Source organism: Paenibacillus sp. J31R122 (assembly GCF_056269185.1).
In genome coordinates this window covers 1-57,671 of sequence record NZ_JBWDNM010000024.1, presented here as the reverse complement: position 1 = coordinate 57,671, position 57,671 = coordinate 1, and the positions used below count along the sequence as shown (strand labels likewise).

Sequence of the window (57,671 nt, the reverse complement as noted above, 5' to 3'; positions counted from 1 at the left end):
GAGGGCTTCTATATGAGTAAGCCGAAGAGTATTCCAGTTCCAGGTGGCAATCCGCAGATTAACAAGCGGAGACGGGATAATGACGAAGGACAGCAGGAGCCATTATCCGGGTCGAAGAAGACGAAGCAGCATAATCATGTAAGTCATAACAACCCTCAGGGTTAAAAGCAAGCAAAAGCTAACGTTAAGGCTTATAAATCTGTAGGTCTTATGTCCCGTTTCAGTAATTTGAAACGGGATTTTTTGTATACAGCTTCTAAAACATGATGAGATAGGATAAAATGGAGGTGCTTATAAAAAGATAGGGGAGGATCACGTTTCATGAATAAGATTCAAAAACTGACGGTTATATTAGTGGCCGCATTAATGGTCATTATAACGGGATGCAGTTCGGCTAAACCGCCAAAGGAAGCTTTGCAAGCGGCAATGACGAAAATTTCAGCGGCAGATTCCTATGCAGTCACTATGTCAATGGGGGTAGATGAATTAGAGCTTGCATCTGATGCTGCTCTGCAAACGGATGTGGCTTCAGCTGCTATTATTGGTATGATAAAAGATGCGACTATTAAGGTTGACGCTATTTATAAGAAGGACCCAATGCGTACCGACATGAACTTGGAAATTGTGCTGCCAGGTGATATGGAAATGAAGCTGAATGTACCTATGATTATGACAAAAGAAATTTTATATGTGAAAATTCCAGATATTCCGATGCTAGGGCTGCCTGAGACCATTACAGGTAAGTTTATCAAGATTGATCTAAAGGAGCTTGCAGCTCAACAGGGCGGTGCTCAAATAGACGTTGACGCTCAGAAGAAGCTTAGTAAAGAGCTCGGAACAGTATTGCTGAAGCATTTTGACGAAAAAACGTATTTCAGTGAGCCGAAAGCGGAGGATGCTGGTGTGCCAGCAGACTTGAAGGCTGATCAAATTATTAGCTTTGAAATTAATGAAGGCAACTACGGTAAAACAGTCGAAACCGTTATTAATCAAGTTATGCCTGAAGTGCTCGACATCCTGCTTGCGAATGCAGATGAATTGAAGTCATTGAAGCTGGAAAAGACTGATATTGAGAAAGCAAAGGCAGACCTGGAAAGCAATAAAGCTAAGATGCTTGACGTGATGAAAAATGATGTGAAGGTAAATAAGCTAAAAGCTACAGGTGCCATTAAGGATGGCTATCTTGTCTATCAAGCGGCTCAAGTCAATGTGCAAGCGACGGAGAAGGAAAGCGGACAAAATATGAAGATTGGCTTCCATTTCAACGTTAGCTACTCCGATATTAACAAAGCTCCGAATTTTGAAAATGAGATTCCAACCGATGCGATCACAATGGAGCAGGTAATGCAGCTATTTCAAACGCCAGTAGGGCTGTAAGCTCGGACTCGGCTGAGTTTAAACGCAGTTGAAAAAAGCTGTTTCAAGGTTTTTGCCTTGGAACAGCTTTTTTTAGTGGTGCTATAAAGGATCAAAAGCTGCCTGGGGCAGGCGGTGGCGGTGTGTGCGTCTTTTTTGTTAGCGGCAATCAGTAAGACAACTGCAGTTGCGATATGAAGTATCATTCCGAGAATTGGAATCCAAGCGATCACGGATGTAATAATGCCAACGATGCTGCCTGCAATTGGTTTAGCTTAAATGAATTAAAACCATCTGCTTAGAAATTTGGCCCTAAAAAAGGGATTGCCCCTCAAGTAGATTTATCTACTTATGGAACAATCCCTTTGTCATTTTATTATGTGGCGCGCCCGAGAGGTCTCGAACCTCCTACCTACGGTTTAGGAAACCATCGCTCTATCCGGATGAGCTACGGACGCGCAGCACTTGTTATTTTATCATGGCAGGCTTGTTAAACGCAACTAATTGTGACAGCGGATCGTATCAAGCGATTAACAAAATGACGGAAGTGCTGACGTTCTCTATGGCAGCCAAGGACATGACAGTGACTGCAACAGTGGGCTTGGTGGAATCATTGGTAAGTTTCTAAAATAAGCTACAACATGATGGTTTTGGCCTTGCCATATGGCAAGGCTTTTTTCCTTAAAAAAGCTGATTTCATTCAATCAAAAGCCCTTTTGTTTGCTTATTTTAATGGCTCGCGGTTTATTAAACTGACCATATTTTTTCTCCGATGTACGCTTAGCACTAATCCCATTACCATTAATTCAATAATACCATTCGTTCCGCCATACGATACGAATGGCATGTTCATACTGTTCATAGGCAGTAGCCCGAACGACATAAGAATATTCCAAACGAAATGCAGACTGATGATTGAGAATAAACCAACGACAATGCCTCTGGCGTACACATCCTTCAGCTTCCTAACCATGCCGAACACTTTGCCAATCAGTAACAATGTTAACATGACAATAGCTATACCAAAAACCCAACCGAGACTATAGATCAAGTAAGTGAATACCATTTCACTTTGAATATAGCGGATCATCGTATTTTCAGCGCCAAATCCTTGTCCCCACATACCTCCTAAACGAATAGATTCCAAGGAACGCTGGAGCATATAGTTTGCATCCTCGGAAGCATTGGGATTTAGAAAAGCGGTGTACCGTTCCAATACGTTTTTATAGCGATATGGATCGATTGTTATAAACACCATACCTGCAGCTATTATTGAACCTACACTGGCTAAAAACAGTTTGTATGTTTTCGTAATAAACAGCATTAATAACGTCAGTCCGAATACATATGAGATAAGATTTAGATAGGAGTTTGCCTGACTATACAATATAGTAGGAACAATTGCATATAAAAGAACCATTTTACTGATGCGTAGTGAGTTACTGTATAATCCCTGCATCTCCTTCTGCTTAACAAGCAGCGTTCCTGCAAAAGCAATCATAAATAAATAAGGAGAAGTTCCATAAACATCAAAGGAAAAGGAGCCGATTGTGATCCAGCTTTTCGCACCATTGATTTCGATTCCAAATAAAATACAGGCTATCATCAGTAAAATCGTTCCGCTATAAAGGTACCACGAATACTTCTGCCACTTTCGATAATCCAAAAAATAAATGCCAATAATAAGTGAAACGCCTATCGCTGTAAAAAAAGATTTTCTAAAAAAAAATTGATATCCGCTTAAATTACTATGATCACTATAAGCAAACTGCACGGCATACATAGCAAGCAGGCCAATACCTACCATAACCGCGACAAGTGCGGCTAAGCCCCATTCCATAACCGGCTTATGAGCAGCATGAAGCTGCTTTCCGATTTTATTGGGATCACCCATCTGTGCTAATGCCGCTCGAACGGCCTCTTCCTCAGATAGTCCTTCGTTCCTCTTATCCTCCACCAGCTCGTCCAGATGACTCCTCATTTCAAGCTTAATGTCTTGATGCACATCTCTTGCCTTCACGTGGCCGCAAACCTGCGCTAAGTATTGCTTAATCGAATCATACTGAACGGGCTTATTATTCATGCATGTCCCTCCCCGATTACGCGGTCCACCGTCGTCCGAAACAACATCCACTCCTGCTTCTTCTCCTCCAACTGCCCTCGTCCACGCGCTGTAATGCGATAATATTTACGTTTACGGCTGCCTCCCTCATTCCAGTACGACTCAACCAGCTGCTCCACCTCAAGTGTATGTAGGATCGGATAGAGGGTTCCTTCTTTAAAAGTAAAAACACCGCTCGAGCTTTTTTCAATTTCTTTGGTCATTTCATATCCATACATTTCCTTACGATCAAGCAGTGTCAAAATGAGAATAACGGTACTACCTTTCATAAGTTCCTTATTAATTTTCATTACGTCCTCCTATTTATATATCGAATATCTATGCATTGAATATCTTTGTATAAGTATATAATCGTCCACCGCAGATTACAACATCAATTTAGGAATGGGTTCCAAAAAACCTATTTAATGATATATTTATGCATATCTTATCATTCTGCTAACGTATAAGTACATAAGTCACTTTAAACGGCTGTTCTCAATTTAAGGGGGGCAATACACAATGAATCAATCTTTCGGACTATATAAGGAAGAAAAAACGTAGGAATGCTTGGCCATTTACTGCTTTTAGCGGTAGGCTGCGAGCACTGGCGCTGCTTGTAGGGAGGCCCCGAGAAGCATGCATAGGATAAGAGCTAGACCTGGTTTAGCGATGGAGCGAGGTTTCTTAAACATGTGTTTGTAAATCTCCTTTCGATATATTTAGACAACTAAAAACCAAACTACGAGAGCATCCCCGCTGTCATGCCGCGTATAGGGCGGATTAGACCGGTTGCTTTGCGCCTGCCGCCTATTTAAACAAATGATAAAATAATAATTTATTATCTTAATTTATTTAGATATATATTAAGTGTTTATATCCACGAAAAGAAAATATAGGTATTACATTTGTCTCATATTCTTATATAATTTCTGTATTGTAGGAGGTTTTCCTGTGGCCATTTGCATTACTCAAGTGACAAAAATCAGACTGGCTCGTGTCGTATTTTTTGGAACGGCCATTATTTTTTTATTGTTGCTTATATCTTGTAGCAGTACGCATAATGATGTCGGCTACGAGGATGAGAGAGATTTCTCGCAGTTACCGATAGGAACGGCCTTCTATGTGTCCACAGACGGTGATGACCGTAACGAAGGAACCAGTGAGGGATCACCATGGCAGACACTTCAATACGCCGCGGATAAGGTGCCGGCAGGGAGTACCGTGTACGTCCTCGAAGGGGTATATAACCAGAAAGTCAAAATAACGCGTTCGGGCTCAGCAAGCGCTGGACCTATTACATTCGAGAGCTACCCAGAAGGGAAGGCTGTTTTGGACGGTAGTGGTTTATCTATAAGCTATGACGAAGGAATGATACAAATTGAGGATGCAAGCTACGTAATCATAAAGGGCTTTGAAATCTGTCAATATAAAACGAACAAACGGAATAAGGGACCTGCAGGCATTCTTGTACACGGCGCAGGTACAAATATTGAAATTAGAAATAATAGGATCCACGATATTAAAAATACGGCGAGGCTGCGCTCTAACTTGTCCGGACGCGATGCACATGGTATTGCCGTATATGGAACGAAAGCTCCTGAGTCATTAAGCAATATTGTGATTGATGGCAATACATTGAACAATCTCGTTCTAGGATCTAGTGAGGCACTTGCCGTGAACGGAAATGTAGATACATTTTCCATTACTAATAATGAAATATATAACAATGACAATATTGGCATCGACATAATCGGGTTTGAAGGAGTGTCTCCAGACGAAACGTTTGATCAAGCACGTAACGGTGTGGTTAGTGGCAACAAGGTTTACAATATTACTTCGTCATTGAACCCATCTTATGGACGAAAGCTACCGAATGGCTCCTATGGAGCGGGAGGCATATATGTTGACGGTGGCAAGGATACAATTATTGAACGAAACTACAGCTATAATAACGACATTGGTATTGAGATTGCCAGTGAACATAAGGGTAAAGCGACAAGCGGCATTATTGTACGCGGTAATGTCATATACGACAATTACTACACAGGTATTGCAATGGGTGGTTATGATAAGGAACGCGGTGCCACTGTAAACTGTGTTGTTATTAATAATACGTTATATGGGAATGGAAGCGCATATAATGAGGATGGACAGCTGCTGCTTCGGTATCATATGGAGGGTAATATTATAAAAGATAATCAAATTGACGCAAGCTTATCAAATGATTAATTTAAAAGTACCCATCACTTTGAAAATTAAACATTTTGCATACAAAAAAACTAGAATCATTGCTGATTCTAGTCATAGTAGCTTGAAGAAGAGAATATACGGTCGTCCCTAGATATTTGTTGGTTTTATAAGGATATCTCAAACCATTTCTTATCATCGGAATATTCTATTTTCACACATGGCTCCAATTGAGCTTTGGGATATTTGGTTTGCATACTTACCGAAGAATTGATTTTTTACCGGAAAGCTCAATCGATTTCTGGACGAGCACCGACATCGCGTCCACACAATAAGCAGAAAACTCTTTACTGATTTGAATACAGGATAGCTCCGTGCAGGCGATAATGACGCAATTGCAATTATCATTGACTAACAGTGAGTTAATAATACCTTCAAATTCAGATGGCTCTACCGGCAAGTTCCGTTTAACCTTGTTATATATAATGTCCATTACATGCTCTTGAATAGCCTCGCTTGGCATGTGCAGCTGCATATCATATTTATTGCAGCCTGTAAGATACACTCCGCTGCTTACGGTACCGTTGGTAGCCAAAATGCCGATTTTACAATGCTCACCATAGGTGTCGTAAATGACTTTCAGCGTCTCATCCACCATATTAATAATGTTTATCTCAGTCATTTTCTGCATATCGTTATAGAAATAGTGAGAGGTATTACACGGTATAGCTATATTAGAAACGCCTGCTGCTTCAAGCAATTTCAGGTCTTTAGCAACAGCTTCAAGGAAAACCTCGCCCTCATTAGCTAATATTACAGACGTTCTGTCTGGCAAGGTCGCATGGTTAAGAATGTACATATCGATATGCTCTTGATCACGATCCGCATCGGTCAATTCGATAATTTGTTCAAAAAATAACGAGGTTGCTTTAGGGCCCATCCCGCCTATCACGCCTAAACTTTTATGTTTCATCGTATTACCTACTTTGATTGTAGTGTTTGCAAAGCAATTTGAGCTCCATTGTCCATACCTTGGCAGCCGGCTAACATAACCAAATCGCCAGGTTCGGCACGTAAGAGAGCATCGTTGATAGCATCAGGCAATTCATCGTAAAATTCAACCTGAATATTAGCTTTATTCATAACGTCCATAAAGGCTTGTACCTCTTCATCCGTTACGAAGTCTTTTTCAGTGACATGAGATATGCTTCGCGTAGCAATGACTTCATTTAACTCCAATTTTCTCATCCAGCTGACCATAGCTTCTGCATTTTCTCTATTAACTGTAGGGCCGCGGCTGCCTCTTATAGCATAAACAAGACGAAGGCGCTCATAGTTCATATATTTGACGGTTTCTAGCGTAACATCTATGTTGCCGGGATTAGCAAAATGGTCATCGATAATCATGAATTTGTCTTCGTGAATAATCTCAAACCGTCTTTCTACGCCGGAAAATGATTTTAATGTTTCTTGAATGGTTGAAACAGGTACGCCGCATAACAAGGAAATTATAATCGCTACCATAGAATTATAAACGGAGTGCAATCCAGGAATGGATAGCTCTACTTCAAATTCACCAGGTGTAAACTCGATATTTTTAGCCTGAAATGATTTTAGAATCTCAAATTTAAACTTTGCTCTTCCCGTCGAGAGGTCTAAATCCTTGCAAAAAACCGTTCCCTCTCGGCTTTTAAGACTGTAGGTGATGACCGTTGCTTTGGTCTTATCTATTAGAGAGGCTGAATATTCGGAATCCAAGTTGAGTAGAGCGAAGCTCTTTGCGCTGGCATTACGAATTAAGCTTGATTTGGCCTCCCAATATTTCTCGAAGGAACCATGCGAGTCAATATGCTCACGACTCAAGTTATTAAGTGCAACGATATCATAATCAACCGTTTCTACACGATGTGTCTCCAATGCTGCAGAAGACACCTCCATACTAACATGGGAGACGTTCTTGTCAGCCATTTGTTTTAAATAATATTGTAAATCTAACGATTCTGGCGTAGTGAGCTCAGAAGGGATCGAGTAATCATCTATTTTGATCACAACCGTACCGATTAAACCGGTTTTGAGACCGTGTCTCTCTAAAATGGCATTCGTTAAATAGGAAGTTGTTGTTTTACCGTTAGTGGCTGTAATCCCAATCATCGTCATGCTGTTAGCTGGAAAGCCATAAAATGCGGCACCTAGCTGAGCAAGCGCTATTCTACTGTTTGCAACACGGAATTGAGGGATATCGATTCCATCCTGAAACTCTTCGACAATGGCTGCTACAGCTCCATTTTGAATGGCGTTCGGCAAGTATTTATGTCCATTCGTTTTGTAGCCATTCACGCATACGAAAATATGCCCTTCGGAGCATTTCTGTGAATGATAGCTAATTCCCGAAACCAGCATTTCTTTCTGATGGATAGAATCTAGAATGGGCGTTGATTTTAAGAGCTCCTTTAATGACACCATTTCGAGCATTCCTCCTTATTTTACCAAATATTTCTTGAAAAACTTGCCTACAATCGAGCTTAGGAAAGATATAGCCGGCTTTGGATCACTCCAGCTCCAGATCGCATACGCTTTAGGTTTAAATAAAGATTTAACAACTTGTCCAACCGTAAGCTGCTTGGTCCTAATATAGCCTCTAATAGCTAGCATATCCTCATAGCCGTACCAGAACACACGGTTCGTATCTTCTCTGACGGCTTTCGGCGGCACAATGTTGCCTGTCAGCTCTTGATAAGTAATATATGGAATATTAACGCCAACTTTATATAAAAGGTTGTTGAGGTTAGTAATTCGACAATTTACCTCAATCAAATAATATTGTCCTGTTTCAGCATCCTTCTTAAACTCGATTTCAGCAAAGCCCTTCCATTTCATCTTCTCTAGAAAAGGAGCGCCAATGTCGAATAGCTCAGGCACATACTTCTGTCCTGTATAGACGGATGCCCCGAAATTGATCGGATATTGGCGAAATTTCTGGCAAGTAACCCAGTGTGTGACTTTGGATTGCTGGTTTAAATAGGCATCGAAGGTATACATATGGTCATCAAAGCCCGGAATAATACGTTGAACGATGACTTCCAGACTCGCTTCACGCGCTGTTTCTAACGCTTGTTCAAGCTCCGCTCGATTGTTTACTTTAAATAGCTTCTTTCTAAACTTGGCTACAAAGGAAGGGGAGTCAGTAGGCTTAACAATACATGGATATTTAATAATTTGATCGATCTTTTCGAAGAAATTATCCTCATCTACCCGAACCGTTTCAGGTACTGCGACTCCGTTTTCTAACGCCAAGCGCTGCAGCACCTCTTTATTCATCATGCTCGTATATATGCCTGGCTCGTTTTGTGGAATGAGATAACACTCTCTTAACTCTTCCAAATACTCGTCGATAACCTCTAAGTATGAATCATGACAAGGAATAAGAACGGGAGGAGCGCTTTGTTTACGTGCGTACTCTTTCAAGAATTGGATAAAGGCCTTCGTATCTTCCTTATAATGCGGAGAAACAAGCCGCTCAGATGTATATTTAGAATCAGCGCCATAATTATGTACGGCTGAATAATCAACAGCGACTGTATGTACACCATTAATACCAAGGCACCGAATTGTACTTAAACCTATATAATAGTTACAACCTAATATTACAGCTTTATTATTCACAAAAAAGCACATCCCGCTATCTGAATTTAAGTATATTTCTAACCCTCGTATCATTTTGTTGTTAATAATTTTACTTCATAGCTTATTATAATACAAATTGATTTATTACAAAAATGGGAGTCTAAAACACGGATAAACTACTCGCAAATGCTTCTATCATTAATGAGAATTTGGCTTTCATATTCGAATTTTGATATCGAAGCATACTCATGGTATGATCAGAATAGTGATAAAGCACTATAAAATGGATGAAGTGGTAGACAAATGTCGAAATATGCCTGAAAATTGTCTACGTTCATCGACATTTTTTTACAAACTCCTTACTGCACTAAGAGTATAATAATACCATTACCACACGAGTGCTAGATAAGGAGCGTGCCCCGAAGCGAGCTATGGACAAAAAACATTTGCTTAGTAAATTGCAGTCGCTGCGGCTAAAGCTTCATGAAATAGCAGAAGCACGTGGCAGCTTGACAGATCCGGACGTCCTGGCTATTAGCGAAGAGGCCGATGAACTTATTGTTGCATTACAGCAGATGCAGCGAAATGAAAATTCATATATTCCTATACGTCGCGACAATACGTAACGTTTACTATCGATCTCGCAGTCGACGGAAAAATTTAGTTAGCAGTGATGCGCATTCAGACATAAGAACACCGCTTGTGAGCTCCGTTTCGTGATTGAAACGGGGCTCTTGCAGTAAATTCATAAGTGTTCCGGCACAGCCTGCCTTTGGATCGGTGGTGCCGTAAACGACACGCTTCATACGAGATTGAACGAGTGCTCCGGCGCACATTGGACAAGGCTCTAGTGTAACGTAGAGTGTGCAATCCAATAATCTCCAGGCGCCTATATTGTCACAAGCATTGCGTATGGCAATTATTTCGGCATGTGCGGTCGGATCATGGGTTGTTTCCCGTAGATTATAGCCCCTGCCAATGATTTCATTATTTCTGACAACGATGGCTCCGATAGGAACTTCTCCGATTTGCTCGGCTTTGTTCGCTTCGGCGATGGCTTCAAGCATCCAATTTTGATCTTCGAGCTCTCTTATCATATGAAATTACCCCTTTTCTATAATCATTATACAACGAACAAATATTCCGTTGTTAACAGGTGGTGGATAAAACTGTGGATAACTACAGTGATATACACATAACTACCCACATATTATTAAGGTCTGTGCACAATTATTGTGTATAATGTGCGTAACTTGTTAATAAGTCTGATTTATTGAGGTTCTTCTATGTTCGCTGATTAGGTCAAATGCACTGGTTCAATATGATCAACGTTATGAAGGATGTGTCGTTCATTGTCGATTAAGATGAAGTTCTCTGTCTTGATTTCGCTAATTGTATTGACGTTTTTCATCATTTACCATTTTTTGAATGAAAACTATTTTACCCATCATATACGAGAGCAAATAAAGATTGAGATGAAAAACACATCTATTCATGTAGCGCAATTTATTGTGGACTACCAAAATCAGCAGGCTGCAACTTCGTTTCCGTTGAAAGTTGGATATTGGGGCCCTGAGCATATCTTTGACATTGTAAAATCGTTAAATGCAAATATAAAGGAAATTACCGTATTTGATCAAGTGACATCAACGGTTTCCTATGGAACGTACAATAATTCGAGCTCAATAAATGATTATGACATTATAAAAGAAGTGAAGAATGATGAATTTGTTCTTCGCAGCTTTAGGATAGAAGGACATGTTTACTACCGAAGCTACTTTAAAAACGAGCAGACTGATAATTTAACAATAAGCATCTTATATGACGGAGCCCATGCTAAAGAGTTCCTGAGTGAGAGTCGAGATTATACCTTCATTTATACAAGCATAAGTTTGCTGCTGACGCTCATTATAAGCTATTGGCTGGTAGGTGCAATGATTAAGCCTTTAAAAGATATTTTGTGGAAAGTAAATGAGGTTTCCTCCGCGAGATTTCATCAGCCTATTCGAATTAAGCGCAAGGATGAGTTTGGTTTACTAGCACTTAAGATCAATGCGATGTCGCAAAACTTAAGCATATATATGAACAAGCTGCGCAAAGCATTTGAGGAAAATCGGCGTATGAAGGAGCATTTAGAGTCGTTTATCAATCATACTACCGATGCCATTCATCTGATTGATCTTGATGGGAGAGTCATTCAGGTTAATCGTGCGTATGAGACACTGTTTGGCTACGATCAAGAGGACGTCATTGGACTTGTAGATCCTATTCTCCCGAGCGCTTATAATCAAGAGATGCAAGGTATGCTTAATCAATTGCTGGCTGGCAAAGCGCTTCCTACTCAGGAAGCAATGCGTATAACTAAGGCGGGCGAGATGATACCGGTAAGCGTAACGCTCTCATCCATTCGCGATACGGACGGAACGATACGAGCTTTTGCGAGCATTTCGCGTGACATGCGGAGTCGAAATAAAATGGAGGAGCTTCTGCGCAGGTCAGAGAAGCTTACAACCGTCGGACAATTGGCAGCCGGTGTAGCCCATGAAATTCGTAATCCGCTTACGACATTGCGAGGATTTCTTCAGCTACAGCAGGAGAGCAATAAGCTGTCTCAATCACATGTGAGCTTAATGCTGTCTGAGCTTGACCGCATTAACTTTATTGTGGGCGAGTTTCTAATTTTGGCTAAGCCTCAAGCTACGAAGTTCATAACGAAGGATGCCCGAAATGTGCTGAAGGATGTCATATCATTGCTTAATAGTGAAGCGCTGCTGCACAATATAGAATTTCGTGTGTTCTTTACAGAGGATGATTGCCTCATTTCATGTGAAGAGAACCAATTGAAGCAAGTATTTATTAATTTATTGAAAAACGCGATAGAAGCTATGCCTAGCGGCGGACTCATTCATATCCATGCTTCCCATAGACGGGAGCATATTTCTATAACGGTAACGGATGAAGGCATCGGTATTCCGGATGAAATGATTCCAAAGATTGGCGATCCATTTTTTACAGGCAAGGAGACGGGGACCGGTCTTGGCATTATGGTTAGCCAACGTATCATTAACAGTCATCGTGGTACGATGGATATTAAAAGCCAGGTTAATGTTGGTACAACGGTACATATTCTGCTACCCGCTTTGAAAGAACTTCAAGGAGACGGTATACTGGTGAAATAAGCAGATGCGGAGCTTCAGTAAGGTAAATATGAGGAGGAATACGAAATGGGCAGCCGTTCTGGCCAAGAAGGACTTGACCCAAACTCACGGTTTCCGTCAACGGATCAGGAGGGCTATACTTGCTTGCTGGCAGGAGCAACGGGTCTTGTCGGATCGGCACTGCTCGCGCAGCTCATTCAGGATCCTAGGGTAAAACAAATTACTGTTCTTACAAGGCGTCCCCTCGATATCAAGGAGCCAGGACGTGGAAGTAATTTAGGCAAGGTCAGAGTTATTCTTACTTTATTCGATGATTTGGATCAATCATTAGAGGATGTTAGTGCAGATGTTGTCTATTGCGCGCTAGGGACGACAATAAAAGCTGCTAAAACGCGAGAAGCATTCCGTGAGGTTGATTATGAATATCCGCTTGCTTTGGCGCGCTGGGCAAAGCGTAATGGTGCTTCTCACTATGCTGTTATTACGGCTATGGGAGCATCGACAGCCTCCAAGTTCTTTTACAGCAGGGTGAAGGGAGAGCTGGAAGAGTCGTTAGCAAAGCTAGAGCTGCCGACAGTACACATCTTTCAACCATCACTTTTGCTTGGAGAAAGACGTAATATGCGGATGGCCGAGTCAATTGGTGGGTGGATATTCAAAGGTCTACAGTTTACTATGATGGGGCCTTTGCGGAAGTATCGACCGATTAAGGGTGAGGATGTTGCTCGAGGAATGATTCGAGCGGTTAGCCAGAGCTTGATGGAGAAGTCGGCAGACTTACCGGGCCGAGCAGCTAGCGTTCAATTTTATGAATCACATGAAATCGCCACTATGGCAGTACATACAACGAGGTGAAACAGCTATGAGGATTAATAAGTTTATAAGTGAAACGGGATATTGCTCAAGGCGTGAGGCGGATAAGCTGGTGGATGCCGGTCACGTAACGATTAACGGGATAACAGCTGAGCTGGGCAGTCAAGCAGAGCTTGGAGACGATGTCCGCGTCCATGGACAGAGAATCGGTGAGCAGAAGCGTCATGTCTACATTGCGCTTAATAAGCCAGTAGGGATTACGAGTACAACGGAGCTTCATATTAAAGGAAACATAGTAGACTTTGTGGGACATCCTGAACGGATATTTCCAATTGGCAGACTGGACAAGGACTCGGAAGGCTTAATTCTGCTGACGAATGACGGGGATGTCGTAAATCCGATATTGCGATCCGAAGGTAAGCATGAGAAGGAGTATATCGTCACGGTGGATAAGCCTATTACCGCAGCTTTTGTACAAGGAATGTCGAGCGGGGTGCATATTCTCGGCAGTATGACATTGCCTTGTCAGTTGACGAAAGTAACGGATCGCAGTTTTCGAATCGTGCTGACGGAAGGGCGTAATCGGCAAATTAGAAGAATGTGCGAAGCATTCGGCTATCATGTGAGGCAGCTTCGGCGGCTGCGTATAATGAACATACAGCTCGGTGGTTTGGCTGTTGGAAAGTGGCGAGATTTGACGGAGGAAGAGAAAGAGACGTTGTTTCATACATTAGGCTATAAGTCGGTATGAGTAGTGATGAGTAGCTAACAAACAAGAAATGCCCTATTTCGACGCTGTGAGCGGTTCGAGTTAGGGCATTTTGTTATTTATTACTTCGTTACATTCAGCTTCTGGATGTTCGTATCATCGATGTAGGTATGAATGATATTCACCTCTACACGACGGTTTTTTGCTTTGCCTTCAGCGGTCTTGTTATCTGCCACGGGGCGGTATTCACCATAGCCGATTGCGCTGAAGCGCTGCGGATTTAATTTTTTGTTCTCGAGCAAAATATCCATAAATCGAATAGCTCTCATGGAGCTTAAATCCCAGTTTGATTTAAAGGAAGCATTCGATATTGGCGTGGTGTCTGTATGCCCTGATACGATAACCTCATAATCAGGATACTGCTGCAGCATTTTGCCGATAGCGATAGCGAGTTCTTTGGACTCTGGCTTCACCGTTGCTTGAGCAGGAGCGAACAAGGCGTTATCACTAATTGTAATCATAAGCTGAGATAAATTAAGCTTCGTTTCCAATTCTGATGTCAGGCCGTTCTTCTCGATATAGGCATCGATCTTTTTCTTAAGATCATCCAGCTTCTTTTGCTCTTGCTTTTCAATTGCTGCTCGGGCGTCTTCCTCTTTTTTGTCAGCTTTATCCTTCTTATCGCCTTCGCTGCCTATGTCTTCAAGCTTTTTCTCATGATCTTCACCTACTCTTACTACGCTGGTGTTTTCTAAAACGCCACTGCCATTGCTGAGTGCGATGCTGAATGCTTGCGACATATCTTCGAATTTCTTCACATCGACGGAATTCATAGAATACAAAACAATAAAGAGTGCCAGCATCAGAGTCAGCAGGTCGGCATAAGGAAGCAGCCATGATTCGTCGACATGCTCTTCGTGTTCCTCGTGTCTATGCTTTCTGCTCAATGGCTCTGTCCTCCTTCTCCTTCAGCTTCAGTCTTTCCGTCGGTGTAAGGAAGACGGATAGCTTCTGATTAATAGCGATTGTGGATACTCCGGATTGAATAGATAGAAGGCCTTCAACCATCATCAAACGAATTTGAATTTCTTGCTTAGACATACGTTTTAGCTTATTAGAGATTGGGTGCCACAGCACATATCCTGTGAAAATACCAAGCAGCGTAGCAATAAATGCTCCGGCAATAGCGTGAGCAAGCTTAGTCATATCACTCATATCGGCAAGCGCCGCGACCAATCCGACTACCGCTCCTAGTACACCAAGCGTAGGTGCGTATGTACCTGCTTGGGTAAAAATAAGTGCTCCAGCCTTATGACGATCCTCTGTTGCTGCTATATCCTCTAGAAGGACGTCGCGAACGAAATCCTGATCGTTGCCATCAATAATCATACGCATACCGTTCCGCAAAAACGTATCTTCAATCTCATCAACCTTTGCTTCTAAGGCAAGCAATCCCTCACGACGTGTAATAGAAGCCCACTCCATGAAATTTTGAATAAGAGTATCACGCTGAGGCAGTTTTTGTTCAGTGAATACCATTTTAAATAGCTTGCCTAGTTTGGAAAGCTCCGACATTGGAAAGGCTACCATGACACAGGCTACAGTGCCTAGTAGGATGATCATAAATGCGGCAGGATTCAAAAGAGCCGTGAGGCTTGCTCCTTTTAAAACCATCCCCCCCAATACAGCGATAACACCAAGTACAAGTCCTATAATTGTAGAATTTTTCATCATACACCCCGTCCATTACATTTTCGACATTTATCTACTTCTCTTATTATCGTCAAATGGGTATTCTGAGATTAGAGTAAAAGAAACCTTTTGGTGACGAAGACGTTAAAAAAGATGAAATGCGGTAAAATAGTAGGGAGAAGATTACAAAAATGACTATACTAAAGGTGGTTTTAATCAAATGGGTGTAAAACATGCGAGAGAATATGTAGATATTTTGAAGGATTTAACAGTAGCGGTAGCTGAGATCGAGGATTGCTATACTTTTTTTGAAATGGAGTCAGAGGAGTGGGTTGTGCTTCCTGCCGAGGATCGTCATGAAGTAATGGAAGCATTAGCGGATGACGTGTTTTTCGGACTTGGCGAAAATCCGGTAATTGAAGTGGGCAAGGGGTTTGTCACATATAACAGCAAGCATCACGTTATTGAGGTTTCGCAAGATGAAAAAACGATACAAATTATTAGGCTGGTATAGCAACTGAAATACTAACTCAAACAGACTCATAGCGTGTCGATTCTTTACATTTAATGTCGACTCTATAACAATAACTGCATAATATATGACAGGTAATTTAGCATACATATAACGCAGAGGAGACCGCTATGAGTATGTGTCAAACTAGGATGTTGCAGGCTTAAACACCATACAGTGACATTCGGCATCGCCGTGAGGCGTTGGGCGAGAATATGTATCTGTAATGCGGAAGCCAGCTTGTTCATAGGCACGGATCGCGCGTGTGTTCCATGCTAACACTTCTAGGTCGATTTCATTCTGAGGCGAACGCCGGCGTGCTTCGCGGATGATGAGCTCGGTGAAGGCGGGACCGAGTCCTTGACCGCAAAGATCGGGCCGCAAGCCTAAACCAAGTCTAGTCACATCTGTTATTGGAAAAAACTGAGCAAATCCGATTAATTCGAGCTGACTATCCATAACGGCGGCATATTGCTCTTCGCGGAGGACGGGATCACCAAATTCGATTCCGTCCTTTTTCATTTGTTGCCAGGATGGCCATTGATAAATGTGAAAGGGCGGATTGTATTTCCATTCGCAAATTTGAATGGCATGTGAAGTATCTAACGGATGTATAGTCATAGCAAGGGGATGTCGTTTATAATAGGTGGAGCTGAAAGCATGTGTCACGAATGGCACCTCCGTATGTGATTCTATTCAATTAGCTTAATATGGGCGAAACATAGTTATTATAACAGATAGATTTAACAGGACGTACGCATATAAGGGGATTCATGGAATGAGAAAGCTAATTTGGTTAGGCTGCTTGTCTTATTTGATTATCGGAATTGCGCATGTAGTGGGCGGAACCGTGTTGGAGCAGTTGATTGAGCATTACGGATTGACCTATAAGGACGGCGGACAATGGATTATGAATCAGTTCCTCGGGTTTCTGGTAGGGGTGATGCTCGCTCCCTCAATAACATCGAGAATGGGGAAGAGAGGCGCGGTGCTTATAGCTATCGGCATGCTGATGGTAAGTGAAGCTGCATACAGCCTTTTATTACCTTGGGGATGGATGCTTTGTATTGCCTTGTTTGCCGGTTTCGGGTTTGGAATGACAGAGGCTGTGGTCGGAGCTATGATTATAGATATGACTAAAAATGGAAAAGCGACGGCAATGAGCCGTTTGGAAACTTTTTTTGGCGTTGGAGCCTTAGTTATTCCGATTGCGGCAGCGTATTTGATTCATGCAAACGCGTGGCAGTTTGCTTTTCCTATTTTAGCAGCGATGTCAGGAATTACGTTCGTGCTTTGGCTGACCTTGTCTTTTGATGAGGTGGATGATGAGCTTGGATATATACCGCAGGAACGGAATCGAAGTAATAGCGACAAAGGGCAGGGTGCTTCAAATAGCAGCCCGGCAATGGAAAGATCTATATTTTTTGGCTATCCGCGCCACGCCTTGCCGTTTCTTCTGTTATCAGCTTTATTTTTTATGTTCTATGTTGGTATGGAGATGAGTTTCTCAAACTACTTGCCATCGATTCTCATCGTTCGATCAGGGGTGGGAGAAGCAAATGCGGCTGCAGCTTTAAGTATTTTTTGGGGATCAATGGTTCTGGGCCGACTGTTCTCAGGAATGCTTGCTGAGCGAATGGGCTACTCTCGCTTCTTGTTTATAGCAACCGTAGGAGCGACCTTCGTATTTCTGATGATGTCATTAATGGGAGAGCTTAGCTGGATGCTTGTGCTTGTTGCGCTAAGCGGACTGCTTTTCTCAGGTCTCTTCGGTATTGCGCTTGTATATGCCAATGTACTCATTCCGGGTATGACTGATCGAACAACGAGCTTGCTCGTCGCATTTGGCGGCTTAGGGGGCGCTTTTTTCCCAAGACTGACAGGTTGGTTTATGGATCAATATAGCGTACAAACGACGTTGTGGTATATTAGCTCGGGCGTCATTCTGATGCTAGTGATGCTAGTCTCTATGCTTGTACTAGGAAGAAAGCAGTCGAAGAGACTTATGAATGATCGTATAGAAGTAAGCAATTGAACGAGAAAAAACCTTCACGTCTGCTGTAACACTAGGCAGCAGTGAAGGTTTTTTTGTATATTTTACCGTGAAACGAGCTTGCGCGTTCTAGGGCTACCAAGGTCATTTACGCTTGTGTAGTTCAGAATTATTTTAAAATGGTTTTGTAAACGTCGATCGCGCGTGCTCGAGACGCTTTCAGATCAACGATGGCACCGCTGAGCGGTTGATGAATCTCCTTATCAGATAGATGAGCTAAATGAGGCATCCAACGCCGAATGTAGCTTCCAGAGGGATCATATGTCGTTGATTGTGTTACAGGATTCATAATACGGAAATAGGGTGCCGCGTCATAACCAAGGGAGGAGCACCAGAGCCAGCCGCCTCGATTGAGCGTATTATCATAATCGCTTAAGTGCAAACGGAAATACTGCTCCCCCAGCGTAAATGGGCATAGCAGATTTTTGGTCAGAAACATAGCGGTTATCATCCGCAGTCGGTTCGGGAGCTCTCCCGTTCGATTTAGCTGGGTCATTGCGGCATCGATAATAGGAATGCCAGTCGCTCCGGCTGTCCATGCGCCGAAGCTGTCGCTCGTTAGGGCGGAAAAATCAAATAGATGCTCATAGCTGAAAAACTGGTCATGATACATAGCTTGATATAAATAAAAGTCACGCCATGCCAGCTGTCTAAGCCAAGCTTCCGCTCCTGGCAATCCAAGCGTAGCCTCATAGGCCTGACGTGCAGAAATGGCACCCGTATTCAAGAAACGGGAGAGGCCGCTTGTATGCTCCTCAGCGAAGGCATCACGGCTATTGGCATAGAGGGCTAATCGCTCACGAACGAAACGATCCAGCTTGCTTGCGGATTTAGCGGGCCCCTTTCCGGCAGTCGATTCACCAAGCGCGCATGAAACAGCATCAGGTAAGGAGAAGCGGGTGGCGATACTTCCGCTTATTTCGCATACCGTAGTGAGGTCGTGTAGGGTTGTTATGCTCATTGGGGTGTAACATTGCAGCATATAGCTGCTCCACATTCGGTAGAATGGCGTAAATACTTTGTAGGGCTCAGAGCGTCTAGCGAACGTTGGAAAGCTCTCTAGGTCGGCAAGCGGCGCATCCTCGATAGCCACCCATCGGCGGCTGTGCTTTTGGGTGGCTAGGCGCATCCGCTCATCGCGGCTGCGCGCGTAAGGGGTATAGTCCGCATGCACGATAACCTCATCAATGGAATGCTGTTGTAGAAGCGACTCTACGATATCTACTGGATCACCGTATAGAACATGCAATTCTTTCTGGGCTTCAGAATAGCTGTGCAATAAAGAGGCGGTCTGACCAATGAAGTTGCGTCCACTATGGCTGGTGAGCCGACCGTCACTTGTTAGAACCGGATCTAATATAAGTAAATGGATGCCCATCGTATTCGTTTTAAGTAAATAATCAAAAGCGCGGAGATCAGAAACACGCAGGTCCTTGCGATGAATAAATAAATACATCACGTATAGCTCCTTTCAACACGACACGTTATAAGCTTATTCCACTTGTCCGCGAAATAGAAACAACAAAGCCGCATGTGGTTTGTCGATGAGGACAAACGACTGCGGCTTGGTTGTAAGAGCTTAGTGTAGCATCCTAGGCAACAAGGTGCTTATTTTATTCTTCGTCAGCAAACTTCTCGAAAGTTTCCATTGACATCACACGACGTGCTGTCACGAAACGCTTCTCATAATAGGAAGAGTTAAGTTTGTCTGTTACAACACCTCTGGATACAGAGGCGTGCGCAAACTTACCATCACCAATATAAATGCCAACATGGGAAATAGAGCCGTTATTGCCGCCAGACGTGTCGAAGAACACGAGATCTCCAGGGATTAGGTCTGATTTAGCGACCTTCTTGCCTGATTTTCCTTGGGATGCGGATGTGCGTGGAAGCTCAATGCCCATTTTATCGAACACATAGGTCGTAAAACCGGAGCAATCAAAGCCTCTCGACGTATTCCCGCCGCCCTTATACGGACTACCAATAACGTCATTGATATATCCGTCTAGCTTGGAGTCTGCGAAAACGCTTACTGACTGAAAAGTGAAGACGAGTACGAGACCCAAAAGTAATGCGGTAATCTTTTTCAATTGTAAAGCTCCTTCCAGTGCCGACGAGGTTAGCTGTGGGGTTCGGTTGAAGGTTCCCTATGATTCCTCAGACGCTGACCGAGTCAGAAGTCGGAATCAATTCACCCAAAGTGGTTCCCCCGTTTCCCATTAGGGAATTTGGCAGGTTTGTATTGCTCTGAAACAATTATTCGATTATTTTCATTGATCTCCTGCCTTTACAGATAAATTCTAATAATTCTCATGGAACATTTTAACTAAAAGGTTCGTATAAACATTTTTCATATGAAATAAACAGCATTCATTAGTGCTTTCTGACTAAAAAGGAATGACTTGATTTCTTTAATTATGTATGCATTTCTTAAAATATTCCGAATAACCTTTTTGCCATTATTCTGAGAGGACAAGATAAAAGAGCTGGAAAGCTCAATTGTACGCGGTTTTTCAAATGAAAGATTAGAAAATTTTCATACTAAAAAGCCTCTCAATCCACGCATCGGCGCAAAAAGGGAGGCTTCATTCACTAGTTATTTCGTTTGCAAGGAATCATATTGCGTTGCTATCGTCCATACCTTCATAAGCGTGCGTACTAGGTTATAGCCTTGATGCAGAATGAGCGCGAACAGTCCGGCCCAGATCAGAGATATACTTGTAATGACGATTCCAATTCCAGCACCGATCGCCCACATGATTAAGGAGACGGAGGCGTATGTAAGGAAGTTTTTAATGGAATGCCATAGGTAGCGGAATACACCATCGCCTGATACTGCTCCGAATTGCATCGCTAGAAAAAGCAGATGGAGCACAGTCGCCCACAGAATCCATAGTCCGGCACCAGGCAGTGTCGTTTGCAACAGATAAGGGACCGAGCCGCTTTGCATAAAGGAGTCTAAGGCGCGTGGCAGCAGCCACCATGCAGGAGCCAGCATAAGTATCGTTTCTGCCCAGTATAAGAGCAGAACAGGCTTCCAAGCCTTCTTGATGCCTTCAAGGAAGCGGGTGCTGCCATTATTTCTTGCCTGATGCAGAGAATAGAACAGTCCGGCATTGAACAAGGGTGTCAGCAGCATCCGAATGACGAACAAGCCGCCCAGCATCCATAGGTATGGAGAAATGAGATCGGTTTTAAATAGCTGAAACTGGGCTTCTGTCATGAAGAGATGAACGGCGTTATCAGATGGAGAAGCGCTGGGAAAGCGTCGTAATAGCGGCGCTATGACAGAATCAATAAAACGATATAGAAAGAACCCCCAAAGCAGTTGATAAAGAAACAGTAAAATAACGAGATAAAAATGTTTGACCGTCAGCGACCAGCCTTGCTTCATATATATCTTCATCTTTTATCGCTCCTTGAACCCATATACTTACCAGCCAAATGACCCAAGCAGCCCTTCAATCAATTTTGAAACGCCGAGGTTCCACCGGGTACGTGTTTCCTCAGGAAGCTGCGCTTGCATAAAGTTGTTGATCAGCTTGTTATCGAGTACATTTCTGTGTTCCGGATCGACAACGGCCCACTCGAGTGGAGCTGTGTGAACCTGTTTATATTGGATATTAGAATTTTCCGCGTTCCACTGCTTTGTCACCGTCATGCCATCCGTGAACTGCATAGTAATCGGAATTGGACCGTTCATGCCACCGTATTTCCTAATGAGAACAGTTGATTCATACATTTGTACGCCATCCTGTTTGACGGGTTTGACTTGTATCGCTTCTACGCCAAAATCGGCCATTTGGTTGTGGTAAACATATTGATTGAAGTAATCATGCCACTTCGTTTTCGTAACCTGTTCAACAACACGCTGGAAGTCTGCGGTTGAAGGATGCTTGAATTTATATTTTTGGAAATAAGTCCGTAAAACCCGCTGCATCAACGGTGCGCCTATTTGTTTTTCAATGCCGATAAGTACGAGCTTTGCTCTCATATAAACATTCTCAGCGTATTGATTGTGGCTGCCGTAAGACCAGGAGTATTGCTTAAGCGGAGCAGGATCGGTCATATAGCTCGCCTCGACTGGTAGGTTTGCTTCCACTCCATACGCGGTCTCCATCACTTTATCCTCGGCATAGGAGGTGAAGCCTTCATCGAGCCACGCTTCCTCAAATTCATTAGAGGCGATCATGCCGTACCAGTACTGGTGCCCAATTTCATGCACGACTGTACGCTCCAGATCGTATCCTGGATTGTCATTTTCTGCTGCGAATGCTGTTATGAACGTGGGATACTCCATACCTCCTGCCCCATTTGCTCCTTTTGGAGGAACAATAATAGAAAGTGTGCTGTAGGGGTATTCACCGTACCACTGCGCATATTTGGATAGAGCGGATTTGGCTGCATGCATATAACGGTCCTTAAGCTTGGCGTGCGAAGGATCTAGATAGAGCTTTATTCGTACACCCGGAATGCCCTTGTCAGAGTAAGCATCCTCTTCGTAGACGAAGTCCGGTGATGCCGCCCATGCGAAGTCATGAACATCATCTGCATAGAATTGGTAAATCTTTGTCTGATCCTTGATTTCAATTGGCTTTGTCTGAAAGCCGGTTGCGGCTACTGTGTATGTCTCAGGCACTTTAATGCGAACGCTGTAGATGCCAAAGTCGCTGTAAAATTCCGAATTGCCATGGTACTGATGGGCGTTCCAGCCCTCAGTTGTTCGACCGCGTGTGCCAACTGTTTCATATACAGCTAGCTTTGGAAACCATTGCCCTGCCATAGCGAAGTTTCCGGAATAGCCCATACGGGCGAATACTTTGGGCATCTCTACTTCGTAGTTCATACGAAGTGTAACCGATTTCCCTGGTGCAACAGGCTCCGGAAGGCGAAGCTTAGCTAAGGTGAAGTCATGTTCGTTTCCATCATCAGGTTGTACATAATACAGACGAGGTAGCAGACTCTCGCCTTCTAATGTTTCCAGTGTCATCAGGTTCATATAGCCGATACTATTGGCCGTTGCTTTATCCTGACGCAGCTTGCCGCCTGATTCCCGCATAAACGTCGTTTTATCCGAACGAAATGCATTAGGATACAGGTGGAAATAGAGCTCGGACACTGTTTTTTCGCCTGGATTAATCCAAGTTACGATTTGCTCGCCTGTTAAGTGCCGCGTATCGTCGCTTAGCTGTACGTTGATATGATACTCAACGACTCGCTTGCTAAGCGCTTGTGATTTAGGCGTCATGATCGTATTCGGTTCTTGCACGACAGGCTGCTTGGCCGATTTTTGAGCAGGCGCGGACGCGGAACTGGATTTGGCAGTAGGGGCAAAGGCGTATGTATATTGGGATTGCCAAGCATTCCCGAAACCGTTCTGCACAGATAGGCCGAGCAAGACGACTGCGAGTACTACTAGTAAAAATCTTTTGACATTGCGTGGAGTCATTGAACGTTTCCCTCCCGTTGACAAGCATCTAAAGCATGTATATGTTTGCTTTTCGATGATTATTAGCTAAAATATAATTAATGTATGGGGAAGGTGTGAATACGCATGATGGACGAACAAGAACAAGCGGCTCAGCCGGAAAAAAAGGAAAAGAAATCACTGTCGCTCAACGTTGTGAGCAGCAAAAAACATAAAGGCTTTGGAGCTGGAGCAATCGATTTGAGCGCAGTATCTTGTGTTATGATTGATGAAGGTGTCGCGTATATCGATGTAGGGGCTATGCACGCGAAAAGCAAAATTGAACGGGGCATCAAGTTTTCACCAAACAAAGAGGATACGCCAAATGGACGCCAGTGCTGGATCGTATGGGTCGCGGTCGATCGTAATGAGGAAGGCTCATACTATGCAGGTGCGACGGCGTGCGAAATGCTAATTGATACAGAAGCGCGTCGTGGGTGGAAAATTTTGCCTGACCACGTGAATAAACTCGATCAATCACTTAAGCGTCGTTATAATTTAACGGAGCTTGGCGATGTGGACAGAGCGGCGCTTCGCAAGCTGCTGGTTGAGCATAATCAGGAGTGGTGGGATCGTTCCCCGGCAGAGCTAAAGGACGCATTGAGCGTCTAAAGGAAGTTAAGGCAGCGGTGTAAGCTGATTGGGGTATAGAGGGAATGAATTAAGAAGAGATATGAAGCAAGTAAAAGAATAGAGGCGTAAGCCGATTAAGGGAGAAAACCTCATTTTCGCGAGATTAGTCTTGCGAGTGATGAGGTTTTTTACGTTTAAATAGAGGGAAATTATGTCCGGAGTAATATCATGAAAAAGCAAATTTGGGTTGGGATTGTTTTGTAATTAGAATTAAAATTAAGACAGATACAGATACAGATACAGATACAGATACAGATACAGATACAGACGCAGAGACTGGTACTGGGAAAGAACAAAGGATGAATACTGGGATTTTGATTAGGGTGCTTAGGCAATTGGAGAATTGGAGCACAGCAAACGAGATAAGCTTACGGACACGAGATCCGTTATTACACTTAACTGAGGGCTTATTTGATCCTTTTTGATCAAATAACGGATCTGATGTCCGTTAACATCCCCAAATAGGGCGGTTTATCACAAATAAGGTATCCTACCACGTACCATGCCTGCTTAGTTTCAATATATGAAATTAAGTGATCTAATCAAGGAAGATTGTATCATTTAGTGTCATTTGATGAACCTAATTGCTGGGTTAGCTCGACTAATGGGACTTTTTCTACGGATTAGCATTAAATACTGAAACTAATTAAGATCTATTCTGGCGATATTCGGATTTAGTTTCACGGCATGAACTTAGCTTAGAGTGCCAGCACGTGTTACCCCACTTCGCGATGGGAGCTGCGTGCGGTGCAGAAATCCCTATTAACTAGGATAGTTAGTGGTTTAACTGATTTAATTACTAAATGATAAACTGATTGATTAGCTAACGATCTAACCGATGCGCTAACAAGTGGGCTAACCAATTATTTAATTACTAGGCTAACTAATTAGACAGTCTAATGACCCACCTAATGTCCTAACGCGTCTTATCTAATATCCTATCTACTGTCTTATCTAATAAGCTACGAATAACCGTTGTCTGGATTTTTGAATACCTTATGGATCTATCTATCAACTGACATGAAGAGAAAAAAAGATTTTTTTCAAATAGTGCAGGGTAAGAGGAGACGGCTGTCGTCTATTATATCGGGAAGGGGGGAGCGACATTCAAGACGAGGATTGGATTAAGGCGGTGCAGAGCGGCGGGCCCGAGCATTATCGACCGTTCGTACAGGCTTATGGTCCCTATATATATAGAACCGTCTATGCCGTACTGCATTCACCGCATGACGCGGAGGATGTAACGCAGGAAGTGCTTCTGCAAATATATCGCTCCCTCCCGGAGTGCCGACTAGACGGAATAAAAACGTGGATTACGCGAATCGCCGTCAATCGAGCAATTGATTTCAAGCGAAGCAAGGCGCGTAGACCGGTGGAACTGTCTGGCAGCGTAGTGATGCCGGCAGAGAGCCCCTCAGGAGATTCAACCGGTATGCCTGCCGCAGAGACAGTAGTCATGGAGCAGGAGGATCGGCTTCAGATACGCAAGCAAGTAGAACGGCTTCCGACCAACTACCGGGAAGTCGTAACCGCTTATTATATGGAGGATAAGTCTTACGAGCAAATCGCGGCTGAGACGGGACTGGAGCGCAAAAGCGTAGAGTCCAGGCTATACAGAGCGCGAGGCTGGATGAAGCGCAATTGGCGAAAGGAGGACTTCGAATGAAAGCAGAAAATAGCGAGCAGAAAATCAGTTCTTTGAACGGGGAGCATATTACTACCGAAATTAGAAATGGTGATCATACACATACCTCATTTGAGCAAATGAGCAGATATTTAAACGACTCGCTTACCGATCAGGAAAGGGAGCAAGTAGATGGGCAGTTAGCCGAGTGCGAGGAATGTTTGCTATTGCTTATGGAAGCCGTCGATGTAGCGGAAGCTAGAGCGGTTGCTCAGCATATCGAGGAGAGTGTGGATGATAGGCTCGAGATGGGCAAGCGGAGACCTGCATTGCCAGACATGAAACTGCTGGAGCAACGAGTAATTGCCCAGCTGCATAGTGAAATGCAGGACGATGTTTCTCAAATAGGAACGCAAACTTCTCATGCTGTTCAAGAGAAGCCTTATCGCCGAAGCTCTTGGCTGCAGCATCCAGTCACGCATTATACGATAGCGGCGTCTATTACGCTGCTGCTGCTCGGAAGCGGGACCTTTGCATCCTTTTCACAGAAAATCGCTGAGCTGGACAGCAGCATGATCGAACAGCAGAGGCTTCCTTCTGCAGAGCATGACTCAGATAAAGGGCACAAGGAATCATGGTCGGACAAAATGGTCGATCAAACAAGCTCTTGGCTCGATGGCCTGGAAGCAATTCGTTTTAAATAAAGCATAACTAACATGAAGAGAGGAATGAAATTCGGATGAACAAAAGTGCGTTGACCGCTTTTTTGCTTTCGTTTTTACCAGGCGTCGGGCATGGCTATCTGGGTCGTCCTGTCAGGGCGGTGTTGTATGGAGGAGCTTTTTTCGGCCCTATTGGCTTACTCCTATTGATAGGATTGACTAATTCAGGTGATGGAGAAATTATGTTTTTCCTATTGTCCGTGGCCATGCTGAGTGCAGTTATCAACATGCTGGATATGATCTTCTCGCTCATTTCGGGTAAGGCACTTGCAGTCAATCATGTAAAACAATCCTTCGGAGGCCATTCTGAGTCTATAGCAGGCTCTGCGCCACTGTCCTTTGACGAGCAGCAGGAGAAGACACGTGTAATTATGCTGTCCTTTTTCCCTGGCCTTGGTCATATGAGTATTGGTCTCATGCAGCGAGGTATTACGTTTCTCATTTCTTTTATTGGACTGTTTGCGATTATCGTCTTTTTGAGCGTAATAACAGATACTGGCGTATTGCTTATCTTCTTGCTGGCGCTTCCTGTTATATGGATATACAGCATGTTCGACGCGATTCAACAGCTGCAGGCTAAGCAGCGCGGTGAGCAATTAATCGATCGTGCGATATTTGAGGACTTAGAGTCGCATGTTGCTACAGGCCGTAAAAATAAGGTGCTTGCAATCGCCTTGGCGATATTTCCAGGTGCCGGACATCTCTACTTAGGTATGCAGAAACGCGGCCTGCAATTAATGGGTGGTTTTCTGTTAGCGATTTATATTATGGATAATTTACGTTTGTCGTTGTTCTTATTCTTGCTGCCACTGTTTTGGTGCTTTGCGTTTTTCGATGCATTGCAGCAAACGTCACGTTATGAGCGTCAAGAGCTTAGTGATGAGCCAATCTTAAATCAATTTGTCCCTTATCAGAAGTGGTTCGGTATCGCTATGCTTGGTTGCGGTGTTTATTATTTACTGAATAGCGTCGTTGCTGATTTGGTTAAAAGCAATTTATCGAGTGAAATCTACGATATGTATACGGGAGCTATCTTTATGATCCCAACCATAGTCATTTCGTTTGTCCTCATTATCGTAGGCCTGCGTCTGACGTTTGGAAGCAGAACGATACCTGGTACTAAGCAAGCCATAAAGCATGCATCGTCATCTTCTGAATATTCGAAGAAGGAGGGGACAAAATGAATGCTGCACAAGCTGTAGACAGCCCAAATCGTCCCGAGGGCATTCGCACATGGCGTGTAGGCTCTCTATCAATGGGTGTAACACTTATATTAATGGGAACTGCACTAGCCGTTTCGATATGGCAGGATATTGAGTCTTATGAAATGCTCATGTGGGTAGCGCCAATTGTATTTATCATACTAGGTGTTGAGCTGCTTCTTTACTTAAAGTTTTCGGGCAGTGATCGCACTATCGTGCGGTATGATTGGATTAGTGTATTTTTTGTTGGAGTGGTTGGTACGGCAAGTCTCGGGCTTGCGCTGCTTATGTCGACTGGACTATTTGATGAATTACAGCGTGAACTGCAGAAGACGCAGCGCTCGGCGTTTGTTGAAACAGAGAAGTCGCAGGTGCCTGCGAACATTGACAAAATTGTCGTGAATGCTATGAGCAGTGTAGATTTCAGCGAGACGGATACACGTGAGCTCCAGTTGATCGGACAGGTTCGTTACTGGTCAGTTGATAAGGCTGAAAGGCTTGATGATAACATCATGAAGATGAATACAGTGGGTAACACATTGTACGTTAGGATCGCGGCGATAGAGCATAAGGATGGCGGATTCGTGTCTGATACAATCAGTCCGCAATTAACTTTATTTGTGCCCAAAGGTGTGAAGATCGAGCAAAACAGAGATTAAACTTAAATCATAGAGTCATACTAAATGATGTGTTCGAATAAATAAAACAGCAGCTCAGGGCTAACGGCCTGAGCTGCTGTTTTTGGTTTAGAGAGTCTATTATTGTCCGTTATTACTGAGCAACGGCATTGAATGTCATAATCCACATCGATCCGCCTACGATAATGACCATGATAGCGAGACCGAAGACTAGCGCAATCAAGTTGTAGCGAGGATTCTTCTCGTCTTTGATGTGCATAAAGAACACCAACTGGACGATAAATTGCAAGAGAGCCATCACGATAATAATGATCGTTGTTGCTGTTTTGTTAAACAGATCATTCATAACGACAACGAGTGGGATGATCGTTAGAACGATCGAGAGTAGAAAGCCGATCGTATAGCTTTTTATTGAGCCATTATGACCTCCATGTCCCTCGCCATGTGATCCGTTCGAATGAGCGGCAGTGGAATGTGTCGTATGCTTAGACATTCTACATCACCCCCATTAAATATACGATCGTAAATACGAAAATCCAGATAACGTCCAAGAAGTGCCAATACAAGCTGATAATTGTTACTTTACGTTTAGTTACTGAAGTAATACCGCGGCGACTTAGCTGAAGCATTAGTCCAATCATCCAGACCAGACCTACTGTTACGTGCAAGCCGTGCGTTCCAACGAGTACGTAAAAGGCAGATAGGAATGCGTTAGTCGATATTTTAGCACCTTCACTTACCAAATGGATAAACTCATTTAATTCAAGTCCGATAAAAGCAGCGCCGAGCAGGGCGGTAACAGCCAGCCAACCGATGAGACCCTTCTTATTGCCGCGGTTCATTTGTAGAACGGCTATACCGCTCGTGTAGCTGCTCGCAAGCAGAATGAATGTCGAGACGATAATGCCTGGCATTGAAAATAATTCTTCGGCAGTTGGTCCACCGTTCGTATTGTTACGAAGCACAACATAGGTTGCGAACAAGGTGCCGAACAAAATAACGTCAGAAATTAGGAACAGCCAGAAGCCAAATGTTTTTATTTCTTCGTGATCATGATGCTCCGCATGGTGATTATCGCCATGCGGTTTTGAATGAGTTACTGTTTGTGCCATTATTTTGCCCCCCTTAACGCAGCTTCAGTCCGCTCGATTTCTTCAACTGAAATATAATAATCCGTATCGTAGCTAAATGAACGAGCCAGCATACATACTATAACGCCGATGAAGCCAGGAATAGCCATCCATAGCCAATCCCATACTAAGCCAAAGCCAAGCGTGAACCAACAAATCGACATGATGAAAGGAATGGCAGAGTTTTTCGGCATATGAATCGGCTCTAGCGGCTCCTCAGGAGTGACGGGCTCGCCATTCGCACGTCTTTGTTTCTCTTCCCACCATGAATCACGACTGTCAACCTTCGGCAAACGAGCGAAGTTATACAGCGGCGCAGGTGATGGGATGGACCATTCGAGCGTACGGCCGTTCCAAGTGTCCCCAGATGTTGTTTTCTTATAGAAACGAATGCTATGAGCGATTTGCCATACTTGGAAAATAAACGCGATTCCCATCAGGAATGCCCCGACAGTTGATACCACGTTAAGCGGCTGCCAGCCCATATCGAAGTTGTATTCATTAAAACGACGTGTCATCCCCATAAGTCCAAGCGCGTATTGCGGCATGAAACATACGTAGAAGCCGATATTCCAGAACCAGAATGCCCATTTGCCGAGCCCCTCGTGGAGGGTGAACCCAAACAATTTAGGCCACCAGTAGTACAGGCCTGCGAAGTATCCGAACACGACACCGCCGATAAGAACTTGATGGAAGTGCGCGACTAAGAAATAACTGTTGTGGAACTGGAAGTCAGCCGGTGCAACTGACAGCAGTACACCGGTCATTCCACCTATGACGAAGCATGGTATGAAAGCAATTGTCCACATCATAGGTGTTGGGAACGTAAGCCGTCCACGGAACATGGTAAACATCCAGTTAAACACTTTAACCCCGGTTGGTATCGCAATAACCATGGTCGTCAGTGCGAAGAACGCGTTGACGTTAGCTCCAGAGCCCATCGTGAAGAAGTGATGCGCCCATGTGAAGAAGGAGAAGAAGCTAATTGATAATAGTGCGAACACCATTGAATTATAGCCAAACAGTTTCTTCTTCGAGAAGGTGGATACAATCTCTGAGAATATACCGAATGCTGGCAAGACAACAATATAGACCTCGGGATGTCCCCACATCCAAATGAGGTTGATATACATCATCGGATTCCCTCCGCCATCAAGGGTGAAGAAATGGGCTCCAAGGTAGCGGTCAATAAATAGTAGGAATAAAGTTACGGTCAAAATTGGGAATGCAAGAATGATCGTAATGGAAGACGATAGCACCGACCATGAAAACATCGGCATTTTCATAAGCTTCATGCCAGGAGCACGCATTTTCAAAATCGTGACAACAAAGTTAATACCCGTTGCCAAACTACCTATACCGGATATTTGTATACCCCATATATAGAAGTCCTGACCTAAACCTGGACTGCCTGACAGCTCTGAGAGAGGCGGATAGGCCAGCCAACCTGCGTCCGGTGATCCACCGATGATGAACGATACGTTGAACAGCATCGCACCAAAGAAGAACATCCAGAAGCTAAGTGAGTTAAGGAATGGAAAGGCTACGTCACGCGCGCCGATTTGAAGAGGTACGATAACGTTGAACAAACCAAACATAAGCGGCATTGCCATAAATAAAATCATAATAACGCCGTGCGTTGTGAATATTTGATTATAATGCTCTGGGTTTAGAAATTCGGTCGCAGGCATTGCAAGCTGTGTTCTCATAAGCAGCGCATCAACACCACCGCGGAACAACATTAGAATGGATGCGATAATGTACATGATACCGATTTTCTTGTGATCGACGCTAGTTAGCCATTCCGTCCAAAGCCAGCGCCACTTCTTGAAGTAAGTTAGGACGAATACAATGGCAACCATTGATAGTCCGATGGATACTTGAGCCCCTAAAATCAGCGGATCGCCAGTCACGAAAAACTCGGACGCAAAATCTTTTATTTTGTCTAACATAAGGGACCTCCTTAAAGTTTTGTGAAGCAAAACTACCTCGTAAGCAAAAGCTTAAGTTTTGTGAAGCAAAACTACTTCGTAAGCAAAAGCTTAAGTTTTGTAAAGCAAAATTACCTCGTAAGCATATGAGTAAGCTTTGTGAAGCACATGCTCTTGAGGGCATGTGCTTGTAATTGCTTAATGTCCCGCATGGTTGTGGGAACTGTTGTCGTTGCTCGTACTTTCGTTAGATGTGTCTTCTGTTGCAGCAGAGTCATCCTTCTTCACTTCCGTCTTTGATTCCGTAGCAGCTTGATGGTGCTTATGCGGGTTTTCACCTTTTACGTACTGCGTCACGACATGCTCGAACAGTCCTTTAGGGAAAGCGGAGAAGAACTGCTCATCAGATCGGCCTGGTACAGTCAAATTCTCATAGCCATCCATTGTAAGCTCTGGAGAACCTGCTTTCACTTCCTCGATCCATGATTGGTATTCCTCTTCGGAGGTGGCCACCACATCAAACGTCATTTGCGCAAAATCCTTACCGGTGAAGTTAGCGCCAGAACCATAGTAGGTGCCTGGTTCGTCTGCCTGCAGGAACAGATTCATCGCCATACCCGACATAGTATAAATTTGTCCGCCAAGCTGAGGTATCCAGAAGGAGTTCATTGACGTATCCGATGTAAGCTGGAAGTGAATAGGCACATCTTCAGGTATTTTAATGTAATTGACAGTGGCTATACCCTCATCCGGGTATGTAAACAACCACTTCCAGTCGAGCGATGTAACTTGTATCGTAACGGCTTCTTTCTCAGAAGCAATCGGCTTGGATGGCTCAAGTTCAAACGTGTACTTCACCGTGATAGCGGCAAGTATAAGGATGATTACGATTGGAATGCCCCACCAAATAATTTCTAGCTTCGTATTATGCTCCCAATTGGGCTTATAAGAAGCTTTGCTGCCTGGTCTATCGCGATAACGCCATACGATGAATCCGGCAAGGATGATTACAGGAACGATAATAATGGAGCAAAGAATGGTCGCAATGTAAATCAAATCTTTCTGGGACTCGCCAATTGGTCCCTTCGGATCGAGCACAATGTACTGCTCGCCGCAGCCTGAAAGCAAGACAGCCATTAGCATAATGAGTGCTGGTGTCAGTATACGAATATACGGTTTCATTTTTGTTCAACTCCTCGAAATTACTGCTTATGACTACCATAGCAGATACTCATCGGAATAACTGCGGGGTTAACAATTACGTCAAAAATTTGTCTCTATTCTGTAATACAATAGTCACTGGTTAGACATATGAACGACCCTGTTGAAAAAAATAGAGACCGCATAACCAAATATGGATATAATTGAGTGATCATTCATAAATAGAAATACGTTTTTTGCAAAAACAAATGTTTCCTTACATTCATTTCATTAGGGGAGATCTCTATGCGGAATCGGTATTTTTTAATAAGTATGATTGTAATTTCATTTGTTCTATTAGGTATGTGGAAGGACGACGTCGTACACGCGAGTGGCAATTATTCATCCGAGGCCGCGTGGCTAAAGCAATTAAATTTATTAAAAGGCACCGCAGCAGGCTTCGAATTGGATCGTCAACTGACGCGAGCGGAAGCGGCTGTCCTTATTGTTCGAGTGCTAGGCAAAGAGAAAGAAGCTTTGTTGATCAATGAGCCATTACCTTTCCTAGATGTGCCTACATGGGCATATCAGGCGGTATCCTATTTGCACGCAAACAAAATAAGCTCTGGACAGTCCAATACGGAATACGGCTCGTATAGTTATGTGAGCGCTTCACAATATGCAACGATGCTTTTGCATGGCATGGGTTATCGGGTAGAGGCAGGAGACTTCCAGAAAAATGAGGCACTGGACAAGCTGCTGGCTCTGAATGTTATTACCAAGTCGCAATTGACTGAGCTGAAGAGACAGACCTTCACTAGAGGACATGTTGCTCTTCTTACTTATCAAATGCTTAAGACAGCTGTGAAAGACAGTGGGAAATTGCTCGCTCTCACGTTAATTGAGCAGGGTTTGATTAGTTATGCTCAAGCGAAGGATGCTGGGCTGATAACTCCTCCGATCAAGCTCCTAACCGATATGAGCGGCATTGAAGTATATAGGCCTGCTTATGGAGCGCTTAATATTGTCACTAGCAGCAAGCAATTATCTGCAGTGTTAGCGGATTATGGATCGATTGCTTTTAAGTCGTTTGATCAACTATTACCCTATAATCAGGCCGTGAAACAATTAAAGGACGGCAGCTTTGATTACAAGCAATTTCTAGAGACAAACAAGCTGCAGGCGAACAGCCCCGCTCAGAACGAGCCACCAACTAATCGACTCTATACGCATGTATTGGACAAAGACGGTGCCCTTTTGCTCGATAAGGCCAGTCCTAAAAAGTTTTCTTATGTCATGGTTTTTTATGATGCTTATCGAAATCCTATCTTCTATAAATACGCGGAGCTTCCTCAGGTAACCGATAAGCTAAGTGCAAATCCCAAAATTATAGCGCTTATGTATCACCATTTCTCCGATAAAAAGAAGGATATAAACAGTCTTACTGTTCATCCGGACAATTTCCGCGCACAGCTTCAAGCGCTTAAGGCGGAGGGCTTTGTATCGATTCGACAGCAAGATCTTCTGGCTTTTTTAAAAGGGGATAAGAGAGTTAAGCTTCCTGAAAAGTCGGTTATCATTACGATCGATGACGGATACGAAAGCAATTATAAGCTGGCCTATCCGATATTGGTGAAGGAGAAGGTTTACGCGACGATTTTCGCCATTACCGCTCACAGCGACCATCCCGTACAGTGGTCACCGCATTTCAATTGGCTGCAGGCGCTGGAGATGTATAACTCAGGATTTATAGATATTCAGAATCATACCTACAACTCACATTATTATGGGGATACAGAAAAGGGAATTGGTGCTGGCGCTGCAACGACGTCAAGGCTGATGATCAATAAGAAGCTGGAAACCAAAGTGCAATTCGAGAAGCGAATGTATGACGACTTAAACTTATCTAAATCGCGTATCGAGCAATTTGTCGGCAATAAAGTCATTGCTTTTGCTTTTCCATACGGTCGAAGTAACCAGTCACTTATTGATCAAGCACTTGCAACAGGCCACTCACTTATGTACACCATTCAGCCAGGAACGATAAAGCGGGGATCGAATACGAACCAGCTTCCTCGATTGAACGTGGATGGTAAGTACTCCGCTAAGGATCTAATTCTTGAAATTAAACCGTATTTCAAATAATGATCATTAATAGGAAGAAATAAAAAAAGACGGGCAACTGTTGTCAGTTTGCTCGTCTTTTTTCTAGTTGTTGCAAGTTTCTTAGACGTCATCCGAAGACATAGGTGAAGGCTCCTGTTGAAGCCGTGCATGGACTAGGCCAATAGCAGTACCGATGACATAAATATGAACGCTGCCGATTAGAAACCCGATGCCGACCATTAGTCCGACATTTTTATCACTGAAATGGCTTAAGTTAACTAAACAAAGTAATACGCCGATACCAAGAACGCCCCAAGCAATTGCGGTCATTGCTTTGACAAGTCCTTTAACATCTGATTTTGAAGGTTGAACACGGCTAATTGTTGCTGTTTTAGTAGTCATTGTGAACACTCCTAACTCATGTAAGTGTTTTCTTTCAATAACTATAACACAAAGTTCACCGTTTGTTCAAAGAAAATTCACTTGATCAACATAATTCAGACAAAATTGTGCGAAGGACTAACTGCATCAGTCCGTCCACCACCGCTTCAAATCCGTCCACCAAGATCTGCGTCCCGCAGCATTTGCGCCGCCATTTGTTCCTTGGCCGCTTTCCCCGGTTGCTGCTGGTGCGCCGCATACCTCTGTTGGTTCTGTACCGCTGAGAAAAGTCTCCAGTCGCTTGTTCGGGCAGTTGTCAGCCGCAAGCTTCCCGCTAGTCGGGTCAATATAAACATTGACGACACCATCAGGAATGGGAAATATTTTTGGCGGTACGGCAGCCAGCGCTTTCTCCGTATAGCCAGCAAAGATAGGCGCGGCTCTGTAAGCTTCTGCTACGGTCAGCATTCGGTCCTTATCGTAGCCTACCCAGACAGCGGTCGTAAGCTCCGGTGTATATCCAACCAACCAAGCATCCGTCCCTGTTGTGCCTGTTTTGCCGGCGACGGGCCGCTTAATCGTTGAGGAGACTCGGAAGCCTGTCCCGCCAGCATCGAAAACACTCTCCATTAAGCTGGTCATCACATAAGCTTCAGCAGCTGTGATCGCTTGCTTTGATTGTGGTTCTGCTTCATATAAGAGATTGCCCTTTCTATCCTCAATCCGAATGATAGCAACCGGTTCAACATGTATGCCTCTATTAGCAAATGTACCAAAGGCAGAAGCCATTTCGAATGGGCTAACAGGAAATGTTCCAAGCGCTAATGACGGTACGGGTTTCATCGGGCTATCAATGCCAAGATTTCTGGCCGTATCGATCACCTTATTTGCACCTACTGTCATAATGGTATTGACTGCATAAATGTTATCGGAGCTTGCAATAGCTTGCCGCATATCAATAAAGTCATTGACGTATTTATCACCGTAATTACGCGGTTGATAGGTTTTGCGACCCTCGTCATAAGTGAACAGAGTCGGCTCACTCTTGAAGCGTGACACCGGTGACATGAAGCCGCTCCGCAGTGCGGTCAAATAAAGTATCGGCTTAAAGGAAGAACCGGGCTGACGTGTATCGGCGAATACGCGATTGTATTGGTTGCTCTTGTAATTCCGTCCGCCTACCATTGCTTTAATATAGCCATTGCGCGGGTCGATTGAGATAAGAGCTGCTTGCTGCCCAGAGCTCTCAGGAATGCCTTTCTTAATTGCCTCCTCGGCGGCAGACTGTGCTTCAGGATCAAGCGTTGTATAAATCGTAATACCGCCTTCATTAAGTAAATGCTCGTTTATTCCAAGCTTGTCGACGGCAATGTAACGGATATAATCACGGAAATAAGGGGCAAAGCCCTCTTGCTCGCCGGAGCCTAGTGTCTGGAAGTTTAGCACTTCCTTATAAGCGGCATCCTCCTGCTCTTTTGTTATAGAGCCGCCCTCCAGCATAGCCTGCAAAATAGTAAGCTGCCGATCCTTGGCGTTTTTCATATTCAAGTATGGAGAATAGTATTTTGGACCCTTAGGAATACCAGCCAGCATGGCGCTCTCTGATAATGTCAGCTCGGAGGCATGCTTATTGAAATACATCATAGCTGCAGCTTCGATCCCATAGGAACCATGGCCATAATAGATTTGGTTCAAGTACATGCTAAGAATTTCATCTTTGGAATAGTTCATTTCAAGCTGTACCGTATACATCGCTTCCTTTAGTTTGCGCTGCCAAGTCCGCTCATGCGATAAATATAAATTGCGCGCAAGCTGCTGAGTGAGTGTGCTGGCGCCTTGCTTTGCGGACATGCTCTGAACATTAACTTTGACAGCGCGCGCTATTCCCTTCATGTCAAAGCCGCTGTGTTCATAGAAACGGCGGTCCTCGATTGCCAGAGTAGCGTCAATAACATAGTGAGATACATCATCGAGCTGTACGGAACGACGGTTCTCACCAGCGTGGAATGTGTCCATAACATTGCCGTGCAGATCGAGCATTTGTGACGTTTGACTGACAGAGGATACAGGCAGTGTCTGTGAGCGCAAATAAATCAATAGACCAGTGATCGCAATTGCGGATACAATCAGCGCGGCGGTCGAGTAACGCAGCCATTTTTTCAATTTAATAATATGGGGAAGGAACCTCTCGGATATTATAGGAAATGTATATCTGCGGCTAGTCTTGCCCTGCCGATTGGAAGGCTTTTTCATGGAGCGGACTCCCTTCATCGTGAAACTTTACTCTTCCTTAGTATGGAAAAACGAGGAAGTTGCTATTCACGCGATAGGGAAGATTATCATATTTATTATCCAAGCAGTGAATTCATCAAAAAACAGGCCGTCGTTACAATAGAGCGGCGGCAGCCTGTTTTATCTTGTACAATCCTTAACTATTTTGGACTTGGGAATACTCTTTGAATCATCTCACTAAATTGTTCGACAAAGCCTGCAACCGGTCTGCCTTGCTTTACATCCTCAACGTAGGTGTTAACGCGGTCCACAAACTCTGGATTTGTTGATACATAAACGTTTTTGACAGTAGGATCGACTGCTCTTACTTGTTGGGCAATCTGGTCTTCAATGGTTTTTGACATCTTATTGTTGCTGTCGAGAAAGGCAGCAACATAAGCGTTTTTATTGGTGACAAGCACGTTAGCTTGTCGAACACCCTGTACATTCGTGATCTTTTCCGCAGCTTTATCGGCAATATCAATACGGTTATCGACATTGCTTTTACCGTGTAGCGTTTGGTGTCCAACATAATCCTTATTCTGATTGGTATTTTGCATTTGCGGACCATTATTGTTGTACGGGTAAGCTTGCTGCTTTACCTGATTTGGAGTGTTCGTACAACCTGCTGCAAACAATAGCAAACTTGAAGCTGCGACCATTGTGATTTTGATGCTGTTTATTTTTCTTATCATAAAAGCCACCCCTTTCTTCCTCATTAGTGTGGCTTTCTTTCCAATTTCGATACATGAAAGGTTCTAGCCAATTCTATGTTAAAATGCCAGTAACCCCATTTTTTTATTGCGGGAAGCAAGCGAATCCGTACTTGTAGTAGCGATTTAATTTGACTATAATACAGGTTGAACTATTGAAGGAAAGAAGGGATTCTCACATGGAATTATGGTATACAGAAAAACAAACAGACAGCTTCGGCATTACGGCGAAGATTACAAAAACTTATGTTAACGAACAAACGGATTTTCAACAGCTCGATATGATCGAAACTGAAGAGTTTGGAACGATGCTTGTTCTGGACGGTATGGTTATGACAACAGTGAAGGACGAGTTCGTTTATCACGAGATGGTTGCCCATCCTGTCCTGTTCACACATCCTAATCCAGAGCAGGTTCTTGTTGTAGGCGGTGGAGATGGCGGCGTTATTCGTGAAGTCATGAAGCATCCGCAGGTAAAGAAGGCTGTTCTAGTCGACATTGACGGTAAGGTTATTGAATATTCGAAAAAATATTTGCCTTCAATAGCGGGCGAGCTTGATAATCCGCGTGTAGAGGTTCTTGTAAATGACGGTTTCATGCACATTCATGATCACAAAAATACGTACGATGTTATTATGGTTGATTCCACTGAGCCAGTTGGTCCTGCTGCCAACCTGTTCACGCGCGGCTTCTACCAAGGTATCTACGAAGCTTTGAAGGAAGACGGTATCTTCGTTGCACAAACGGACAATCCGTGGTTCAAGGCTGACCTTATTCAAAGCGTTAACAAAGACGTGAAGGAAGTATTCCCTATCGTTCGTGTATATACAGCTAACATCCCGACTTACCCAAGCGGTATGTGGACATTCACAATGGGCAGCAAGAAGTATGACCCAACTGCGATTGATGAGTCCGCTATTCCAGAGATCGATACCAAATATTATACAGCGCGCCTTCACAAAGCAGCTTTCGTACTGCCTAAATTTGTTGAAGATCTCATTAAGTAAGAGCAGCTGCGCATAAGAAAGAGAGGACAAGCTTAATGAAACTCGACCAAAAATATTCCGGTAATGTCTTTATCCTGAGCTCGGACAATTACGAGAACTCCAAAGCTGTTATCTACGGCATGCCGATGGACTTTACCGTTAGCTTCCGTCCAGGCTCGCGCTTCGGTCCTCCTCGTATACGCGAGGTATCAATCGGGCTTGAAGAGTATAGCCCTTACCTCGATCGCAGTCTGGAGGACATCGAATATTTTGATGCCGGCGACCTGCTGCTTCCATTTGGAAACGCGGCACGCAGTCTCGAAATCATCGGTGAATTCGTGCGCGGTGTGTTAGACGACGGCAAAGTTCCGGTTGGACTCGGCGGCGAGCATCTCGTTTCGTGGCCAATCTTCCAAGAAGTTTATAAAAAATATCCGGATCTTGCGATTATTCACTTCGATGCTCATGCCGATCTTCGTGAGTCATATGAAGGCGAACCATTGTCTCACTCGACGCCGCTGCGTAAAGCGGCAGGCTTAATGGGTCCTCAGAACATTTATCAATTCGGTATTCGTTCAGGATCTCGTGAGGAATGGCAATATGCGAAAGAGAACATAAACTTCCATCCTTTTGAAGTGCTTGAGCCTTTGAAAAAGGTGCTTCCTGAGCTAGAAGGTCGTCCAGTTTACTTGACGATCGATATTGATGTGCTCGATCCTTCCGCGGCACCTGGCACAGGTACAGCAGAAGCGGGCGGCATTACTTCGAAGGAGCTTATTGATGCGGTTCACGCCATTGCGCGTTCCGGTGTTAACGTAGTAGGCTTCGATTTAGTTGAGGTAGCGCCAGCATACGACCCGACAGAGCAAACACAAATCGTTGCAGCGAAGGTTATTCGCGAGATGCTGCTAGGCTTCTTGAAGTAAATTTTTCAGATCGAAATATACGAAGAGTTTGACCTAGCGAAGATGCTGGGGTCAGGCTCTTTTTTTATATTTCGGTTATACAGCTAGGGTTACAAATACAGGGTTGTCCCAAAAGGTCTAATATGACCATAGGGACAGCCCTATTTGGGTATAATAGAGTGAAATGCTTTTTGAATGATTTGCAACAAGGAGGATCAATGAATGCGGATCTACTCATTTCCACCAGTAATTGATGAGAGAGCACGTGTACTTATTTTGGGAACCGCACCGAGCGTGAAGTCATTAGAGCATAAACAGTTTTACGGGCATCCGCAAAATTTTATGTGGCCTATTATATATCGTTTGTTCGCGGAGTCAGATCCTGATCCTATTTACGAGAATCGGCTTGCTTTCTTGAAGGAGCAACGACTGGCGTTGTGGGATGTCATCGAATCCTGCGAGCGAGAAGGCAGTCTGGATGTGAAAATAAAGGCGGAGATTCCTCAGAAGCTGCCGGAGTTAATCGCGAAATATCCGCAGCTGCGATGCTTTGCTTTTAACGGCAGCAAAGCCTATGACACCTTTCAGAAGTTTTACAAAGGGCATGAAAGCTTTCGTGATGTGACATTATTCAAGCTCCCTTCCTCCAGCCCAATACCGACTCCTCGCATGCGAACGCTGGAGGATCGGGTAGAGGCTTGGCGTGTGATTGTGCCTTATGCTTCAATTTAACTATCTATCATCGTTGAAATTCAGATGCTACCTGTATATAGTAGTTACATAAGATTACGATTAGACTGATAACAGGAGTAAGGTTATGGAAGAAAGCAGGAAGGTTCAAATCATACTGGAAAGCGTGCAGGATGGGAGCTCGCTTACTCATTCCTATTCGGGCGAATGGTTTCGCAAGGAGCGTTCGATCTTTATACGATACACGGAGCAGGCTGTAGAAGGTGATACGAAGGCCGGTGAGGTGCGCACAATCATTCGTTACCGGCCAGAGGAGTTATCTATTGTACGGCGGGGAGCGATTGAGTCGGAGCAGCTGTTCGCGCCAGGACAGCAGCGAGAAGGCCATTACCGCTCGTCAGCGACATCATTTCCGCTCGTGACAGATACGTCAACGCTTTCGTTGCAAGCTTCTAATGAAGCTGCAGCAGCTACAGAAGCTACAGCGGTTCAATTGCCGTCCAAGCTGCCCTTCACTCTGGAGTGGCAGTATGAAATGCTAGTAAGTGATCAATTATCGGGCCGATTTCATATACGGCTCCATATACAGGAGGAAATAAATTAATGAACGCCAATGTACTCGATACCATGTATGAGAAGGTTAGATCAGCCATTGCCGATGCAGTTGTTTCGGCCGGTCTTGCTGCGCAAGAAGAGCTCCCAGCTATTGTGCTGGAGGTGCCGAAGGATAAGTCACACGGCGACCTCGCAACCAATGCGGCAATGCAGCTTACGAAGATCGCTAAGCGTAACCCGCGTCAAATCGCGGAAGCCATTATCGCTAACTTGGATAATAAGAAAGCATCCATTCAATCTGCTGAAATTGCAGGACCTGGATTTATTAACTTTAAGCTGGACAAAAGCTACCTCTATCCTGTTGTAGGCGAGGCTATTCAAGCGGGAGAAAACTACGGTAGAACCACTGCTGGCAATGGAAAGAGCGTACAGGTAGAGTATGTAAGCGCAAATCCTACAGGCAGTCTTCATCTTGGTCACGCGCGCGGTGCTGCGGTAGGTGATGCTCTGTGTAATGTGCTGGATTATGCAGGCTACCAGGTGACGCGGGAATATTACATTAATGATGCCGGTAAGCAGGTAGAAAATCTTGCGGTATCCATTGAGGCGCGGTATCGTCAAGCGCTCGGACAAGAAGCGGAAATGCCAGCGGATGGTTATTACGGCGAGGATATAATTGGTTTCGCGAAGCTGCTTGTTGAGCAAGAGGGAGATAAGCTGCTTGAACTGCCCGATCAGGAGCGATTCACGTTTTTCCGTCAATACGGCTTGGAGCGGGAGCTAGACAAAATCAAGCGTGATTTAGGGCGATTCCGTGCCCCTTTTGACGTTTGGTACAGTGAAACCTCACTCTATGAGAGCGGCTTAGTAGAACAGGGCCTTGATGCGCTCAAAGCTACAGGTCATGTCTACGAGGAGGAAGGGGCAACCTGGCTGTCCACGATGACTTTCGGTGATGACAAAAACCGCGTACTGGTGAAAAATGACGGATCATATACTTATTTGACGCCGGACATCGCTTATCATCGGGATAAGTACAGCCGCGGATTTGATCAAATGATCAATATTTGGGGAGCGGATCACCACGGCTATATTCCGCGTGTGAAGGCGGCAATGGCTGCGCTTGGCAACGATCCTGCAAAGCTCACGGTTCTAATTGCCCAGATGGTCAGCTTGTTCCAAAACGGCGAGAAAATGAAAATGTCGAAACGTACAGGTAAAGCAGTAACTATGCAGGATTTGATGGATGAAGTAGGAGTCGATGCGATTCGTTATTTCTTCACGATGCGCAGCATGGATTCTCATCTTGACTTTGATATGGATTTGGCTATCTCAACATCTAATGAAAACCCGGTATTTTATGTGCAGTACGCGCATGCTCGTATTTGCAGCATATTCAGACAGGCAGAAGAGCAAGGAGTCGTGCTGGATTCATTGGATAAGATTGATTTCAGCAAGCTCAGCGCGGAAGCCGAGTTTGATATTTTGCGTAAAGTAGGAGAGCTGCCGCAAGAAATTTCCGAAGCTGCTGCTCAATATGCGCCGCATCGACTTATTCGCTATCTATATGAGCTGGCTTCGCAGTTCCACAGCTACTACAGAGCGGAACGCGTCATTACAGAAGATGCTGAACAGACACAGGCTCGCCTTGCGTTGCTTACTGCTGTTCGTATATCCCTTGCCAATGTATTGCGTCTGGTGGGAGTATCCGCTCCTGAGCGCATGTAAGCTTCTTATACAATGAAAACAAGCCGAGGGTTTAAAGTTTACCCACGGCTTGCAGCATACGCATCACGTCAAGCTCACCGATTATTCGGCGGGCTTTGTTGCCTCTAAGCGGCTGAACCGATCGCTTAATAATTGATTTTATTTCAGCAGGAGAAAGGCCAGGCTTCTCAGCAAGCATAAGTGCAATCGCTCCGCTAACATGCGAGGTTGCCATTGAGGTACCACTCATCTCATGATATTTGCCTTTAAGCCACGCGGATGTGATTTTGTCACCGGGCGCGTATACATCAATAAATGTGCCGCGATTGCTAAAAGGCGCCACGCGCCGAAGCCTCGTTGTGGCACCAACTGATATCGTTTGCGGATAACGCGCAGGATAATCAACCGAACGTCGTTTTCCGTCGTTTCCTGAGGACGCTACGATAATGATGCCGGCATTATGCGCATTTACCACGGCGCCTAGCAGCGCTTTGCTTTTAGTACGCATACCGAAGCTCATATTAATGACATTTATTTGGTTCCGTATACACCATTCGATGCCAAGAATAATGTCAGAGACATAAGCGCTTCCGTTCTGATCGAATGCTTTGATCGGTGAGATGATTGCGCGAGGAGCGACACCAATCATTCCTTGAAGCTGGTTAGCGGCAGCAATTGTGCCAGCAATATGTGTTCCATGTCCATTGTCGTCATACGGATAAATACTGCGATTGAGCAAATTAATTCCGCGGGACAGTGAGTAGCGCAAATCGGGATGACTAAAATCGACACCGGTGTCAATAACGCCGACTTTTATGCGATGGCCAGTTGTAGTGCTCCAAGCTAGTGGTGCCTTAATCTGATTGACACCCCAAGGAATTCCTTTTTCTACTGTTATTGATTTCTGCGTAGAGGCATTCACACTAATTTGGCAATCCTTCTCAAACGATATGCTATCAGAGAATTGCTCGAGTGTTTCCTTGTTCGGCAGCCAGCAAGAAATGCCTTGAATAATCGGTATCTTCCTAATGTTCTTTAAAGGTGATGACGAAGGGACTTCTGACAGTTGCTTTAGGAAGCGTCGGTAGTCGCTCACATGCTGAAAGCGAATAATACGCTTTATTCTCGCTGTGTCCGTACCAGCCATCGTATCCTGCAATAAGCGGATAAAAGCGGTGGTGTCCAATTTTGGCTTCCCCTCCCGACGGACGATGCTGAACTATTGTATGATTGTGTGACTTCGACTGCATGAGCAACTTGCCTTTTTTCATATAATTAGGCATAAATCCGTGTCAAAAATGAATACTGGACATAGTATGAACAAAGAGTTCTCAGGGGCTCTTACGTCCAATATTCGAAACATTGTTTGGCGGCCGGTTGGATACAGTCAAGGCGGAGGGATATTCCTTTCGCTTTTTGCATTTTAGTCCAAGCATTGAGGTGGGTTCGAGGTCCGCTTGCTTTTTTGCAAGAAATAGGTTTTACTATACTTTGACTAACGTAAACGGCTATATAAATAGATTGGTAAGAGAGGATGTGTCCATATGAGCAGCAGCAATTTTGCTTTGAAGCTGGATCCTGAACGTATTAAGGAAATGCCTATGGTCGATTTGGCCTTTGAGGTGCTGAAAGCGGCTAATACGCCTTATTATTATCGCGATCTAATGATGGAGATCGCTAAGATACGCGGTCTTTCCGCAGACGGAATCAATCAATTTATCGCCCAGGTGTATACGGAGATCAACATTGATGGCCGATTTGCATGCATGGGCAGTAACATGTGGGGACTTAAGCGCTGGTATCCAGTAGAGCGTTCCGAGGATCCTGTTGGAAATGCGAAGCGCACTCGCATCATTAATGATGATGATGATTTAGATGATGATGATGGTCTGGACGAGGAAGAGGATACTTACGCAGCAGAAGAAGACTACGATGTATTCGACGAAGATCGTGAAGAGTTTGAAGAAGCGGAAGCTGAAGAGGAAGTTGATGAAGAAGTCGGTATTGATGATGATGAAATTGACGAGGAAGAAGTCGATGGTGATCTGTCGTCAGTGGACGATGATGATTCGGATAACGACGATGATTTTGATGACGAAGATGACGATGATGATGACAAGTAATTGTTAGAATAGGGATGAATAGCCATTCATTCCACTCTATCCATATGTTGGTCTAATCTGTAATCTTGAAGAGAGCCGTGAGCTCACAAGGCTGCATAAGCACTTTGATCTTGCGTACTAACAATGTCATGCCCAGTTTAGCTTGACAGGTCCTATATGGGCAGAGTAAACTATCTCATGGGCTTAAGAATCGGTTAACAAATAACGCATACAAGCGTAAACGGCTAGCGCCGTACTTTGGCAGCAAAGACTCGTTACGCGCTTAAATATAAGAAGAGTATAAGTTTCAAACTTATACTTTCTTATATTTTTATATATGCCAAACGTAAAAAGTGCCCCGTAGCTACGGGTGTCACTTTTTTTGTTTGTGAGGGATAGATCTGTAGGATATATTCCCACAAACTGGATGGGTGTGCAGAGCATATCTGCATCCATGTTTATCGAGTAAATGGGCAAACCTAAATATTAACTATAAGGGCTTGGAGGGTATCATCACAGTGACCAAATATATATTTGTAACCGGCGGCGTAGTGTCGTCCTTGGGCAAGGGGATTACAGCTGCCTCGCTCGGAAGATTGCTTAAGAACAGGGGTCTCAAAGTAACGATTCAAAAATTTGATCCATACATTAACGTGGACCCGGGAACGATGAGTCCATACCAGCACGGCGAAGTGTTTGTTACAGATGACGGAGCGGAAACGGATTTGGATCTTGGTCACTATGAGCGATTCATCGACATTAACCTTTCGAAGAATAACAATGTGACGTCAGGCAAGATTTATTCTAACGTCATTACGAAAGAACGTCGGGGTGATTATCTTGGAGGTACAGTCCAAGTCATTCCGCATATTACAAACGAAATTAAAGAGCGTGTATACCGCGCTGGCAAAGAGGCGGGTTCCGATGTAGTTATTACAGAAATCGGAGGCACTGTCGGCGATATCGAGAGTTTGCCGTTTCTAGAAGCGATTCGCCAAATTAAAAGCGATATCGGTCGTGATAATGTTATGTACATTCACGTTACGCTTATTCCTTATATTAAAGCTGCCGGTGAAGTGAAGACAAAGCCGACACAGCACAGTGTTAAGGAATTACGCAGCATTGGTATTCAACCGAATGTAATCGTTTGTCGTACAGAGCATCCTCTTGCTGATGATTTGAAACGGAAGATTGGTTTATTTTGTGATATCGATGCAAATGCGGTTGTGGAATGCCGTGATGCTTCAACGTTATATGAAGTACCATTAATGCTTCGTGAAGAAGGGCTTGACGAAATCGTAGTTAATCATTTGAAGCTTACTACAGAACAGCCTGATATGCGTGAATGGGAAGCGTTGGTTCAACGAGTTAAGTCGCTTCATAAAACGACTGAAATCGCGATTGTTGGTAAATATGTTGCGCTGCATGATGCATACCTTAGTATTGTTGAATCTCTTGAGCATGCCGGCATAGCTGCTGATTCGGTAGTTAAAATACGCTGGGTTCATGCAGAGGAACTAACGGATGACAACATTGCGGATCAACTTCAGGGCGTTCACGGTATTCTTGTACCGGGCGGATTTGGTGATCGTGGTATTGAAGGTAAGATTACAGCAATTAAATACGCTCGAGAGCAAAATATTCCTTTCTTCGGTATTTGCCTAGGTATGCAGGTTGCTGTTATTGAATATGCGCGTAATGTAGTAGGACTGGACAACGCGAACAGCTCGGAAATTAATCCGTCAACAGCGTACCCGGTTATCGATCTTTTGCCGGATCAGAAGGATGTTGAAGATATGGGGGGCACGATGCGCCTCGGACTATATCCTTGTAAGTTGACTCCTGGTTCTTTGGCTGAGAGAGAATATAAGGATGAGCTTGTGTATGAACGCCATCGTCATCGGTATGAGTTTAATAATGAGTACCGTGAAGTAATTGAGTCTGCCGGCTTGAAAATATCAGGTACTTCACCAGATGGACGTTTAGTCGAAATGGTAGAAATGCCTAATCACCCATGGTTCCTGGCAGTGCAATTCCATCCGGAATTCACATCCAGACCAAATCGTCCGCAGCCTTTGTTCCGCGGATTTGTCGAAGCTTCGCTTAGCTATTCTGCAAAGTAATCAATAACTTGTGCCTATGGCATATTCTTTAACAAATTCCGATAACTTTTTCCAATTGCCAGCAGGATAATATATTTAGTTTATCGAATATATTAACTATTATGGAAGGGCTGGCCAATTTTGTTGGCGTGGCTCAGTCGCAGGGGGTAAATGGAGTTGGAGAAGAAGAAAGTATTGATTGTCGATGATCAGAACGGTATTCGTGTATTGCTGATGGAAGTTTTCAGTAGCGAAGGCTACGACACGTTTCAAGCGTCTAATGGCAAGCTTGCTTTGGAAATCGTTAAGCACGATGCTCCTGACCTCCTATTGCTGGACATGAAAATTCCGGGTATGGACGGCTTGGAAATTTTGAAGCATGTGAAAGCGATCGACCGAAACATTAAAGTCATCATGATGACGGCATATGGTGAATTAGATATGATTAAGGAAGCTACCGACCTCGGTGCGCTAATGCATTTCACAAAGCCATTTGATATCGATGAGATGAGAATTGCTGTGAATATGCAGCTGCAAGGCGGTAATTCTGCTAGCAGATTTGCTATTGGCTCCTAAGTTTTGCGTACAAATGGCATCGTCACTTGCTTATAGAGACGGTGCTGTTTTTATTTGAGAAGCTAAGGGCCAGCAATCTAATTGCTGTAGAGTTGTCTTATATGCTAATCTTCAATCCTAGCAGTACAACAGTATAACAGTAAAACAAGCTTTACTTTTTCAACGTACGATATGTTATAATAGCTCAGAATGATATTTGGGCTTGGTGATCCAAAGATAATATATAGGAGGAACGACTGCTATGTCGTTGGTTTCTATGATTGATGGTGAGCTGGGCACAACTGGTGGAATTTTGAGGATGACCTTGACGTTGATGAAGCTGATGCTGTAAAGGCTAAACCAGACGAAGCTGTTCGTATGTTGATCTAAGCCAGCGCAGGCGAAATTAACGTTAACAATGTGAACCAAGCAGCTTGTACGACGGCAATTCACGAAGCTCTTGCTGCTAATGGCGAGATTTTTGACCCGCGCAAATATTCGACACCTGCTTGCAATGCGAGGAAGGGTGTTATACAAGAAAAAATCCGCTTGTTCGGAAGCAACAACCAAGCGTAACAACAGGAGCAAGGGATAACAAACCGCCTTATAGCATAGTGTGTAAACGGCGTATGCCGATTATACTTGATATGGCGGTTTTTCCTTTATTCTCTTCCAATCCACGGGAGGATCACTAATTAGATGGAAAAATTGATGATACGCGGCGGACGGCCGCTGAATGGAACCGTTCAAATTAGCGGTGCAAAGAACAGTGCGGTTGCTCTTGTACCGGCAGCAATATTGGCAGAGTCAGAAGTAATTTTAGATAATTTACCTATGATTAGCGATGTAGCTATTTACAGTGAGATTTTGCAAGAGCTTGGAGCTGTCGTGAAGCGAGATGGCGATATGATGCGCATTGATCCTTCTGGGCTCTGCTCAAAGCCGATGCCTAATGGAAAAGTAAAGCTGCTGCGCGCATCATATTATTTGATGGGTGCTATGCTTGGAAGATTCGGAGAAGCGACCATTGGGCTGCCAGGAGGCTGCAACTTCGAGCCAAGACCAATTGATCAGCATATTAAAGGGTTTGAAGCATTGGGTGCTACTGTTACTAATGAACATGGCTCGATGAAAATTTCCGCTAAACAACTGCGCGGTGCGAAGATTTATCTCGACGTCTCCAGCGTGGGAGCAACGATAAACATTATGCTTGCCGCCTCACGGGCTCAAGGGTTAACCATTATTGAAAACGCGGCAAAAGAGCCTGAAATTATAGATGTAGCTACTCTCCTAAATGCCATGGGCGCAAAAATTAAAGGCGCCGGAACTGAAACGATTCGAATTGAAGGAGTCGATCGGTTACACGGTTGCCGTCATTCCATTATTCCCGATCGAATTCAAGCAGGTACTTATATGATTGCAGCCGCGGCGACACGCGGTAATGTTCTTATTGATAACGTGATTCCGAAACATCTTGAAGCAATGACTGCTAAGCTTATTGAAATGGGTATAGAGGTCATTGAGATGGATGAATCGATTCGGATTATCGGTGGTCCCGATTATTCATCTATTGATGTGAAAGCATTGGTCTATCCTGGATTGCCTACGGATTTACAATCTCCAATGACAAGCTTACTTACCCAAGCGAATGGTGTTAGTATTCTGACTGATTATGTGTATGGTACTCGATTTAAGCATGTGCCAGAGCTAGCTCGGATGGGTGCTAATATTCGTGTTGAAGGGCGTTCTGCAATCATTGAAGGTGGCAAACTGAATGCCGCTAAGGTGAAAGCTGCAGATTTACGTGCAGGAGCAGCGCTTGTGGTAGCAGCGTTAACGGTAGAGGAAGGCGTTACTGAAATATCGAATGTTGAGTATATTGACAGAGGTTATGATAACTTAGTTGAGAATTTATGCATGTTAGGCGCAGAAGTTTGGCGAGAAACAGATTCTAGTCAATAAGACAAACGAGGATGACGCCACCTAGGAATAGATGGCGTTTAATTCGGCAATGATGGATAATCAATTGTTTGGTTTTTACTATGACAAACAATCTATTAATGAAAACTGAATAAAGTGGTGAGAATATGACAGACCTTCAGATCGCGGATCTAGAAGAGTTGAAGTTGACCGATTTATACAAGTTAGCGAAGCAGTTCCAAATCGCTTACTACGGTACACTGAAGAAGAAAGAATTAATATTCGCAATACTTCGCGCGCAAGCGGAGAAGAGCGGTCTTATGTTTATGGAAGGCGTGCTTGATATTTTACCCGAAGGTTTTGGATTTTTGCGGCCTATTAACTATTTGCCAAGCAAAGAAGACATTTACATTTCGGCTTCTCAAATTCGCAGATTCGATTTGCGCAGCGGAGACCTAGTATCAGGTAAATGCCGTCCTCCTAAAGAAAATGAACGTTATTTTGGATTGCTGCAAGTTAATGCTGTCAATGGTGAAAACCCGGATACGGCCTCAGAAAGACTCCATTTTCCTGCCCTTACTCCTCTCTATCCAGATAAGAAACTAGTGCTTGAAACGACGAAGTCGAAGCTTTCGACTCGTATGATGGATTTGCTCGCGCCTGTAGGCCTTGGTCAACGGGGGTTGATCGTCGCGCCGCCAAAAACGGGTAAAACTCTTCTGCTCAAAGAAATTGCACATAGTATAGCTGAGAATCGTCCTGATATTAAGCTATTTGTATTGCTTATTGATGAACGGCCGGAGGAAGTAACGGATATGCAGCGCTCGGTTAAGGGTGAGGTTATTTCGTCTACCTTTGATGAGCTACCTGAAAATCATATTAAAGTAACCGAACTCGTGTTAGAGAGGGCGCTTCGTCTTGTCGAGCATAAGAAGGACGTCGTTATCTTGATGGATAGCATAACTCGTCTCGCTCGGGCCTATAACTTGGTTATCCCGCCCTCAGGAAGAACACTTAGCGGCGGTATCGATCCCGCGGCATTCCATCGTCCGAAGCGGTTTTTTGGCTCCGCTCGCAATATCGAAGAAGGCGGCAGCTTAACAATATTGGCAACCGCATTAATTGAGACCGGATCTCGTATGGATGATATTATTTATGAAGAATTTAAAGGTACAGGAAATATGGAGCTTCACCTGGATCGGAAGCTTTCGGAACGACGCATTTTCCCTGCGCTCGACTTGCGCAGATCAGGGACGCGTCGCGAAGAGATGCTGCTGACTAAGGAAGAGCTGGATAAAGTATGGGCTATTCGTAGAGGAATGACCGATTCGCCAGATTATGTCGATAATTTCTTGAAAAAGATGGCTGATAGCGACAATAATGAACAGTTCCTTATGTCACTGGATACTTCAGTTCCAATTAAGCCGGAGCGGTCCGGCATCAAATCAAACAATACAAACAGTCCGACGACTAACCGGCGTCCAACGCCAAGAACGACGCACGGATCGTAAGACCGCAGGAAGGAGAACAACATGAATCTCGTATATGCGGATGAACAAGGAAATGTATTTGATCACCCCGATTTTGTTGCTTTAGCACGAAGCGGTGATATGATCGTTGAAATTATGGAGGATGAATTGATTCCTCTGCCGCACGGAGCTACCCTCGTCAGCTTGCCGTTCACAAGACCAATTGGACTGAATCCAGATACTGGCGAGATGCAAGTATTGCCAGGAGGAGCACAGGCGGTGGGTGCATTAATGCCTCAGGGGTATACTCGCCTTTGTCTGCCTGGTTATGTCAAAGCGGATAAGAATGAGAAGCTGCCGTTGTTCGGCTATACCGCTGTCGTATGGAAAGACGGTAATTTTTATGTAACTGCAGAACAAACGGATGATCCAGAGAGATGGGATCCACTTAACTGTGATCGCGGAGAGTTGGGGATTCAGGTTGAACGGATACTCGCGAAGTACCCGGACAATCGTTTGTACAAGCATTTATCGAACTGTGCGTTAGGTTATGAATGCTTAACTTCGTCTAATACCTTCTTGGGTCGCTGGGAGGGCGGAGTGCCGGTATCTTACTCCTGTAATGCAGGCTGTTTCGGATGTATATCCGAGCAACCGGATGACAGCGGCTTCGTCGCTCCTCAGACAAGGATGAACTTTAAGCCGACTGTTGATGAAATCGTCGAGATTATGATGGAGCATTTGCGTGAGCCAGAGTCGATTATAAGCTTTGGACAAGGCTGTGAAGGTGAACCGTCAACACAAGCGAAAATTATTGTTGAAGCGATGCGCCGTGTACGCAGTCAAACATCTCTCGGTTATATCAACATTAACACCAATGCCGGGTTAACTGACTTTATGCGGGCTATTGTCGATGCAGGTCTCAACCTCATGCGGGTTAGTACAATAAGCGCGCTTGATGATCACTACAATGCCTATTACAAACCTCGGGGATATAACCTGCAAAATGTGGAGAAGTCACTTAGGTATGCTACGGACAAAGGAGTCTATACATCGATTAATTATTTGATATTCCCGGGTGTTACGGACCGTGAGGAAGAGATCGAAGCCATGATTGGTTTTGTTAAACGTACGGGTCTGAAGCTTATCCAAATGCGGAATCTCAATATTGATCCTGAGAGTTACCTAGCTATTATCCCTAAGGCACAGGGAGAAATTTATGGAATGAAGCAAATGCTGGAAATATTCCGTGAAGAGCTTCCTGATGTTGTCATAGGTTCCTATACGCATGTTCCGCCTGCGGCGCAGTTTAAATAGATCGCCATATAGGAGATAATAATTGTTAATATTCGTATATGAGTGATTATTCATTGCAACGTTAAATCGGTTCATGCTATAATCCAAGTTGTATGATTTAACTCTGGGACCGCATGTGACTCAGGGCAAAAGGAGGAAAACGAGATGAAACAAGGAATTCATCCGACATACCACGTCATTACAGCTACTTGCGCTTGTGGCAATACTTTCGAGACAGGTTCGATTAAATCGAGTCTTCGCGTAGAGGTTTGCTCCCAATGTCACCCATTCTACACGGGTAAGCAAAAGTTCCTGGATGCCGGCGGCCGCGTCGATCGTTTCAAGAAGAAATACGGTATCTAATACTACAAATCGTTCCGCCTTTATTTGGCAGAATACAAGAACCTCCCTCAGCCATCCTATTGGATAGAAGGGAGGTTTTTTTGTTGCTTAATAAACAAGCCGTTTCTTATAAAAGTCGTAGGTGGGTTTGGCTTTCAATATCAATGATATGCTTGTTTGGACTGATTATTGGCGGTTGTGGCAATCAATCATCCATGAAGTCAAAGTCGTACCGCAATGACGGCTACATGGGCTATTCCAATAGCAATCCAAACTTGCCGAATCGAAATTCAACGCAGAATTACAATACGGATAGCCATTTTATCGAGCAGGTTCTTAAGCCAATTGATGGAATTGAGCATTCCCAAATTATATTTAACGGAACTGATTTGCATGTCAATTTGAAAGTGAAAAAAAACTTATCCGATACAGAGATGAAGCAGCTTCAATCAAAGGCTCAGTCCGTCGTGCAATACAATATGCCGCGTTATAATGTACATGTAGAAACGACAAAATAAGTGACTTTCAAATATTTTCATATCGATACACGAGTTGCGCTTTAGTTCAGAATCGGCTATACTTATTTTTGCCGTGCTAGACGGGGAGGTAGCGGTGCCCTGTAACTCGCAATCCGCTGTAGCGAGGTTGAATTCCTGTTTTAGGTTATGCTGATGTGGGGTCTTGGCACTTGCGAGCAGTGTTGACAGTTGGGTCCTCCGCAATGAACGTTTGTGAACGGGTCAGGTCCGGAAGGAAGCAGCCATAAGCAAATTAGTTCATGTGCCGGAGGAGTGCCTGACTCGAGCTGTAGTGCAAGGATGTCGCCTGGGTCGCATTTATCAAGGACAGGTGCACGGTACAATCTATATTTCGTTTTTGATAAAATGAATAACACTAAGCATCACCTGTGGTCGCTGTTCGATTTTTTAGTCGGAAATAGCGGATGCAGGTGTTTTTGTTTGCAATTTTATAGCATTATGCAAAAAGTCAGGCAAAAGAAAGTTTTGCTTGCCACACAGTTGTTGTATAATAGGTGAATCAAAAGTTATTTATTTTACATTCAATCAGCAAGCCGAAAGGAAAGGTCCGCGTGTCACATATCGCTTTATATCGAGCCTGGCGTCCGCAGACGTTTCAGGATATGGTTGGTCAACAGCATATTATCCAAACGCTGCAAAACGCAATTCGCGAACAGCGCGTGTCGCACGCTTATTTATTTAATGGGCCGCGAGGTACCGGCAAGACGAGCGCAGCGAAAATCTTAGCGAAAGCGGTTAACTGCGAACGCGGTCCGGCTACCGAGCCCTGCAATGAATGCGATGCTTGTCGAGGCATTACTGCAGGACAGATTATGGATGTTATAGAAATCGATGCCGCATCTAATCGCGGTATTGATGAGATTCGAGACATTCGTGATAAAGTCAGATACGCGCCTTCTGAAGTACGGTTCAAGGTTTATATTATAGATGAGGTACATATGCTTACGGCTGAGGCTTTTAATGCCTTGCTCAAGACATTGGAGGAGCCACCGGGGCATGTTATTTTCATCTTAGCAACAACTGAACCACATAAGCTGCCTGCGACTATTATTTCACGCTGTCAGCGCTTTGACTTTCGCCAAGTTTCTCTCGAGGAACAAACTGCGCAGTTGCTAAAGATTTGCAAAGAAGAAGGTATTTATGCCGAAGAGGATGCTATTGCATACATTGCAAGGCTCTCGGAAGGCGGAATGCGTGATGCGATCAGCTTGCTTGAGCAGGTCTCTTCATTTGCAGGTAATAGCATTACGCTTGATGCTGCTGTTGATGTTACTGGTGGTATGGCTGCAGATCATTTTTATGATCTTGCTGACGCCGTCAAGGATCGCAGCGTCGCGGCAGTTATGCCTCTAGTGGAAAGCCTCATGCAAGCGGGCAAAAGCGCAGATAAACTAATGGAAAACTTAATTTACTATTTCCGTGATCTGCTTGTATTGAAGCTAGCTCCTCTAGGCGGTGCAGTAACTGAGCGAGTTGTTGATCTCGATCGCTTTAGGACGATGGCTGAGGCATTTAGCTCACAAAGACTATTCGCGATGATCGATACTCTCAACCGCTATCAAGTAGAGCTGAAGCATGCCTCACAGCCTCAGACATTATTTGAGGTTGCACTGATGAAGCTTTGTACTCTTGGAGATGGCGAGGCTAGTAGTGGGAGCTCTTCAGATCCAGGCGGAGGAGCTTCCTCTTCAGGGTCAAGCGGTGCTTCGTCAGCGGAATTAAATCGGCTTCGTCAGCAGGTCGAGATGCTTGAGAAAAAGCTTGAACAGGCGATGCAGGCTGGGATAGCCGCTGTCGATGGTGCTGCAGCAGCCAAGCAGCCTGCAGCTAATACGCGCAGCACCAGTACAATTCGCAGCTCATTTGGTGGAAGCTCAAGTGGAATTTCGAGGTCAACAGTTAAGCTTGATGCTTATTCTGCGGCAGCAGGAAGTACTGATTCGAATCAAGCGCGTATGAAATGGAGCGAAGTGCTTCAACGCGTGAAAGATGCTAAAATAACTGTTCATGCATGGTTGGTGGATGGTGAGCCGGTTTCCGCAATAGATGATGCCATACTTGTTGCATTTAAGAACACGATGCATCGCGAAACTACTGAGAAGCAGGCCAACAGAGATATTATTGAGAAGGTCATACAAGATGTTCTCGGCAAGCCGCTTCGGCTTGTTACTGTGATGCTCAAGGATTGGCAAGCAGCTATAGAAGGTGCTGGCGCTCGCAAGAGTGAAACACTGGAGCTTGAGCCTGAATCTGTTGATGCGCCCTCCTTGCAGGAGAAGCGTCCGGTCTGGGTAGAAGAAGCTGTGAAGCTTTTTGGGGAAGACTTAGTGGTTGTGAAGGATAACGAATAAATTCTAATGATGAGGTGATTTTCAATGAATAACATGAACCAAATGATGAAGCAAGTGAAGAAAATGCAAGATCAAATGATGAAAGCACAAGAAGAGCTAGAAACAAAAGAAGTTGAAGGCACAGCTGGCGGAGGCGTAGTAACGGTTAGGGCTAACGGCCATAAGAAACTGCTTAACATCACGATTAAACCCGAAGCTGTAGATCCAGAAGATGTAGAAATGCTGCAGGATCTTGTACTTACCGCTGTTAACGATGCTCTTGCTAAAGTAGATGAGCTTGCGAACAAAGATATGGGTAAATTCACTGGCGGAATGAAGATTCCAGGATTGTTCTAAAAGGCGTTTATTCGCCTGTGTTTGAAAGGAGCTGCACCTTGTTTGTATTATCCCGAACCGATAGCTAAGCTAGTTGACGCTTTTACACGTTTGCCGGGCATTGGACCAAAAACAGCTGCTCGTCTAGCGTTTCATGTGCTTCGAATGAAGGAAGATGACGTTATCGACTTTGCGAAAGCATTAGTAAGCGTTAAGCGAAATTTGTTTTATTGCTCGGTTTGCTGCAATATTACCGATACAGATCCATGCAGAATCTGCCAAGACAAATCTCGAGATCACTCTGTTATATGCGTCGTGCAAGAATCCAAGGATCTTGTCGCTATGGAACGGATGAAGGATTTTCAAGGGCAATACCATGTGCTGCAGGGCGCGATATCTCCTATTGAAGGAATCGGACCCGATGAGATTCGTATAGCCGAATTGTTAAGAAGACTAAGCGATGAACGGGTTCAGGAGCTTATTTTAGCTACAAATCCGAATATTGAAGGCGAAGCTACAGCTATGTATCTGTCACGTCTTATTAAACCTTTCGGTATTCGAGTTACTCGGATAGCACACGGGCTACCTGTTGGCGGCGATCTCGAATATGCTGATGAAGTTACACTTTCCAAAGCACTAGAGGGACGAAGAGAATTGAATTAATTGAGTATTCAAAAGCAGACCAGAATTTTTCTGGTCTGCTTTTTTGTATTTGTAATATCGTTAAGGCTGCTCGTAAATAGTATTTGCGGTTCTATTCTTTGGCTCTAGCTTATAAATATATAAGAAAGCTTAGGACAAGCGGGAGGGCTGCATGTGGTAAAACAGAAAAAAATAGATGCATTATACGAGGATGAAAAGATTACACGTCTGAGGATGGAAATTGCTGACGCGCATCAACAGTGGGAGAACGCGAATCGTTTCTTTCAATATGCACTTGGGAAAGATCAGATTGATTTTGCGATTCATGCAATCATTACCGCTGAGAAAAGATATGAGATGCTGCTGCGTTCGGCTAAACTAATGAACATCAATTGGCCATCTTGGAGAGGAGTGTCTGAATGAAAGCGATATGGTTAGCGTTATTTATCGGTTCTTCGGTCATGCTGGCGGCGGTAATCTTGAGAAATAAATTATCATGGGGCTGGTTGCGAGGCTTTACGCTGCATCTCGTATTAGCGGCTGCTATACTGTACTTATTGAATTATTCTGGTATCGTACCTGATATGTATATTCCGCTCAATCCCTTTACTATTGGAACGGTCGTAACACTGGGAGTACCCGGCATAGCCTTAATAGTAGGTCTTCAATGGGTAGTTGTATAGAACTTCTCAAAAAAGATTGTATAAAAAAGTTGACTTGTGCAGATATTATATGCTACATTATAACTCGCCCCAAGAGTAAGTGAAAAAGCTTCAAAAAAAGAAATAAAAAAAACACTTGCATTAAACTGGGCAGCTGTGATATATTATAAAAGTCGCCGATGAGACAAGCGACGACAAACGAAAGAAAAGATTGCTCTTTGAAAACTGAACAACGAGTATTAAACTGCCCTAACGACCCTTATGGATCATTAGAAAAAGCGATAAAAAGTAATGAGCAAGTCAAACACCAATTTGGAGAGTTTGATCCTGGCTCAGGACGAACGCTGGCGGCGTGCCTAATACATGCA

55 protein-coding genes, 1 tRNA gene, 1 rRNA gene, 1 other RNA gene and 1 riboswitch are annotated in these 57,671 nt (G+C 44.1%); of the genes, 36 read left to right on the top strand and 22 right to left on the bottom strand.

All coding sequences use genetic code 11. From position 1 onward, the window contains the following. Window positions 1-12 precede the first annotated feature (12 nt). Together AC0YN7_RS27675 and AC0YN7_RS27670 are read left to right on the top strand one after the other, a co-directional pair. Entirely contained in the window at window positions 13-165 is a 153-nt protein-coding gene (locus AC0YN7_RS27675) for a small acid-soluble spore protein P (protein ID WP_475813247.1), read from the top strand. A gap of 156 nt (window positions 166-321) precedes the next feature. Beyond that, window positions 322-1,377 (top strand): hypothetical protein, encoded by a 1,056-nt coding sequence (locus AC0YN7_RS27670; RefSeq protein ID WP_475813246.1) that lies wholly within the window; start codon window positions 322-324, stop codon window positions 1,375-1,377. Window positions 1,378-1,737: 360 nt separating this feature from the next. On the opposite strand, the gene AC0YN7_RS27665 is transcribed toward AC0YN7_RS27670, so the two are convergent. The 3 genes from AC0YN7_RS27665 to AC0YN7_RS27655 form a co-directional block, all read right to left on the bottom strand. Next, window positions 1,738-1,814 (bottom strand) — tRNA-Arg (locus tag AC0YN7_RS27665). A 266-nt stretch (window positions 1,815-2,080) separates the two neighbouring features. Then, entirely contained in the window at window positions 2,081-3,439 is a 1,359-nt protein-coding gene (locus AC0YN7_RS27660) for an FtsW/RodA/SpoVE family cell cycle protein (protein WP_475813245.1), read from the bottom strand. Continuing rightward, on the bottom strand, window positions 3,436-3,768 hold the full coding sequence (locus tag AC0YN7_RS27655; protein ID WP_475813244.1) for a PadR family transcriptional regulator: 333 nt from the start codon (window positions 3,766-3,768) through the stop codon (window positions 3,436-3,438). The genes AC0YN7_RS27660 and AC0YN7_RS27655 overlap by 4 nt, the downstream gene beginning before the upstream one ends. A 643-nt stretch (window positions 3,769-4,411) precedes the next feature. Here AC0YN7_RS27655 and AC0YN7_RS27650 point away from each other — a divergent pair. Then, window positions 4,412-5,689: a right-handed parallel beta-helix repeat-containing protein gene (locus tag AC0YN7_RS27650; protein WP_475813243.1), complete on the top strand. Its 1,278-nt coding sequence runs from the start codon at window positions 4,412-4,414 to the stop codon at window positions 5,687-5,689. A gap of 217 nt (window positions 5,690-5,906) precedes the next feature. Here AC0YN7_RS27650 and AC0YN7_RS27645 read toward each other — a convergent pair whose 3' ends face one another. Genes AC0YN7_RS27645 through AC0YN7_RS27635 form a run of 3 tightly spaced genes read right to left on the bottom strand, consistent with a single transcriptional unit; the run spans window position 5,907 to window position 9,310 of the window. Beyond that, the gene (locus tag AC0YN7_RS27645) at window positions 5,907-6,620 is read right to left on the bottom strand and encodes an aspartate/glutamate racemase family protein (protein WP_475813242.1); all 714 of its coding nucleotides are present in this window, start codon (window positions 6,618-6,620) and stop codon (window positions 5,907-5,909) included. Window positions 6,621-6,628: 8 nt separating this feature from the next. After that, window positions 6,629-8,110 (bottom strand): Mur ligase family protein, encoded by a 1,482-nt coding sequence (locus AC0YN7_RS27640; protein WP_475813241.1) that lies wholly within the window; start codon window positions 8,108-8,110, stop codon window positions 6,629-6,631. A gap of 15 nt (window positions 8,111-8,125) precedes the next feature. Continuing rightward, window positions 8,126-9,310 (bottom strand): carboxylate--amine ligase, encoded by a 1,185-nt coding sequence (locus tag AC0YN7_RS27635; RefSeq protein ID WP_475813240.1) that lies wholly within the window; start codon window positions 9,308-9,310, stop codon window positions 8,126-8,128. A 392-nt stretch (window positions 9,311-9,702) separates the two neighbouring features. On the opposite strand from AC0YN7_RS27635, the gene AC0YN7_RS27630 reads away from it, so the two are divergent. Next, window positions 9,703-9,897: a Spo0E family sporulation regulatory protein-aspartic acid phosphatase gene (locus AC0YN7_RS27630; protein ID WP_475813239.1), complete on the top strand. Its 195-nt coding sequence runs from the start codon at window positions 9,703-9,705 to the stop codon at window positions 9,895-9,897. A gap of 6 nt (window positions 9,898-9,903) precedes the next feature. Here the strand turns inward: AC0YN7_RS27630 and tadA are convergent, their stop codons facing one another. Further along, window positions 9,904-10,368, bottom strand: a complete 465-nt coding sequence (gene tadA, locus AC0YN7_RS27625) for a tRNA adenosine(34) deaminase TadA (protein ID WP_475813238.1) — start codon at window positions 10,366-10,368, stop codon at window positions 9,904-9,906. Between the two features lie 255 nt (window positions 10,369-10,623). Between tadA and AC0YN7_RS27620 the strand changes: the two genes are divergently transcribed. Genes AC0YN7_RS27620 through rluF form a run of 3 tightly spaced genes read left to right on the top strand, consistent with a single transcriptional unit; the run spans window position 10,624 to window position 13,993 of the window. Beyond that, window positions 10,624-12,450, top strand: coding sequence for an ATP-binding protein (locus AC0YN7_RS27620; protein ID WP_475813237.1), 1,827 nt, complete (start codon window positions 10,624-10,626; stop codon window positions 12,448-12,450). 45 nt (window positions 12,451-12,495) lie between these two features. Then, the gene (locus AC0YN7_RS27615; RefSeq protein WP_475813236.1) at window positions 12,496-13,284 is read left to right on the top strand and encodes an NAD-dependent epimerase/dehydratase family protein; all 789 of its coding nucleotides are present in this window, start codon (window positions 12,496-12,498) and stop codon (window positions 13,282-13,284) included. 7 nt (window positions 13,285-13,291) lie between these two features. Beyond that, window positions 13,292-13,993 (top strand): 23S rRNA pseudouridine(2604) synthase RluF, encoded by a 702-nt coding sequence (rluF, locus tag AC0YN7_RS27610; RefSeq protein WP_475813235.1) that lies wholly within the window; start codon window positions 13,292-13,294, stop codon window positions 13,991-13,993. Between the two features lie 80 nt (window positions 13,994-14,073). Here the strand turns inward: rluF and motB are convergent, their stop codons facing one another. Together motB and motA are read right to left on the bottom strand one after the other, a co-directional pair. Beyond that, entirely contained in the window at window positions 14,074-14,898 is an 825-nt protein-coding gene (gene motB / locus AC0YN7_RS27605) for a flagellar motor protein MotB (protein ID WP_475813234.1), read from the bottom strand. Further along, window positions 14,882-15,682 (bottom strand): flagellar motor stator protein MotA, encoded by an 801-nt coding sequence (gene motA, locus AC0YN7_RS27600; RefSeq protein ID WP_475813257.1) that lies wholly within the window; start codon window positions 15,680-15,682, stop codon window positions 14,882-14,884. Before motA ends, motB begins: the two co-directional genes overlap by 17 nt. 181 nt (window positions 15,683-15,863) lie before the next feature. Here motA and AC0YN7_RS27595 point away from each other — a divergent pair, with 181 nt between their 5' ends. Further along, window positions 15,864-16,157, top strand: a complete 294-nt coding sequence (locus AC0YN7_RS27595) for a hypothetical protein (RefSeq protein ID WP_475813233.1) — start codon at window positions 15,864-15,866, stop codon at window positions 16,155-16,157. 144 nt (window positions 16,158-16,301) lie between these two features. Here the strand turns inward: AC0YN7_RS27595 and AC0YN7_RS27590 are convergent, their stop codons facing one another. Continuing rightward, window positions 16,302-16,775: a GNAT family N-acetyltransferase gene (locus AC0YN7_RS27590; RefSeq protein WP_475813256.1), complete on the bottom strand. Its 474-nt coding sequence runs from the start codon at window positions 16,773-16,775 to the stop codon at window positions 16,302-16,304. Window positions 16,776-16,932: 157 nt separating this feature from the next. On the opposite strand from AC0YN7_RS27590, the gene AC0YN7_RS27585 reads away from it, so the two are divergent. Then, window positions 16,933-18,189 carry an MFS transporter gene (locus AC0YN7_RS27585; protein ID WP_475813232.1) on the top strand — a complete coding sequence of 419 codons (1,257 nt, stop codon included), beginning with the start codon at window positions 16,933-16,935 and terminating at the stop codon, window positions 18,187-18,189. 127 nt (window positions 18,190-18,316) lie between these two features. On the opposite strand, the gene AC0YN7_RS27580 is transcribed toward AC0YN7_RS27585, so the two are convergent. The 4 genes from AC0YN7_RS27580 to AC0YN7_RS27565 all read right to left on the bottom strand — a co-directional run bounded on the left by AC0YN7_RS27580 (window position 18,317) and on the right by AC0YN7_RS27565 (window position 23,656). Next, entirely contained in the window at window positions 18,317-19,663 is a 1,347-nt protein-coding gene (locus AC0YN7_RS27580) for a cryptochrome/photolyase family protein (RefSeq protein ID WP_475813231.1), read from the bottom strand. Window positions 19,664-19,820: 157 nt separating this feature from the next. Continuing rightward, window positions 19,821-20,297 carry a C40 family peptidase gene (locus tag AC0YN7_RS27575; RefSeq protein WP_475813230.1) on the bottom strand — a complete coding sequence of 159 codons (477 nt, stop codon included), beginning with the start codon at window positions 20,295-20,297 and terminating at the stop codon, window positions 19,821-19,823. A 3-nt stretch (window positions 20,298-20,300) separates the two neighbouring features. Then, window positions 20,301-20,451, bottom strand: a riboswitch (cyclic di-AMP (ydaO/yuaA leader). Window positions 20,452-20,803: 352 nt separating this feature from the next. Continuing rightward, entirely contained in the window at window positions 20,804-21,613 is an 810-nt protein-coding gene (locus AC0YN7_RS27570) for a hypothetical protein (protein WP_475813229.1), read from the bottom strand. Window positions 21,614-21,640: 27 nt separating this feature from the next. After that, window positions 21,641-23,656 (bottom strand): M1 family metallopeptidase, encoded by a 2,016-nt coding sequence (locus AC0YN7_RS27565; protein ID WP_475813228.1) that lies wholly within the window; start codon window positions 23,654-23,656, stop codon window positions 21,641-21,643. Window positions 23,657-23,761: 105 nt separating this feature from the next. Here AC0YN7_RS27565 and AC0YN7_RS27560 point away from each other — a divergent pair, with 105 nt between their 5' ends. The 5 genes from AC0YN7_RS27560 (at window position 23,762) to AC0YN7_RS27540 (ending at window position 28,514) form a co-directional block, all read left to right on the top strand. Next, window positions 23,762-24,286 carry a YwhD family protein gene (locus AC0YN7_RS27560; protein WP_475813227.1) on the top strand — a complete coding sequence of 175 codons (525 nt, stop codon included), beginning with the start codon at window positions 23,762-23,764 and terminating at the stop codon, window positions 24,284-24,286. Between the two features lie 1,153 nt (window positions 24,287-25,439). Next, window positions 25,440-25,973, top strand: a complete 534-nt coding sequence (locus tag AC0YN7_RS27555; RefSeq protein WP_475813226.1) for an RNA polymerase sigma factor — start codon at window positions 25,440-25,442, stop codon at window positions 25,971-25,973. After that, complete coding sequence (locus tag AC0YN7_RS27550; RefSeq protein WP_475813225.1) at window positions 25,970-26,635, top strand: anti-sigma factor family protein; 666 nt, start codon at window positions 25,970-25,972, stop codon at window positions 26,633-26,635. The genes AC0YN7_RS27555 and AC0YN7_RS27550 overlap by 4 nt, the downstream gene beginning before the upstream one ends. Window positions 26,636-26,670: 35 nt before the next feature. Beyond that, on the top strand, window positions 26,671-27,837 hold the full coding sequence (locus tag AC0YN7_RS27545; protein WP_475813224.1) for a hypothetical protein: 1,167 nt from the start codon (window positions 26,671-26,673) through the stop codon (window positions 27,835-27,837). Further along, window positions 27,834-28,514: a hypothetical protein gene (locus tag AC0YN7_RS27540; RefSeq protein WP_475813223.1), complete on the top strand. Its 681-nt coding sequence runs from the start codon at window positions 27,834-27,836 to the stop codon at window positions 28,512-28,514. Before AC0YN7_RS27545 ends, AC0YN7_RS27540 begins: the two co-directional genes overlap by 4 nt. A gap of 112 nt (window positions 28,515-28,626) precedes the next feature. Here AC0YN7_RS27540 and cyoD read toward each other — a convergent pair whose 3' ends face one another. From cyoD to cyoA, 4 genes are all read right to left on the bottom strand, one after another. Next, window positions 28,627-28,986 (bottom strand): cytochrome o ubiquinol oxidase subunit IV, encoded by a 360-nt coding sequence (cyoD, locus tag AC0YN7_RS27535; RefSeq protein ID WP_475813222.1) that lies wholly within the window; start codon window positions 28,984-28,986, stop codon window positions 28,627-28,629. Window position 28,987: 1 nt separating this feature from the next. After that, window positions 28,988-29,605 carry a cytochrome o ubiquinol oxidase subunit III gene (cyoC, locus tag AC0YN7_RS27530; protein ID WP_475813221.1) on the bottom strand — a complete coding sequence of 206 codons (618 nt, stop codon included), beginning with the start codon at window positions 29,603-29,605 and terminating at the stop codon, window positions 28,988-28,990. Then, window positions 29,605-31,575, bottom strand: a complete 1,971-nt coding sequence (locus AC0YN7_RS27525) for a cbb3-type cytochrome c oxidase subunit I (protein WP_475813220.1) — start codon at window positions 31,573-31,575, stop codon at window positions 29,605-29,607. The genes cyoC and AC0YN7_RS27525 overlap by 1 nt, the downstream gene beginning before the upstream one ends. A gap of 177 nt (window positions 31,576-31,752) precedes the next feature. Beyond that, window positions 31,753-32,736: a ubiquinol oxidase subunit II gene (cyoA, locus tag AC0YN7_RS27520; protein WP_475813219.1), complete on the bottom strand. Its 984-nt coding sequence runs from the start codon at window positions 32,734-32,736 to the stop codon at window positions 31,753-31,755. Window positions 32,737-33,000: 264 nt separating this feature from the next. Between cyoA and AC0YN7_RS27515 the strand changes: the two genes are divergently transcribed. Next, window positions 33,001-34,839, top strand: a complete 1,839-nt coding sequence (locus tag AC0YN7_RS27515; protein ID WP_475813218.1) for a polysaccharide deacetylase family protein — start codon at window positions 33,001-33,003, stop codon at window positions 34,837-34,839. An 81-nt stretch (window positions 34,840-34,920) separates the two neighbouring features. On the opposite strand, the gene AC0YN7_RS27510 is transcribed toward AC0YN7_RS27515, so the two are convergent. The 3 genes from AC0YN7_RS27510 to AC0YN7_RS27500 all read right to left on the bottom strand — a co-directional run bounded on the left by AC0YN7_RS27510 (window position 34,921) and on the right by AC0YN7_RS27500 (window position 38,147). Next, the gene (locus tag AC0YN7_RS27510) at window positions 34,921-35,202 is read right to left on the bottom strand and encodes a hypothetical protein (RefSeq protein ID WP_475813217.1); all 282 of its coding nucleotides are present in this window, start codon (window positions 35,200-35,202) and stop codon (window positions 34,921-34,923) included. Between the two features lie 126 nt (window positions 35,203-35,328). Next, a complete protein-coding gene (locus tag AC0YN7_RS27505; protein WP_475813216.1) occupies window positions 35,329-37,434 on the bottom strand; it encodes a transglycosylase domain-containing protein in 2,106 nt (701 codons plus the stop codon). A 179-nt stretch (window positions 37,435-37,613) separates the two neighbouring features. After that, entirely contained in the window at window positions 37,614-38,147 is a 534-nt protein-coding gene (locus tag AC0YN7_RS27500) for a YhcN/YlaJ family sporulation lipoprotein (protein ID WP_475813215.1), read from the bottom strand. 197 nt (window positions 38,148-38,344) lie between these two features. Between AC0YN7_RS27500 and speE the strand changes: the two genes are divergently transcribed. From speE to argS, 5 genes are all read left to right on the top strand, one after another. Beyond that, entirely contained in the window at window positions 38,345-39,172 is an 828-nt protein-coding gene (gene speE / locus AC0YN7_RS27495; protein ID WP_475813214.1) for a polyamine aminopropyltransferase, read from the top strand. Between the two features lie 35 nt (window positions 39,173-39,207). Continuing rightward, window positions 39,208-40,077, top strand: a complete 870-nt coding sequence (gene speB, locus AC0YN7_RS27490; protein ID WP_475813213.1) for an agmatinase — start codon at window positions 39,208-39,210, stop codon at window positions 40,075-40,077. Between the two features lie 201 nt (window positions 40,078-40,278). Further along, entirely contained in the window at window positions 40,279-40,788 is a 510-nt protein-coding gene (locus AC0YN7_RS27485; RefSeq protein ID WP_475813212.1) for a DNA-deoxyinosine glycosylase, read from the top strand. Between the two features lie 85 nt (window positions 40,789-40,873). Next, window positions 40,874-41,350: a YwiB family protein gene (locus AC0YN7_RS27480; RefSeq protein WP_475813211.1), complete on the top strand. Its 477-nt coding sequence runs from the start codon at window positions 40,874-40,876 to the stop codon at window positions 41,348-41,350. Beyond that, window positions 41,350-43,029: an arginine--tRNA ligase gene (gene argS, locus AC0YN7_RS27475; protein ID WP_475813210.1), complete on the top strand. Its 1,680-nt coding sequence runs from the start codon at window positions 41,350-41,352 to the stop codon at window positions 43,027-43,029. The genes AC0YN7_RS27480 and argS overlap by 1 nt, the downstream gene beginning before the upstream one ends. Window positions 43,030-43,060: 31 nt before the next feature. Here the strand turns inward: argS and AC0YN7_RS27470 are convergent, their stop codons facing one another. After that, the gene (locus AC0YN7_RS27470) at window positions 43,061-44,194 is read right to left on the bottom strand and encodes a S8 family peptidase (protein ID WP_475813209.1); all 1,134 of its coding nucleotides are present in this window, start codon (window positions 44,192-44,194) and stop codon (window positions 43,061-43,063) included. Between the two features lie 358 nt (window positions 44,195-44,552). On the opposite strand from AC0YN7_RS27470, the gene rpoE reads away from it, so the two are divergent. The 16 genes from rpoE to AC0YN7_RS27390 all read left to right on the top strand — a co-directional run. Then, window positions 44,553-45,131, top strand: a complete 579-nt coding sequence (rpoE, locus tag AC0YN7_RS27465) for a DNA-directed RNA polymerase subunit delta (protein ID WP_475813208.1) — start codon at window positions 44,553-44,555, stop codon at window positions 45,129-45,131. A gap of 497 nt (window positions 45,132-45,628) precedes the next feature. Then, window positions 45,629-47,233, top strand: coding sequence for a CTP synthase (locus tag AC0YN7_RS27460; protein ID WP_475813207.1), 1,605 nt, complete (start codon window positions 45,629-45,631; stop codon window positions 47,231-47,233). A gap of 156 nt (window positions 47,234-47,389) precedes the next feature. Then, window positions 47,390-47,788: a response regulator gene (locus AC0YN7_RS27455; RefSeq protein WP_475813206.1), complete on the top strand. Its 399-nt coding sequence runs from the start codon at window positions 47,390-47,392 to the stop codon at window positions 47,786-47,788. A gap of 384 nt (window positions 47,789-48,172) precedes the next feature. Then, complete coding sequence (locus tag AC0YN7_RS27450; RefSeq protein WP_475813255.1) at window positions 48,173-48,343, top strand: class II fructose-bisphosphate aldolase; 171 nt, start codon at window positions 48,173-48,175, stop codon at window positions 48,341-48,343. A gap of 123 nt (window positions 48,344-48,466) precedes the next feature. Continuing rightward, window positions 48,467-49,729, top strand: coding sequence for a UDP-N-acetylglucosamine 1-carboxyvinyltransferase (locus AC0YN7_RS27445; protein WP_475813205.1), 1,263 nt, complete (start codon window positions 48,467-48,469; stop codon window positions 49,727-49,729). 125 nt (window positions 49,730-49,854) lie between these two features. Then, window positions 49,855-51,198 carry a transcription termination factor Rho gene (rho, locus tag AC0YN7_RS27440; RefSeq protein ID WP_475813204.1) on the top strand — a complete coding sequence of 448 codons (1,344 nt, stop codon included), beginning with the start codon at window positions 49,855-49,857 and terminating at the stop codon, window positions 51,196-51,198. Window positions 51,199-51,219: 21 nt separating this feature from the next. Then, a complete protein-coding gene (locus AC0YN7_RS27435; RefSeq protein WP_475813203.1) occupies window positions 51,220-52,473 on the top strand; it encodes a radical SAM family protein in 1,254 nt (417 codons plus the stop codon). Between the two features lie 144 nt (window positions 52,474-52,617). Then, the gene (rpmE, locus tag AC0YN7_RS27430) at window positions 52,618-52,815 is read left to right on the top strand and encodes a 50S ribosomal protein L31 (protein WP_475813202.1); all 198 of its coding nucleotides are present in this window, start codon (window positions 52,618-52,620) and stop codon (window positions 52,813-52,815) included. Window positions 52,816-52,898: 83 nt separating this feature from the next. After that, a complete protein-coding gene (locus AC0YN7_RS27425; RefSeq protein ID WP_475813201.1) occupies window positions 52,899-53,312 on the top strand; it encodes a hypothetical protein in 414 nt (137 codons plus the stop codon). A gap of 71 nt (window positions 53,313-53,383) precedes the next feature. Continuing rightward, window positions 53,384-53,651: signal recognition particle sRNA large type (gene ffs / locus AC0YN7_RS27420), an RNA gene on the top strand. A 233-nt stretch (window positions 53,652-53,884) separates the two neighbouring features. Next, window positions 53,885-55,684: a DNA polymerase III subunit gamma/tau gene (dnaX, locus tag AC0YN7_RS27415; protein WP_475813200.1), complete on the top strand. Its 1,800-nt coding sequence runs from the start codon at window positions 53,885-53,887 to the stop codon at window positions 55,682-55,684. A gap of 24 nt (window positions 55,685-55,708) precedes the next feature. Beyond that, entirely contained in the window at window positions 55,709-56,020 is a 312-nt protein-coding gene (locus tag AC0YN7_RS27410) for a YbaB/EbfC family nucleoid-associated protein (RefSeq protein ID WP_475813199.1), read from the top strand. A 42-nt stretch (window positions 56,021-56,062) separates the two neighbouring features. Next, on the top strand, window positions 56,063-56,662 hold the full coding sequence (gene recR / locus AC0YN7_RS27405; RefSeq protein ID WP_475813198.1) for a recombination mediator RecR: 600 nt from the start codon (window positions 56,063-56,065) through the stop codon (window positions 56,660-56,662). A gap of 153 nt (window positions 56,663-56,815) precedes the next feature. Beyond that, window positions 56,816-57,064, top strand: a complete 249-nt coding sequence (locus AC0YN7_RS27400; protein ID WP_475813197.1) for a DUF2508 family protein — start codon at window positions 56,816-56,818, stop codon at window positions 57,062-57,064. Then, window positions 57,061-57,324, top strand: coding sequence for a pro-sigmaK processing inhibitor BofA family protein (locus tag AC0YN7_RS27395; protein WP_475813196.1), 264 nt, complete (start codon window positions 57,061-57,063; stop codon window positions 57,322-57,324). Before AC0YN7_RS27400 ends, AC0YN7_RS27395 begins: the two co-directional genes overlap by 4 nt. A gap of 288 nt (window positions 57,325-57,612) precedes the next feature. Beyond that, window positions 57,613-57,671, top strand: a 16S ribosomal RNA gene (locus AC0YN7_RS27390); the annotation flags it as partial.

Excerpts from the sequence above, each read along its gene's own strand:
- AC0YN7_RS27485 (WP_475813212.1), top strand. The coding sequence starts at position 40,279 with ATGCGGATCTACTCATTTCCACCAGTAATTGATGAGAGAGCACGTGTA.
- argS (WP_475813210.1), top strand. The coding sequence starts at position 41,350 with ATGAACGCCAATGTACTCGATACCATGTATGAGAAGGTTAGATCAGCC.
- AC0YN7_RS27675 (WP_475813247.1), top strand. The coding sequence starts at position 13 with ATGAGTAAGCCGAAGAGTATTCCAGTTCCAGGTGGCAATCCGCAGATT.
- AC0YN7_RS27640 (WP_475813241.1), bottom strand. The coding sequence starts at position 8,110 with ATGGTGTCATTAAAGGAGCTCTTAAAATCAACGCCCATTCTAGATTCT.
- AC0YN7_RS27565 (WP_475813228.1), bottom strand. The coding sequence starts at position 23,656 with ATGACTCCACGCAATGTCAAAAGATTTTTACTAGTAGTACTCGCAGTC.
- AC0YN7_RS27550 (WP_475813225.1), top strand. The coding sequence starts at position 25,970 with ATGAAAGCAGAAAATAGCGAGCAGAAAATCAGTTCTTTGAACGGGGAG.
- rho (WP_475813204.1), top strand. The coding sequence starts at position 49,855 with ATGACAGACCTTCAGATCGCGGATCTAGAAGAGTTGAAGTTGACCGAT.
- AC0YN7_RS27585 (WP_475813232.1), top strand. The coding sequence starts at position 16,933 with ATGAGAAAGCTAATTTGGTTAGGCTGCTTGTCTTATTTGATTATCGGA.
- AC0YN7_RS27655 (WP_475813244.1), bottom strand. The coding sequence starts at position 3,768 with ATGAAAATTAATAAGGAACTTATGAAAGGTAGTACCGTTATTCTCATT.
- cyoD (WP_475813222.1), bottom strand. The coding sequence starts at position 28,986 with ATGTCTAAGCATACGACACATTCCACTGCCGCTCATTCGAACGGATCA.
- speB (WP_475813213.1), top strand. The coding sequence starts at position 39,208 with ATGAAACTCGACCAAAAATATTCCGGTAATGTCTTTATCCTGAGCTCG.
- AC0YN7_RS27515 (WP_475813218.1), top strand. The coding sequence starts at position 33,001 with ATGCGGAATCGGTATTTTTTAATAAGTATGATTGTAATTTCATTTGTT.
- cyoC (WP_475813221.1), bottom strand. The coding sequence starts at position 29,605 with ATGGCACAAACAGTAACTCATTCAAAACCGCATGGCGATAATCACCAT.
- tadA (WP_475813238.1), bottom strand. The coding sequence starts at position 10,368 with ATGATAAGAGAGCTCGAAGATCAAAATTGGATGCTTGAAGCCATCGCC.
- AC0YN7_RS27570 (WP_475813229.1), bottom strand. The coding sequence starts at position 21,613 with ATGAAGATATATATGAAGCAAGGCTGGTCGCTGACGGTCAAACATTTT.
- AC0YN7_RS27500 (WP_475813215.1), bottom strand. The coding sequence starts at position 38,147 with ATGATAAGAAAAATAAACAGCATCAAAATCACAATGGTCGCAGCTTCA.
- motA (WP_475813257.1), bottom strand. The coding sequence starts at position 15,682 with ATGAAAAATTCTACAATTATAGGACTTGTACTTGGTGTTATCGCTGTA.
- speE (WP_475813214.1), top strand. The coding sequence starts at position 38,345 with ATGGAATTATGGTATACAGAAAAACAAACAGACAGCTTCGGCATTACG.
- AC0YN7_RS27560 (WP_475813227.1), top strand. The coding sequence starts at position 23,762 with ATGATGGACGAACAAGAACAAGCGGCTCAGCCGGAAAAAAAGGAAAAG.
- AC0YN7_RS27435 (WP_475813203.1), top strand. The coding sequence starts at position 51,220 with ATGAATCTCGTATATGCGGATGAACAAGGAAATGTATTTGATCACCCC.
- AC0YN7_RS27540 (WP_475813223.1), top strand. The coding sequence starts at position 27,834 with ATGAATGCTGCACAAGCTGTAGACAGCCCAAATCGTCCCGAGGGCATT.
- AC0YN7_RS27660 (WP_475813245.1), bottom strand. The coding sequence starts at position 3,439 with ATGAATAATAAGCCCGTTCAGTATGATTCGATTAAGCAATACTTAGCG.
- AC0YN7_RS27630 (WP_475813239.1), top strand. The coding sequence starts at position 9,703 with ATGGACAAAAAACATTTGCTTAGTAAATTGCAGTCGCTGCGGCTAAAG.
- AC0YN7_RS27395 (WP_475813196.1), top strand. The coding sequence starts at position 57,061 with ATGAAAGCGATATGGTTAGCGTTATTTATCGGTTCTTCGGTCATGCTG.
- AC0YN7_RS27580 (WP_475813231.1), bottom strand. The coding sequence starts at position 19,663 with ATGTATTTATTTATTCATCGCAAGGACCTGCGTGTTTCTGATCTCCGC.
- AC0YN7_RS27670 (WP_475813246.1), top strand. The coding sequence starts at position 322 with ATGAATAAGATTCAAAAACTGACGGTTATATTAGTGGCCGCATTAATG.
- AC0YN7_RS27510 (WP_475813217.1), bottom strand. The coding sequence starts at position 35,202 with ATGACTACTAAAACAGCAACAATTAGCCGTGTTCAACCTTCAAAATCA.
- AC0YN7_RS27645 (WP_475813242.1), bottom strand. The coding sequence starts at position 6,620 with ATGAAACATAAAAGTTTAGGCGTGATAGGCGGGATGGGCCCTAAAGCA.
- AC0YN7_RS27590 (WP_475813256.1), bottom strand. The coding sequence starts at position 16,775 with ATGACTATACATCCGTTAGATACTTCACATGCCATTCAAATTTGCGAA.
- AC0YN7_RS27615 (WP_475813236.1), top strand. The coding sequence starts at position 12,496 with ATGGGCAGCCGTTCTGGCCAAGAAGGACTTGACCCAAACTCACGGTTT.
- AC0YN7_RS27545 (WP_475813224.1), top strand. The coding sequence starts at position 26,671 with ATGAACAAAAGTGCGTTGACCGCTTTTTTGCTTTCGTTTTTACCAGGC.
- AC0YN7_RS27595 (WP_475813233.1), top strand. The coding sequence starts at position 15,864 with ATGGGTGTAAAACATGCGAGAGAATATGTAGATATTTTGAAGGATTTA.
- rluF (WP_475813235.1), top strand. The coding sequence starts at position 13,292 with ATGAGGATTAATAAGTTTATAAGTGAAACGGGATATTGCTCAAGGCGT.
- rpmE (WP_475813202.1), top strand. The coding sequence starts at position 52,618 with ATGAAACAAGGAATTCATCCGACATACCACGTCATTACAGCTACTTGC.
- AC0YN7_RS27410 (WP_475813199.1), top strand. The coding sequence starts at position 55,709 with ATGAATAACATGAACCAAATGATGAAGCAAGTGAAGAAAATGCAAGAT.
- AC0YN7_RS27505 (WP_475813216.1), bottom strand. The coding sequence starts at position 37,434 with ATGAAAAAGCCTTCCAATCGGCAGGGCAAGACTAGCCGCAGATATACA.
- cyoA (WP_475813219.1), bottom strand. The coding sequence starts at position 32,736 with ATGAAACCGTATATTCGTATACTGACACCAGCACTCATTATGCTAATG.
- AC0YN7_RS27445 (WP_475813205.1), top strand. The coding sequence starts at position 48,467 with ATGGAAAAATTGATGATACGCGGCGGACGGCCGCTGAATGGAACCGTT.
- AC0YN7_RS27525 (WP_475813220.1), bottom strand. The coding sequence starts at position 31,575 with ATGTTAGACAAAATAAAAGATTTTGCGTCCGAGTTTTTCGTGACTGGC.
- rpoE (WP_475813208.1), top strand. The coding sequence starts at position 44,553 with ATGAGCAGCAGCAATTTTGCTTTGAAGCTGGATCCTGAACGTATTAAG.
- AC0YN7_RS27480 (WP_475813211.1), top strand. The coding sequence starts at position 40,874 with ATGGAAGAAAGCAGGAAGGTTCAAATCATACTGGAAAGCGTGCAGGAT.